At 64.5% G+C, this 57,671-nt stretch carries 46 protein-coding genes and 1 pseudogene (1 of these 47 only partly in view); 35 read left to right on the top strand and 12 right to left on the bottom strand.

The features are described 5' to 3' along the window. Window positions 1-377: 377 nt before the first annotated feature. Window positions 378-857 carry an Lrp/AsnC family transcriptional regulator gene (locus tag A9973_RS27745; protein ID WP_370539546.1) on the bottom strand — a complete coding sequence of 160 codons (480 nt, stop codon included), beginning with the start codon at window positions 855-857 and terminating at the stop codon, window positions 378-380. Between the two features lie 170 nt (window positions 858-1,027). Between A9973_RS27745 and A9973_RS27740 the strand changes: the two genes are divergently transcribed. The 14 genes from A9973_RS27740 to A9973_RS27675 all read left to right on the top strand — a co-directional run bounded on the left by A9973_RS27740 (window position 1,028) and on the right by A9973_RS27675 (window position 19,781). Next, the gene (locus A9973_RS27740) at window positions 1,028-1,822 is read left to right on the top strand and encodes an HpcH/HpaI aldolase/citrate lyase family protein (RefSeq protein ID WP_183016825.1); all 795 of its coding nucleotides are present in this window, start codon (window positions 1,028-1,030) and stop codon (window positions 1,820-1,822) included. A gap of 43 nt (window positions 1,823-1,865) precedes the next feature. Continuing rightward, on the top strand, window positions 1,866-3,047 hold the full coding sequence (locus A9973_RS27735) for a pyridoxal phosphate-dependent aminotransferase (RefSeq protein WP_183016824.1): 1,182 nt from the start codon (window positions 1,866-1,868) through the stop codon (window positions 3,045-3,047). Window positions 3,048-3,059: 12 nt separating this feature from the next. Then, on the top strand, window positions 3,060-4,241 hold the full coding sequence (gene argE, locus A9973_RS27730; RefSeq protein WP_183016823.1) for an acetylornithine deacetylase: 1,182 nt from the start codon (window positions 3,060-3,062) through the stop codon (window positions 4,239-4,241). Between the two features lie 42 nt (window positions 4,242-4,283). Beyond that, window positions 4,284-5,600, top strand: a complete 1,317-nt coding sequence (locus A9973_RS27725; RefSeq protein WP_183016822.1) for an MFS transporter — start codon at window positions 4,284-4,286, stop codon at window positions 5,598-5,600. A gap of 106 nt (window positions 5,601-5,706) precedes the next feature. Continuing rightward, window positions 5,707-6,042, top strand: coding sequence for a hypothetical protein (locus A9973_RS27720; RefSeq protein WP_183016821.1), 336 nt, complete (start codon window positions 5,707-5,709; stop codon window positions 6,040-6,042). Between the two features lie 365 nt (window positions 6,043-6,407). Beyond that, window positions 6,408-7,667, top strand: coding sequence for a nucleotide sugar dehydrogenase (locus tag A9973_RS27715; protein WP_183016820.1), 1,260 nt, complete (start codon window positions 6,408-6,410; stop codon window positions 7,665-7,667). 39 nt (window positions 7,668-7,706) lie between these two features. Beyond that, on the top strand, window positions 7,707-10,187 hold the full coding sequence (locus tag A9973_RS27710) for a hypothetical protein (RefSeq protein WP_183016819.1): 2,481 nt from the start codon (window positions 7,707-7,709) through the stop codon (window positions 10,185-10,187). Next, window positions 10,184-12,235 (top strand): glycosyltransferase, encoded by a 2,052-nt coding sequence (locus A9973_RS27705; RefSeq protein ID WP_183016818.1) that lies wholly within the window; start codon window positions 10,184-10,186, stop codon window positions 12,233-12,235. Before A9973_RS27710 ends, A9973_RS27705 begins: the two co-directional genes overlap by 4 nt. Window positions 12,236-12,277: 42 nt before the next feature. Continuing rightward, complete coding sequence (locus A9973_RS27700; protein ID WP_183016817.1) at window positions 12,278-13,435, top strand: polysaccharide biosynthesis/export family protein; 1,158 nt, start codon at window positions 12,278-12,280, stop codon at window positions 13,433-13,435. Between the two features lie 7 nt (window positions 13,436-13,442). Further along, window positions 13,443-14,783, top strand: a complete 1,341-nt coding sequence (locus tag A9973_RS27695; RefSeq protein ID WP_183016816.1) for an ABC transporter permease — start codon at window positions 13,443-13,445, stop codon at window positions 14,781-14,783. A gap of 9 nt (window positions 14,784-14,792) precedes the next feature. Further along, window positions 14,793-15,509 carry an ATPase gene (locus A9973_RS27690; protein WP_183016815.1) on the top strand — a complete coding sequence of 239 codons (717 nt, stop codon included), beginning with the start codon at window positions 14,793-14,795 and terminating at the stop codon, window positions 15,507-15,509. A 103-nt stretch (window positions 15,510-15,612) separates the two neighbouring features. Next, window positions 15,613-16,662 (top strand): sugar ABC transporter, encoded by a 1,050-nt coding sequence (locus tag A9973_RS27685; RefSeq protein WP_183016953.1) that lies wholly within the window; start codon window positions 15,613-15,615, stop codon window positions 16,660-16,662. Beyond that, window positions 16,655-18,559 carry a tetratricopeptide repeat protein gene (locus tag A9973_RS27680; protein ID WP_183016814.1) on the top strand — a complete coding sequence of 635 codons (1,905 nt, stop codon included), beginning with the start codon at window positions 16,655-16,657 and terminating at the stop codon, window positions 18,557-18,559. Before A9973_RS27685 ends, A9973_RS27680 begins: the two co-directional genes overlap by 8 nt. Window positions 18,560-18,584: 25 nt before the next feature. After that, on the top strand, window positions 18,585-19,781 hold the full coding sequence (locus A9973_RS27675) for a polysaccharide lyase family 1 protein (RefSeq protein WP_255469323.1): 1,197 nt from the start codon (window positions 18,585-18,587) through the stop codon (window positions 19,779-19,781). Window positions 19,782-19,812: 31 nt separating this feature from the next. Here the strand turns inward: A9973_RS27675 and A9973_RS27670 are convergent, their stop codons facing one another. Next, window positions 19,813-20,736: a LysR family transcriptional regulator gene (locus A9973_RS27670; RefSeq protein ID WP_183016812.1), complete on the bottom strand. Its 924-nt coding sequence runs from the start codon at window positions 20,734-20,736 to the stop codon at window positions 19,813-19,815. A gap of 319 nt (window positions 20,737-21,055) precedes the next feature. Here A9973_RS27670 and A9973_RS27665 point away from each other — a divergent pair, with 319 nt between their 5' ends. Genes A9973_RS27665 through A9973_RS27635 form a run of 7 tightly spaced genes read left to right on the top strand, consistent with a single transcriptional unit; the run spans window position 21,056 to window position 28,107 of the window. After that, window positions 21,056-22,120 carry an LLM class flavin-dependent oxidoreductase gene (locus tag A9973_RS27665; RefSeq protein ID WP_183016811.1) on the top strand — a complete coding sequence of 355 codons (1,065 nt, stop codon included), beginning with the start codon at window positions 21,056-21,058 and terminating at the stop codon, window positions 22,118-22,120. Between the two features lie 34 nt (window positions 22,121-22,154). Next, complete coding sequence (locus A9973_RS27660; RefSeq protein ID WP_183016810.1) at window positions 22,155-23,132, top strand: tripartite tricarboxylate transporter substrate binding protein; 978 nt, start codon at window positions 22,155-22,157, stop codon at window positions 23,130-23,132. 45 nt (window positions 23,133-23,177) lie between these two features. Beyond that, window positions 23,178-24,191, top strand: coding sequence for a flavin reductase (locus A9973_RS27655; protein WP_183016809.1), 1,014 nt, complete (start codon window positions 23,178-23,180; stop codon window positions 24,189-24,191). After that, window positions 24,188-24,796, top strand: coding sequence for a glutathione S-transferase (locus A9973_RS27650; protein WP_183016808.1), 609 nt, complete (start codon window positions 24,188-24,190; stop codon window positions 24,794-24,796). The genes A9973_RS27655 and A9973_RS27650 overlap by 4 nt, the downstream gene beginning before the upstream one ends. 41 nt (window positions 24,797-24,837) lie before the next feature. Beyond that, window positions 24,838-26,082 carry a CaiB/BaiF CoA-transferase family protein gene (locus tag A9973_RS27645; RefSeq protein WP_183016952.1) on the top strand — a complete coding sequence of 415 codons (1,245 nt, stop codon included), beginning with the start codon at window positions 24,838-24,840 and terminating at the stop codon, window positions 26,080-26,082. A gap of 56 nt (window positions 26,083-26,138) precedes the next feature. Further along, on the top strand, window positions 26,139-27,593 hold the full coding sequence (locus A9973_RS27640; RefSeq protein WP_220805687.1) for an NAD-dependent succinate-semialdehyde dehydrogenase: 1,455 nt from the start codon (window positions 26,139-26,141) through the stop codon (window positions 27,591-27,593). 37 nt (window positions 27,594-27,630) lie between these two features. Next, on the top strand, window positions 27,631-28,107 hold the full coding sequence (locus A9973_RS27635; protein WP_183016807.1) for a VOC family protein: 477 nt from the start codon (window positions 27,631-27,633) through the stop codon (window positions 28,105-28,107). Here A9973_RS27635 and A9973_RS27630 read toward each other — a convergent pair. Continuing rightward, a complete protein-coding gene (locus A9973_RS27630; protein ID WP_183016806.1) occupies window positions 28,047-28,316 on the bottom strand; it encodes a helix-turn-helix transcriptional regulator in 270 nt (89 codons plus the stop codon). The two genes, A9973_RS27635 and A9973_RS27630, sit on opposite strands and share 61 nt — an antisense overlap. Window positions 28,317-28,644: 328 nt before the next feature. Between A9973_RS27630 and A9973_RS27625 the strand changes: the two genes are divergently transcribed. From A9973_RS27625 to A9973_RS27610, 4 genes are all read left to right on the top strand, one after another. Next, window positions 28,645-29,478 (top strand): GAF domain-containing DNA-binding protein, encoded by an 834-nt coding sequence (locus A9973_RS27625; protein WP_183016805.1) that lies wholly within the window; start codon window positions 28,645-28,647, stop codon window positions 29,476-29,478. A gap of 153 nt (window positions 29,479-29,631) precedes the next feature. Further along, window positions 29,632-30,777, top strand: a complete 1,146-nt coding sequence (ampH, locus tag A9973_RS27620) for a D-alanyl-D-alanine-carboxypeptidase/endopeptidase AmpH (protein ID WP_183016804.1) — start codon at window positions 29,632-29,634, stop codon at window positions 30,775-30,777. 23 nt (window positions 30,778-30,800) lie between these two features. After that, window positions 30,801-31,970: a hypothetical protein gene (locus A9973_RS27615; RefSeq protein WP_255469322.1), complete on the top strand. Its 1,170-nt coding sequence runs from the start codon at window positions 30,801-30,803 to the stop codon at window positions 31,968-31,970. 7 nt (window positions 31,971-31,977) lie between these two features. After that, window positions 31,978-33,555 carry a serine hydrolase gene (locus A9973_RS27610; RefSeq protein WP_183016803.1) on the top strand — a complete coding sequence of 526 codons (1,578 nt, stop codon included), beginning with the start codon at window positions 31,978-31,980 and terminating at the stop codon, window positions 33,553-33,555. A gap of 33 nt (window positions 33,556-33,588) precedes the next feature. Here A9973_RS27610 and A9973_RS27605 read toward each other — a convergent pair whose 3' ends face one another. Next, complete coding sequence (locus A9973_RS27605; RefSeq protein ID WP_183016802.1) at window positions 33,589-39,759, bottom strand: autotransporter outer membrane beta-barrel domain-containing protein; 6,171 nt, start codon at window positions 39,757-39,759, stop codon at window positions 33,589-33,591. 385 nt (window positions 39,760-40,144) lie between these two features. On the opposite strand from A9973_RS27605, the gene A9973_RS27600 reads away from it, so the two are divergent. The 4 genes from A9973_RS27600 to A9973_RS27585 are packed head-to-tail and all read left to right on the top strand — an operon-like array spanning window position 40,145 to window position 45,686. Further along, window positions 40,145-42,250 carry an alkaline phosphatase family protein gene (locus A9973_RS27600; protein ID WP_183016801.1) on the top strand — a complete coding sequence of 702 codons (2,106 nt, stop codon included), beginning with the start codon at window positions 40,145-40,147 and terminating at the stop codon, window positions 42,248-42,250. An 11-nt stretch (window positions 42,251-42,261) separates the two neighbouring features. Beyond that, window positions 42,262-42,537, top strand: coding sequence for a hypothetical protein (locus A9973_RS27595; protein ID WP_255469321.1), 276 nt, complete (start codon window positions 42,262-42,264; stop codon window positions 42,535-42,537). A 43-nt stretch (window positions 42,538-42,580) separates the two neighbouring features. Then, the gene (locus A9973_RS27590) at window positions 42,581-44,731 is read left to right on the top strand and encodes a phosphocholine-specific phospholipase C (RefSeq protein WP_183016800.1); all 2,151 of its coding nucleotides are present in this window, start codon (window positions 42,581-42,583) and stop codon (window positions 44,729-44,731) included. Between the two features lie 58 nt (window positions 44,732-44,789). Continuing rightward, entirely contained in the window at window positions 44,790-45,686 is an 897-nt protein-coding gene (locus A9973_RS27585; protein WP_183016799.1) for a LysR substrate-binding domain-containing protein, read from the top strand. Window positions 45,687-45,698: 12 nt separating this feature from the next. Here A9973_RS27585 and phnX read toward each other — a convergent pair whose 3' ends face one another. The 5 genes from phnX to phnD are packed head-to-tail and all read right to left on the bottom strand — an operon-like array spanning window position 45,699 to window position 50,228. Then, window positions 45,699-46,541, bottom strand: a complete 843-nt coding sequence (gene phnX / locus A9973_RS27580; protein ID WP_183016798.1) for a phosphonoacetaldehyde hydrolase — start codon at window positions 46,539-46,541, stop codon at window positions 45,699-45,701. A gap of 53 nt (window positions 46,542-46,594) precedes the next feature. After that, window positions 46,595-47,686 carry an iron-containing alcohol dehydrogenase PsrA gene (gene psrA / locus A9973_RS27575; protein WP_183016797.1) on the bottom strand — a complete coding sequence of 364 codons (1,092 nt, stop codon included), beginning with the start codon at window positions 47,684-47,686 and terminating at the stop codon, window positions 46,595-46,597. 27 nt (window positions 47,687-47,713) lie between these two features. Further along, entirely contained in the window at window positions 47,714-48,532 is an 819-nt protein-coding gene (phnE, locus tag A9973_RS27570) for a phosphonate ABC transporter, permease protein PhnE (RefSeq protein ID WP_183016796.1), read from the bottom strand. A gap of 2 nt (window positions 48,533-48,534) precedes the next feature. Then, entirely contained in the window at window positions 48,535-49,350 is an 816-nt protein-coding gene (phnC, locus tag A9973_RS27565) for a phosphonate ABC transporter ATP-binding protein (RefSeq protein WP_183016795.1), read from the bottom strand. Further along, a complete protein-coding gene (phnD, locus tag A9973_RS27560; RefSeq protein WP_183016794.1) occupies window positions 49,347-50,228 on the bottom strand; it encodes a phosphonate ABC transporter substrate-binding protein in 882 nt (293 codons plus the stop codon). Before phnD ends, phnC begins: the two co-directional genes overlap by 4 nt. A gap of 109 nt (window positions 50,229-50,337) precedes the next feature. Between phnD and A9973_RS27555 the strand changes: the two genes are divergently transcribed. From A9973_RS27555 to A9973_RS27545, 3 genes are all read left to right on the top strand, one after another. Continuing rightward, window positions 50,338-51,231 (top strand): LysR substrate-binding domain-containing protein, encoded by an 894-nt coding sequence (locus A9973_RS27555; RefSeq protein ID WP_183016793.1) that lies wholly within the window; start codon window positions 50,338-50,340, stop codon window positions 51,229-51,231. Window positions 51,232-51,387: 156 nt separating this feature from the next. Next, a complete protein-coding gene (locus A9973_RS27550) occupies window positions 51,388-53,427 on the top strand; it encodes an alkaline phosphatase (RefSeq protein ID WP_183016792.1) in 2,040 nt (679 codons plus the stop codon). A 55-nt stretch (window positions 53,428-53,482) separates the two neighbouring features. Further along, window positions 53,483-54,259, top strand: coding sequence for a fused MFS/spermidine synthase (locus A9973_RS27545; RefSeq protein WP_183016791.1), 777 nt, complete (start codon window positions 53,483-53,485; stop codon window positions 54,257-54,259). 36 nt (window positions 54,260-54,295) lie between these two features. Here A9973_RS27545 and A9973_RS27540 read toward each other — a convergent pair whose 3' ends face one another. Further along, entirely contained in the window at window positions 54,296-54,532 is a 237-nt protein-coding gene (locus A9973_RS27540; protein WP_183016957.1) for a hypothetical protein, read from the bottom strand. Between the two features lie 175 nt (window positions 54,533-54,707). On the opposite strand from A9973_RS27540, the pseudogene A9973_RS31295 reads away from it, so the two are divergent. Next, a pseudogene (locus tag A9973_RS31295) lies at window positions 54,708-54,842 on the top strand (hypothetical protein); the annotation flags it as partial. 164 nt (window positions 54,843-55,006) lie between these two features. Here the strand turns inward: A9973_RS31295 and A9973_RS30985 are convergent. Together A9973_RS30985 and dkgB are read right to left on the bottom strand one after the other, a co-directional pair. Then, window positions 55,007-55,246: a hypothetical protein gene (locus tag A9973_RS30985; protein ID WP_220805697.1), complete on the bottom strand. Its 240-nt coding sequence runs from the start codon at window positions 55,244-55,246 to the stop codon at window positions 55,007-55,009. A gap of 26 nt (window positions 55,247-55,272) precedes the next feature. Then, window positions 55,273-56,076: a 2,5-didehydrogluconate reductase DkgB gene (gene dkgB / locus A9973_RS27525; RefSeq protein WP_183016790.1), complete on the bottom strand. Its 804-nt coding sequence runs from the start codon at window positions 56,074-56,076 to the stop codon at window positions 55,273-55,275. 124 nt (window positions 56,077-56,200) lie between these two features. On the opposite strand from dkgB, the gene A9973_RS27520 reads away from it, so the two are divergent. Both A9973_RS27520 and A9973_RS27515 read left to right on the top strand, forming a co-directional pair. Continuing rightward, entirely contained in the window at window positions 56,201-57,115 is a 915-nt protein-coding gene (locus A9973_RS27520) for a LysR substrate-binding domain-containing protein (protein WP_183016948.1), read from the top strand. Between the two features lie 85 nt (window positions 57,116-57,200). Next, on the top strand, window positions 57,201-57,671 hold the 5' portion of the coding sequence (locus A9973_RS27515) for a DUF4261 domain-containing protein (RefSeq protein ID WP_183016789.1). The gene runs 423 nt beyond the window's last position; 471 of the gene's 894 nt are visible here — the first part of the coding sequence; its start codon is at window positions 57,201-57,203; its stop codon lies off the right edge, out of view.

Genomic DNA, 57,671 nt, shown 5'->3' with positions numbered 1-57,671 from the left:
CTATTGTTCAATTTTCTTGCGCTGAAGACGCAAAGGCCTGGGGTGCGACCGACTTTGATCCGAGTTTTCTAATCTTGGAAATCTTTCAAAATCAAGGGGTTGCAACGGATGTTTGCGGCCGACTTTATTTCTCTCTTTCATTCTTTGAAAACGAGAAATAAAGTCGGTCGCACCTTGAACGTCGCGCTTCGCCTGTCAACACCGATCTTTTTTTTCTGAAATTGCCAATTTCTAGAAGGCCGCGTTTTTGCGGCCTTCTTCGCCTCGCTCTCACGCGATGGGAGTGGCAGCGCTTTGGCTAAATTTCGGGTGTAAGTGCTCGGTGCAGCGCACACGTCTGGGATCCCCCGCGGCCTACCCGCAACCGCCCGCCCTAGCTATTCCGGCGGCAGCGAAATGGCGTGCGCCGGTCCTTTTACCTCCTTCAGGACAAAGGACGTATAGACTTCCTTGACGCCCGGGAGAGCGCCTAGCACGTAGCGGGCGAGATCGCCAAAAGCATCCAGATCGCGGGCGATCACCGTCAGTTGATGATCGTAGCGGCCGGAGACGCAATGGCAGGAAAGCACTTCGGGAATGTCCCTGACGGCATCCTCAAACGCTTTGACGTGCGCGGCGCCTTTTTTGTCCAATGAAATGGACACGAAAGCGGTCACGTCAAACCCAAGCTTCTTGGCATCCACTTCGGCGCGGTAGCCGCGAATGACACCGTCGTCTTCCAGCCGTTTGACGCGGCGCCAGCAGGGCGACGGCGTCAACGAAACGCGTTCCGCCAATTCCGCGCTGGACAGGCGGCCGTCCACCTGGAGGGCGGCCAAAATCTGCATGTCGATAGGGTCGAAATTCTTGCTTTGCACGATTCTTCCAGTAATGTCGAATTCAAGCCGATTTCATTCTAAATTTTTACATATATCAGCCAAAAAATCGGAAATTTTTTCCATACAGCCCAGGTATCTTTGTGAGGCTGAATCAGAGGCCGTCAGCACCGTGAAGGGCAGGGCCTCCGTCTGATTGTCATGGAGCAGTCTTGGAAATATCGAATCCGATCCGTAGCGCATTGCTGGCTGGCGCGCCCTCAGAGGGATGCTGGTTGACGCTGGGTAGCCCGGCCGTCGCCGAAACCATCGCACACTGTGGCTTCGACTGGCTGGTGGTCGACATGGAGCACGCGCCCAACGACGTGAGCAATCTTGCCGCGCAATTGCAGGCCATCGATGCCGCCCGGGCGCATGGCGCCGCATCCTACGCCGCGGTGCGCGTCACCGCCAACGATCCCGTCCTGGTGAAGCGCGCCATGGATTGTGGTGCGCAGACGATCGTCTTTCCCAATATCGATACCGAGGAAGATGCACGCACGGCCATCGCGTCCATGCATTTCCCGTGCGAGGGCAACGGCGGAACCCGTGGCGTGGCGGGCCTGGTGCGCGCCGGCAGGTACGGACAAGATCCGCATTACATCAAAGCCGCGAATGCGCAGTCGTGTGCCATTCTGCAAATTGAATCGGCAACGGCGGTCCGCAATATCGAGGCGATAGCGGCGGTGCCGGCCGCGGACTGCCTCTTTATCGGCACCGCGGATCTGGCTGCCAGCCTTGGGCATCTGGGCGACATGGCCCATGCGGCCGTCCTGGACGCCGTGGCCACTGTCATTCGGGCCTGCAAGGCCGCCGGAAAGGCGGTCGGCATTTTCTCCAACAATGTCGAAGAGGCTGCTTCATACCGGCGGCAAGGCGTGCAGTTCATTGCCTTGCACTCCGACGTGGCGTGGCTGGCTCGCGGCGCCCGCCAGGCGCTGGCGCAATTTGAAGCGGCTGCCCGGTAGGCAGGCCGCCCACCGCTCCCCGTTCCTCCCATTCGAAACAAGTATGCATTCCAACTCATTCCTTGAAGACGCGGGCCCGACTGCCCGCGCGAGTGTGCGCGCATTGCGGTCTTCGCAGATACGGGAAGTCGCCAATGCGGGCCTCGGGCGCGCCGATGTCCTGCCGTTCTGGTTCGGCGAGCCCGATGAAGAAACGCCGCAAGCCTTTCGCGACGCCGCGATCGCGCACATTGCGTCGGGACAGACGTTCTACGTGCAGACACTGGGCGTGCCGTCATTGCGGGAAAGCCTGGCCTCTTATGTAAGCACGCTGCACAGCCGGCGCGAGGTCGACAACATCGCGGTCACCAGCTCGGGAACGTCGGCGCTCATGACAGCGGTGCAAGCCATCGTAGGCAACGGCGATCATGTGGTCGTGGTGACGCCGCTTTGGCCCAATCTGGTGGAAATGCCCAAAGTGCTGGGCGCAAGCGTCACAACGGTTCCTCTCGAGTTTGCCGCGACGGGTTGGCGCATCGATATGGAGAAGCTGCTGGCCGCCTTGACGCCTGATGTGCGGGCGCTGCTGGTGAACTCGCCGAATAATCCGACAGGCTGGGTCATGTCGGAGGAGGAACAGCGCATCGTTCTCGCGCATTGCCGCAAGCACGGCATCTGGATCATTTCCGACGACGTGTACGAACGCTATTACTACGAGACGCCCGTCGCGCCGACCTTTCTGGATATCGCCGACGAGAATGACCGGGTGATCAGCTGCAATTCCTTTTCAAAGGCTTGGCTGATGACGGGCTGGCGCATAGGTTGGCTGGTGGTGCCGCGCGCGACGCTTCCCGAAATCGGCAAGCTGATCGAGTACAGCAACACGTGCACGCCCGGGTTTGTGCAGAGCGCCGCGACATGCGCGCTGGAGCAAGGTGAGCCGGTCATTGCGCGCACGGTGGCGCGGCTGCGACTGGCCCGCGACCACCTGGCAGCGCGCCTGCGGGAGGTTCCGGGAGTCGAGTTGGCGGGCCCTGCGCCTGGCGCCATGTACACCTTCTTTCGGATCCATGGCGTTGCCGACAGCCTTTCCTTCTGCAAGGCCCTGGTGGCCGGTGGCCGCCTGGGCCTCGCGCCCGGCACGGCGTTCGGGCCGGAAGGCGAAGGATATCTACGCTGGTGCTATGCGAGCGCGCACGATCGCCTGGACGAAGGCGTCGAACGCTTATCCCGATTCCTGGCTTGAGAAGGCTGACCGATGAGTACGCTTGCACACCCCCGCTCCCTGGAATGGATCGAACGGCTGGTCCGGTTTGACACGACCAGCCGGCGCTCGAATCTAGGCCTGATCGAGACAGTACGGGATCATCTGGCGGCAGCCGGACATGCTCCCCGCCTCATTCACAACGCCGACAAGAACAAGGCGAACCTCTTCGTCACGCTGCCGGCGCACGACGGCGGCACGCAGGGCGGTGTCGTGCTGTCCGGCCACACCGATGTGGTCCCCGTCGATGGGCAGGCATGGAGCAGCGATCCTTTCGTTCCCGAAGTGCGCGAAGGGAAGCTGTATGGCCGCGGCACCTGCGACATGAAGGGGTTCATTGGCGTGGCGCTGGCCATGTTGCCGGCGTTCGCCTCGCGACGCCTGCGTGTGCCGCTGCACCTTGCCTTGAGCTATGACGAAGAGGTGGGTTGCCTCGGGGCCGATGCGATGCTGCAGGAATTGGCCCGCTTGGGCGTACAACCGGACAGCTGCGTGGTGGGAGAGCCCACGGAGATGCGCGTCATCTCGGCGCACAAAAGCAGCAATTTGTACCGATGCACCGTGCATGGGCGGGCCGCGCATTCTTCGCTGACACCGCAAGGCGTCAATGCCATCGAATATGCAGCGCGGGCCATCTGCCATATCCGCGACATGGCCGACAGCCATCGCGCGCAGGGCCCGTTCGACCGGGACTTCGAGGTGCCCTACACCACGTCGAACACCGGCGTTATTTCAGGCGGCCTGTCGGTCAACACAATCCCCGATCGCTGCCAGTTCGATTTCGAATTCCGCACTATCCCGGGCGTGCTGGCCCCGGACGTGATTGGCGGCCTGCGTCGCTTCATCACCGGAGAGCTACGCGACCGGATCAAGGCAGAGAACCCGCTGGCCGATATCGAGCTCGAAGTGTTGGCTGAGGTGCCCGGGTTCGATACGGCAGCTCACGCCGAGATCGCGCAGCTGGCGCAGAAATTGACGGGTTCGCGCGGCACGGAAAAGGTGGCTTATTGCACCGAGGCCGGACTGTTCCAGAGGTCGGGAATGACCGCGGTGGTTTGCGGTCCCGGCAATCTGCAGCAGGCGCACCGGGCAGACGAGTATGTAGCACTGTCGCAAGTTCTTCTATGCGAACAGTTCATGGAGAAGCTCGCGGATCATCTGGCGATCGTCGAGTAAAGCGTCTATTGGATAGTCCATATAAAAAAGCAGAGGGAAAAAATGAGTTACTCGAAGGATGCAGTGTGGGATGCTGCAAGCACAGCCCCGGCCAAGGAAGCAGACGTCGACACACGGCGTGCGCAAGCGCGCCGCGCCGTGATCGCGGCGTCGATAGGCAATGCGCTCGAATGGTTCGACATGATCGCCTATGGCACGTTCGCGCTGATCATCGCCAAGCTTTACTTTCCCGCCGCCAGTGAAAGCGCGTCGTTACTGCTTGCGCTTGCCTCGTTCGGCGTGTCATTCCTGATGCGTCCTCTGGGCGCGATCGTGCTGGGTACCTATGCCGACCGCGCGGGCCGCAAGGCGGCGCTGACCATATCGATCTTCCTGATGATGATCGGCACGTTGATCATCGTCTTGGTGCCGACGTACGCCCAGATAGGTATCGCGGCCTCGGTGATCATTCTGATCGCACGCCTCATCCAGGGCTTTTCGGCGGGCGGGGAGTTTGGCAGCGCGACGGCGTTTCTCATCGAGTACGCACCTGACCGGCGCGCCTACTACTCAAGCTGGCAAGTTGCCAGCCAGGGGGCGGCGATCCTGCTTGCCGCATTGTTCGGCGCGGTGCTCAATGCATCGCTGACGCAGGCGCAGCTGGAGAGCTGGGGCTGGCGCGTGCCGTTCATTTTCGGCCTGCTGATCGCGCCGGTGGGCTACTACATCCGCCGCCACATGGATGAAACACCGGAATTCAGCGCCGCCACGGCCTCTGAGTCGCCATTGAGCGACATGTTTGCAGGCCAGAAGATGCGCTTGTTGGTGACAGTGGGCTTTGTCGCCCTGGGTTCGGTGGGCAACTATCTGGCGCTGTACATGCCGACCTATTCGATTCGCCAGCTTGGATTACCTCCCACGATCGGATTTCTGGCGACGCTGGTCACGGGCGTGATCATGACTGTGGGCTCGCCTTTCATCGGATCGCTCGCCGATCGCATCGGGCCCGCACGCATCATGACGGTTGCCGCGATCCTGACGGCCGTGCTTTGCTATCCCTTGTTCTACCTGCTGGTAACCCATCCGACGGTGGTCGTCCTGATGTTCGTCCAGGTCGTGCTGGGCCTGCTCGCAACGTTTTACTTTGCGCCAATGCCGGCACTCATGTCCGCGATCTTCCCGGTGCAGGTCCGCACCACCGGCCTTTCCTTGGGCTACAACATCGCCGTGACGATCTTTGGCGGCTTCGCCCCGTTCATCCTGACCTGGCTGATAGCAACTACCGATTCCAAGTTGTCGCCCAGCTACTATCTGTTCGCGATCGCGATCATGGCAATCGTTTCGTTGACCACCGCGCGCCGGGAGTTCCAACAGCGATAGTCCCTGGTGGCCGCATGATCCAACGCCGGTAACGGGAGTACCCGCCAAAAGTCCGAAGGGCCGCAGTTCAATCTGCGGCCGCCGCACGGGCAGGCGCTTCAAACCGGTGAGCGGCGAACAATATGAGGCCGGCCTGCGCTACCAGGCGCCAGGATCGGACTTCATGCTGTCGGCCGCGGTCTATCAGTCCGGAAAGAGCCGCAATCGCGGCTTTTTTTTGGCGCAAGAGTTGCGGCATGCAGGCGCGATCGCCGTCGGCGGGCATTTCAATGCAGTCATTGGAATAAATCGTACATATGTTGTTGCCGTGAATAGGGTGCCTAACACGGTATCCTTTCTGAATGATGGCGGCTTCCTGGATTTGACTTTGAATTGGTTATATTCCGTGGCGCCATTAATAAATATCCCCTGGGCGGGTATTATCTGTTTTCATTTTCATTAAACAAAAATAAGAAAAACCATTTTTAATATTTATTAACAATCTCGCGGCGAGCTTATGTTGCGGTTTGTGTAATGAATGTAATTATTTGAGGGGATTCCCTAGGTTTATTACGACCTCTCCGACTTATTTCCACAGCAATAAAAATTTTTAGAAAGAAGTTTGCTGTGTAGGCCCTTTACGATTCGTTGGCTCGTCACCCAACACGTATATCTGGGTATCGAGCTGTAATCAATCTTAAGCAATCTGTCGGTCCAACAAGGACAAACGTCGGTCGATTTCATATCGATCACGTGTCGTTGGACGTCGATTTCTAGTGTCTCCGACACGACGAAACAGTGAGGTCCCCCGTGGTAAAGAGAATCGCAGTGTGTGGCCTTGGATATGTCGGCCTGCCCGTAGCCGTCGCATTTTCCAAGCGCTTTGATGTCATCGGCTTTGATGTGGATAAGCGGAGAATCGCACGGCTGAAAGAGGGTGATGACTGGACAGGCGAAATCGAACGCGACGTATTGCTGGCCTCTCCGATGCAATTCACCGATCAGGTGACGGAACTGGAAGGCTGCGACTTCTTCGTCGTCGCGGTGCCGACGCCCGTGGACGAGAAGAACAATCCCGATTTCTCGCTGCTGGTGCGGGCTTGCCGGTCGATCGGCCCCGTGCTGCGCCCGGGCTGCATCGTCGTCTTCGAATCCACCGTGCATCCCGGCGCCACCGAGGAAATCTGCGGCCCCGAGCTGGAAAAGGTGTCGGGCTTGCGTTGCGGCATCGACTTCAAGCTGGGCTACAGCCCCGAGCGGATCAATCCGGGCGACCGCGAGCACCCGCTGGAGAAGATCGTGAAGATCGTGTCCGGCCAGGACGAGGAGTCGCTGGAAATCATCGCCGGCGTGTACGAGAAGATCATCGACGCCGGCGTGCACCGCGCTTCTTGCATCAAAGTGGCCGAGGCGGCCAAGGTGCTTGAGAACACCCAGCGCGACATCAACATCGCGCTGATGAACGAAATGTCGAAGATCTGCGACCTGGTCGGCATCCGCACGTCGGAAGTGCTGGCTGCGGCAGGCACCAAGTGGAACTTCCTGAAGTTCACGCCTGGCCTCGTCGGCGGCCACTGCATCGGCGTCGACCCGTATTACCTGACGTCCAAGGCGCAGGAGCTCGGCTATCACCCCGAGGTCATCCTGTCGGGCCGCCGCATCAATGACGGCATGGCAAACCACGTCGCCTCGCGGATTGTCCAGACCTTGGCTCGCAATGGCCGCCTGAATGCGTCGACCCGTGTCGGCATCCTGGGGATGACGTTCAAAGAGAACGTCCCGGACATCCGAAATTCCAAGGTGGTCGACCTTTACCAGGCCCTGGGCGCCTATGGCATCACGCCGGTCGCGTGCGACCCGATGGCCGACGCGGACCAGATGGAACACGAGTACGGCATCAAGCTCGTCGAGCGCGGCGAATTCCGCGACATGGACGTGCTGATCCTGGCGGTTCCGCATCGCGAAACCATGGAATCCATCTGGGAAGACATGCCCCATCTGGTCAAGAGCGGCGGCATGGTGTGCGACCTGAAGTCCGTGCTTGACAGCAAGCGCCTTGCCTCCGACCTCGTGTACTGGACTCTTTAAGTTCGGTCTCGCTACCCATCACTGCAGGAGAGACCCTGAATGACTGCCTTTACCACTGCTCCGATTGGCACCTGCCGCATCCATACGCCGTTGCGCGATGCCGTGGGACGCTACCCGATCAAACTGCAACTCGGGCGCAACTACGGATTCGTGCACACCAGCGCCGAGGCGTTGCAGCAAGCGCGGTTCATGTTCGGCCAAGCCGAGATTCCCGCCGACGTCCAGCGCTTGATCTTTCGCCCGTCCAACGGCGAACAGGCTCGCCGCGGAACGCACAAGCCGGCCGACCTGTACATGGTCGAACTGTCTTCCCGCAAGTTGCTGACCATCGACGGCTATCCCATCCAGTCCAACTACCTGGTGCGCTACTTCAGCGAATTCTTCGCCGACCGTACCCGCACCCGGATGTTCTGGTCCATGGCCAACGCTGACCGGCTGGCCGAACGGCGCGCCTTGCTGGACCAGGATCCCGTCTTCAAGAGCCTCTCCACGGATGATCGCGGGCTGTTGTCGCGCATCGTGAAGCGCGATCAGACGGACGAAGAGATCGAGGCGGAAATGCGCCAGCTGGTCGACCTGCTCGGCCGCGACAAGGTGGTGTTCGTGACCCACGTCAACGCCTTGACGCCCGACAACGTGCCGATCGAACAGCGCGAACAGCTGATCTCGGCGGTGACCGGCAGCGCGCAGCGCATCGGCGTGCCTTGCTACGACCCGACGCCGCTGATGAACAAGATCGGCCAGGCCGATGCGATGGAAGACGGCGGGCTGGACCTGACGCACTATTCGCCGCTGTTCGCCGAACGCCTGTACGTCGACTGGTTCAAGACCTTCATGCGTCCGCGCATGAGCGCGTCCACGCCGCAAGCCGCCGTGCCCAAGCTCGCGGCCGACGACAGCGTCGAGCGCATTGAAAAGATCTGGGACGCGGGCAACCTGCGCGAGGCATCGCGCCGCGTGCGCGACGTGCTGCGCCGCCATCCCGGGCTGCCTGACCACGTGCTGTTGTTCGCCCGGATTCAAGAAGAGCTGGGTGACTACGAAGGATCGCTGGCGTTGCTGGGCAGCGCCGACGGCGCGCTGGCGACCGGCAGCAAGGCCGAGCAGATCTTGATGCGCAACCAGTTCAAGCTGGGGCGCTTCGATGTGGCCTACTCGCTTGCGGCCGGCCTGCTGGGCGACGAGATCGAGACCCCCGAAATCGTACGGATCGCCGCCGTGTCCGCGGGCCAACTGGGCTACGTGGACGAGGCCCTGGGCAACTGGAAGCAATTGTTCCGCATTTCGTCGCCGGAAGACGCGAGCGCGGTGGAGGCCGCCGATACGGTGCTGTCGCTGCTGCAGACGAGCGGCGACATGGAAGCCGCCATACGCTGGGTCCACGAAGTCCGCGCGGCGATGCCCGCGTATGGCCGTGGCTTCGCGGTGCTGTGGCGCGACCGGCTGCTGGCCGGGGACCGCGCGGGCCTGCGCGCCTTGGCGTCCGAGTCCCCGATGCTGGAGGACGCCGATGCGCTGGAGCTCGTCAAGGAAGCGTCGTGGCGCGGTTGCATCATGGCCGCGGCGGCGTTGGCGGTGTCTTGCCGCCTGGCTGACAGCGGGCAGGAAGATATCCCGGCATGGCTGCATGCGCAGTCGTCGGCATGGGCCGAAGAAGGCAATCGCGCGCTGGAAGAGGGACGCCTGCGTGATGCCGCTGAACGGATCTGCGCGCATCGCCTGCTGAATCCCAACGCGCTGACCGGCGCCCGTGCACAGCGTGCATTCGAGCGCGCCATGCGCCTGGGCGTGCGGGCCGCGCTGCTGGCGGGCAACCATAAGGAAGTGATCGACCTGACGGATATCGCCATCGATACCCAAGTCGATTTCCCCGAGCTGGACGCCATGCGCGGCCGGGCGGCCGACGCGCTGGGCGACAAGCAGACCGCCTTGCGGCATCTGGGACAGGCCGCCGCCAGCGAATCCGCCCCGTTCAGCGCGCAGTTGTTCTTTGCGCGGGCGGCGTTCAATGGCGGCTGGTTCGGTGAAGCCATCGACGCCTACAAGGTGGTCCAGGCCCATCCGTCGGCCGACCAGAGCGCCAAGGACGAAGCCGAGCGCCAGTTGGGCAGGCTTGGGCCCCGCGCCATCCGCGGCGCCCGCGAAATCCTGTCTGCCGGCGATCACCACGGGGCGTGGACCCTGCTGGATCGGGTGGCGCAGTCGTGGCCGGAGATGACCGAGGTCGACCGTGAAAAGCGGCGCATCCTTACCGTCCTGTACGCCGAAGCGCGCGCTCTGGAACCGTCGAGCACGACCGAACGTCTGGCGCTTGGCGAGAAGATTGTGCAGCTCGTGCCCGAAGACCCCATCGGCCTGCGTCTGGCCGCCGTCGGCGCCATGCGGCTGCACCGCTTCGAGCAAGCCTTGCCCTACTGGAGAAAGCTCCAGGAACGTTCCGATAATCCGGCGCAGTTCGACCACTATATCGAGCGCTGCCTGGTGTGGATCGAGAAGATCAACCGGAGAAAGGCGGCATGAATCCACCACTGATCACCGAGCGTGCGGACGCCAAGTCCGATCTTCAATGGGTTCAGGCCCAATTAGAGGAAATCGTCGCGGCTTCAGGGCGGGTTCAAGTCGCGCAGGAAAACCTGGCTCGCGCGAAAGTGCTGGCGCGCGATCACATGGAAGACTCGAAGGTCCGCTTTCTTCTGCTTCGGCTGAAGGAATCGGCGGGCCTGAACGAGGGCATGGCCGAGCAGTGGGCCACGCTGTTGCACGAGTGCCCGGACGACCTTCAGATCGTCCGCTATTGCGCGACGCGCCTGGTGAAGGAACGGCATGTCGAAGAGGCCTTATCCTTGGTCGATCGCCATCTGCCCGCATCGGCGGAGAGTCCGGACCGCTTGTTCGCGCGGGCCAAGCTGCTTAGCGACATCCGTGCGCACGATCAGTCCGACGCATTGTTCCGCCAGCTGATCACGCAATACACGGACCGCAACATGCGCGTCGAATTCGCCAAGCGGCTGCGCAAGCGCGGTCTGCTGGCCGACGCGTTCGAGGCGATCGCGCCTGTCGCAAAACACCTGACGCCGGGCAGCAAGGCGGCGGAACTGGCCGATGGGCTGGCAAGCGACTACGCCTTCTACCAGCGCTTCGAGACCGAGGAAGGGCTGGCCGGCAAGGACATCAGGATCGTGTCGATGAAACACGCGATCCTGCATTTCCGTGACCGGCAAGTTCCCGAGAACTCGCCGGACAAACCCGTATCGGTGGCGCTGGTGACAGGCAGCCTTGGGCCTGGCGGCGCCGAGCGGCAGCTGACTCGGCTTGCGGGCGAACTGACCCGCCTGGCGGAGTTCCCCGAGCAGCGGCCGCCCGATGTGCTCATGAAGACGAAGAAGGTCGAAGTGCTGGTGAAGCAGCACACTGAGCCTCCGGGCTCTACGAAAAAGCAGGATCTGGATTTCTTCCTGCCGGTGCTGGTCAAGGCGCAGATTCCGGTCACGGAAATCAACCGGCTGCCCGCCATCTCCGTGTCCCATCAAGCCTTGCCCGAAGGCAGCCTGAGCCGCTTGCTGGAGCAATTGCCGCCGCCCGTCCACTACGGCGTGACGCGGCTGGCGCCGGTGCTGCGCGCCGATTCGTTCGACGTGGTGAGCCTGTGGCAAGACGGAACGTGCCTGTTCGGCGCGCTGGCGGCGTTGCTTGCCGGCGCCCCGACCATCCACCTTGTGTTCCGCGGGCTGCCGCCGAACATCCGCAAGGACCGCTTCCGCGAAGAGTATCCCGAGCTTTACCAGGCGCTGGCCAAGGTGCCCGGGGTGGTTTTCGTCAGCAATAGCCGCAAGGCCGCCGAGGCCTACTCGGAATGGCTGGGTATCCCGATCATGCGTTTCCACATCCTGTACAACGGCGTGCCGGACCTGGCGACCGACGCCTCGGCCGCCGACCAGGAAAAGTGGAAGGCCTTTCAAGAAAGCACGACCGACGCGACCGAGACGATCGGCGGCGTGTTCCGGCTGGAGCCGGACAAGCGGCCGCAGCTGTGGATCAAGCTTGCCGCGCTGTATCTGAAGGACCGCCCGCAGGCGCGCTTCGTCATCGTGGGCGATGGGCGCATGCGCGAGAACATCGAGGCGCTGGCCGAAGAGCTGTGCGTGACCAACCGGCTGCTGCTTGTCGGGCTGTCCAATCACGTCGGCTATTGGTATTCGCAAATGGACGCCAGCGTGCTGCTGTCCCGCTACGAAGGCCTGCCGAACGTGCTGATCGAAGCGCAGCTTCTGGGGGTACCGGTGATCTCGACCCCCGCCGGCGGCGCGGGGGAATGCTTTGTCGAGAACCAGACCGGCCATTTGCTCACGGATGTCGATCACCCGGATCTGCACGAGGCGTGCGAGAAAGTCGCGTCGATGGTGGACCAGGTGCGCAACAACGAGCAATTGAGGGCGCATAGCCGCAACCGGGCGCAGAAGCTGTTTTCGCTTGACGCGATGCTGACCAAGTTCCTGGCCCTGTGCATGCCCGTGTCTGAAAACGACGAGAGCATGGATCTGCAGCCCATGCGTCTGATGCAAGCCTGATCGGCCGCCTGTCTTTTCAAGCTGCAAAAGCTAAAGGATCTTATGCAAATGAACGTCCCGGCATGGGGCCTGCGCCGCAACGCGGCCCTGGCCTTGATGCTGTTTTCCGCACTTTCACTGACGGGATGCCAACTGCCGCGTTCCGGCCCGATGTTGAGCGAGATGACGGGCGCGCACGACGACAAGGATGTCGTGGTGATGCCCGCGTCGCGCGATCTCGTGCAGGCCAGCAGAGTGCCCGACGTGGCCGATTTCCCTGTGCGCTACCGTGATTTGACGCAAGCGGGGTTCGATAGCCTGGTGCCGGGCGACGGCATCAACGTGAAGGTCTGGGAACGCGGCGGGCTGGGCGTGTTCGCCGCGGACCCGTCCGGCGTGAGCGACTTGGGGAACCAGGAGATCGACCGGTCGGGAAATGTCACCTTCCCCATCCTTGGGAAATTCCGGGCCGAAGGCCTGACGCTGGGCCAGCTGCACGACGCGATCGTCGCGCGGCTGGCCAGGCTGGTCGTGGGCGCCGACGTCAGCGTGACGCGCGCGGCCGATGCGCGTGGCCAGATGGTGACCGTGCAGGGCAACCTGACCAAACCTGGCATGTTCCCGATCACGCAGACGGCCCAGCGCCTGAGCAGCGCGCTGGCGCAGGCCGCGCCCGTGCAGACGAATCCCGAACAGCTCGTCATCAGCCTGCGCCGCGACAACCAGGTGGCGTCAGTGCGGCTGTCGGACATCTACCGCAACCAGAACAACGACATCCTGCTGCGGCCGGGCGATGTCATCACCGCGTATGACTCGCGCGAGTACCTGACCGTGCTGGGCGCGGCGGGGACCCAGGGGCGTGTGGCCATCAGCAAGCGCAACTACAGCGTGCTGGACGCCTTGGCCGATTCCCGGGGCCTTGACGACAAGCTGGCCGACCCGCGTTCCGTGTTCCTGTTCACGCCCGCAAAGGCCGGCGTCCCCGGAAAACCGGACCTGTTGCCCGTCGTCTACCAGTTTGACCTGACCCGTCCGGAACAAGTGGCGCTGGCCCGCGAATTCACGGTGCATGAAGGCCAGGCCATCTATATTTCGGATGCGCCGTTCACCCAGGTGCAGAAGGTCTTGTCGGCCTTCCGCGTCACGATGAGCGCCGGCTTCAGCGCCACGCGGGCTATCGACAGCGATTCGGGCTCCAGTTCTTCCGGCGTATCGCAATAGCGTGTCGATGAGCAACGAGGACCGGATCAAAGGCTGGCGCTCGCGCCGGAAAGACAGTAGCTACGCGGTGGGTGCCGGGGTCTCGGCCTGGAGGCTGGACCCCGCCGCGCTGTTCGAGGAAAAGGCGTCGCCAGCCGTGCTGCTCAAGCCGTTGCTGGCGCGGCTGCAGGGCGAGCCGCACGACTCCGTGGCCGCCCGGCGGGCGGTGTACGAGGCCGTACAGGCGGAGTTGGATGCGGAGATCGCGCGCAGCGCGGTCGACGAGACGCTTGCCGATTTTTCTCGGCGGCGCCTGCGCATCATCGTGCGCCTGCTTGAGCAGGACATCCGCGCGGGCACCGACGTGTTCGCGCCGGGATACATGCCGGCCAAGCTGGTAGCGGAAGACGAGCGCCTGGCGGCGGCGCATGCGCGGCGCGTTGAACGGCGAAAGCAGGACGAGGCGCGCGAGGCGCGCCGCCATGCGTCCCGCAACGATATCGCGCTGGAAGTCGAGCTGTCCCAGGACGAGGCCGGCGACCTCGCGATATTGCGGGATCGCATGCAGGTATTGCATGAAGCGCATCACCCGAATAGCGCCGGCCGTGGCCGGCCGGTCGGTCGCACACTGTTGGCTTTGTTCGTGTATCAGCTGCGCGTGATCCACGGCGAAAGCCGGATCGCCTTGCTGTGGGCGCTGGTCGGCCCCGTGGTGCTGCTGACGCTGATTTCATCGCTGTACATCCTGATGGGCACGCATTACATCCTGGGCATGGATGTGCAGACGTTCTCGCTGTTGGGGGCAACGACATGGATCATGTTCCGGCAGATCATCTTCAGAAGCAGCGCGGCGTACATTTCGGCGCGGGGTTTGCTGAACTTCCAGGGCGTCACGCCGTTGATGTGCGCGCTGGTGCAGGCGCTGATCTACGTGTCGGTGTATCTGGTGGTGTTCGCGGTATTGATCAGCGCCGGCCACGCGTTGGAACTCATCACCTTGCCGGAAAGCTGGGCGGGGTTTGTGCTGTTCGTCGTGCTGATGGGGTGTTGCGGGGCGGCGATGGGCGTGCTGTTCGGCTCGATCGCGACGTTCTGGCATTTCTATCTGAGGCTTGCGCCGGTGATCGAACGTTTCCTCCAGATTTTCTCCAGCGTCTTCTTTGTGTCGGAGCAGTTGCCGGAGCATCTGCGCCCCTGGATCCTCTGGTCGCCGTTCGCGCACGGCATGCAGCTGCTGCGTTCGGCGTACTTCGAGGCCTACGAGTCCCACGACGCGAGCCTGGGATATTTCCTGACGTCGCTGGTGTTCCTGATGGTGGTCGCCCTGGCGGCCGAGCGTCTTGCGCGCCCCAATGTCCAGCCGATGTGAGGGGGAACGATGATTCATCTCAATGGCGTCACTGACGAGCCCTACGCCTTCGGCAGCCGGCAACCGTTGCTGCTCAACGCCGACCTGGATATTCCCGTCGGCCGGTACGCGCTGCTGTCACATTCGCCGGAGCTGCATCGCCAGATCGTCGACGTGCTGTGCAACCTGCGCCCGCCGCGCCAGGGCTTCGTCAAGCACGACGGGGTCGTCTCGTGGGCGATCGGGCGGCAAGGTTTCATCCGCGGCAAGGCCAGCGGCCTGAGCGTCATCGATTTTGTGTGCGAAATGTACGAGATCGACGGGGACGCCACGTACGAACTGGTGGCGGACCTGATCAGCGACCCGAAGGTCCTGGCCAAGCCCATGGAGCATTGGCCACTCTACGCACGGCAGGAGTTCTCGTTCGCACTGGCGCTGGCGCCGGCGTTCGATGTGTACGTGATCGAAGGGGCCATCCCTTTCGAGCCCTGCCGTTTCACCCGCCTGTGGCTGGCTCTGTTCGAAGAGCGGCTGATCGGCCGGACACTCATTTTTTCCAGTTACCGCCAGAATCAGATGGCGGACTACTGTCTAAAAGGCTTGATTTATGAACGAAGCGCTCTCAGCATCGAAGACGACCTCGACCAGTGCATCAGCAGATTCCCCCCGCGACGATCAAGGAGCGAATCCGGCACAGGCGACGACGGCTTCGGCGGCGGCTTCGAGGAAGGGCAGCTCGGCCTCTGAGGGCGGGTCCGAAATCGAACGCCGACGCCGCGAACGGCAATCGTCGCTGCGCGAACGCCGTCGTCACCGGTGGATCAACGCGTTCATCGTCGTCGCGCCCGTCGTGCTGGCGCTGGTCTATGCGCTGGGCATCGCAACGCCCCGCTACGAGGCGGAGTCGCGGTTCTTCGTGCAGTCGGGATCCGGCCAGCAAGGCGGCGGAGGCGGCGCGGCAAGCCTGCTGACCACCGGCAACATGGGCGGCATGCTGGGCGGCTTCGTGGACGGGTGGGCGGTGGCCGACTTCCTCAAATCGCGCGACGCCATGCAACAGCTCGACCGGAAAGTCGGACTGCGCCAATACCTGATCCGCGCCGGCATGGACCCGGTCAGCCACCTTTCCGAGAACTCGAGCGAGGACGACCTTTATCGCGCCTATCAGGCGTCGGTCCAGGTCTCGTTCAACGCGCTGGAGCAGATCGACGTGCTACGCGTGAGCGCGTTCTCGCCGGAAGACGCCGCGACCTTGTCGAAAGCGCTGATCGGCCTGGCGGAGGAATTCGTGAGCTCGATGAACGAAAAGGGCGTGGCCGACAAACTGAAGGTGAGCGAAGAGTCGGTCAGGCTTGCGGAACAGAAGGCGTTTGCCGCGAGAGAGGCGCTGACCGCCTGGCGGACCACGCACGGCAACATCGATCCGACCGCCACGGTGGCGATGCTGCTGAACCTGTCCAGCCAGCTCGAGGGCGAGCTCAACAGCGCGCAGATCAATCTGGACAAGATCCGCGCGCTGGGCAACAAAGACCATTTCATGCTGAAACCCGCTGAATTGCAGGTTTCGGCCTTGCAGAAGCGGATCGCGTCGTTGCGCCGCCGTCTAAGCGGCGAAGGCAACACGGAAGCCAAGCAGCTGAAGTCGTACGAGGCGCTGCGCAACACCCAGGCGTTCGCGGATTCGAACCTGACCTTGGCGCAGCAGACGTACCAGCAGGCGGTGACGGATGCGCTGCGGCTGCAGCGGTACTTGTCCATCATCGCGCAACCGGTGCCGACCGACCGGCCCAGCAGCCCGCGCACGGCGATCCTGCTGCTGCAGGCGCTGGCCCTGGGCTTTGTATTGATGTTCGTCTTCCGCGTGGCGACGGCGTTGTTGAGGGGGTTGCGTCATGGTTGATACGGCTATCGCGAATCGCCAGGCCGGGGCTGAGGCCACCGCCTTGCTGCGCGGCGTCATCAAGGACATCCAGGCCGCCGATGATCCCGCTCGCGACATGGCGGAGCTGGAACCCGCGCTGTCGGGAGTGGCCGACGGCTGGCGGGATGTCCGCCGACTGCTGGTGTCGCCCTTCGTGCGTGAGGGCCGGTTCGCACCCGCTATCGCCGCGCTGGAAGTGCTTGCCGCGGCCTATCCATCGCGCGCCGATGATCGCCGCCTGCTGGCCAGCCTGCTGGGGCGCACCGAGCAATGGGACCGCGCCATCGCCCACGCGGATGCCGCCGCCGGCATCGAACCGGACGACGTGTCGCTGCATGCCGCGCGGATTCAATTGCGCGTGCAGGCCGGACGGGGTGCGGAAGCCGCCGAGGTCGCGCGCGCGACCGTCGGGCTGTCGCAGCGCGAACCGGGCGACGCGTATTCCTGGATGCTGGCCTTCGTGCGCAACGGCGACGTGGCCGAAGCGGCGGGCGTCGCCTCCGCTCTGGATCCCGGTGCGCTGCCGAACGAACGCGTGGCGACGATGGCCGTGCGCGCCTTGCTTGAGGACGGCAGGGTAGAGGCGGCGATCCAGTTCGGGGATGCGGCGCTGAGCGCGGGCCACGATTGCGCCGCGCTGCGCTCGTCGCTGGGGCTGGCGCACCTGCGGCGGGCGTCCGAGGACGACCGCAAGACGCATGCGTTGACCCATTTCGAGGCGGGCCTGAAGGCGTCGCCGGCGGACGTCCGGCTGTTGACGCTCTATGGCGAGACCCTGCTGCGCGCCGGCCGCTACAAAGAGGCGGTGGCGCCGCTTGAGCAGGCCATCAGCCTGGCGCCGGAACTGGAGCAGACGCGGGCCCTGTATGCGCGCGCCCTGCGGTACACGCTGCAATACGGCGAGGCTGCCGACCAGATGATGAAGCTGGTCGGGAAGTCGCCCGACAAGCTGCTCTGGCAGCGCGCGGCCATCGGCGCGCTTTCCCAGGCGGGCCGCAAAGGGGAAGCCGAAGCGCTATACGAGAAATACGTGGCGAATCGCGGCGCGCATTTGCCGGGAACTTTCCAGGAGGCCCTGGCCCAGCTTGACGATCGGCTGCATACCGCCCCGATACCGCAGGCGCGGCTGGATTGGGCCTGGTCGCTGCGCGGCGACGCCAATGCGGACCGGGCAGACTGGGAGCGTCGGGCGCGTTGGGGCCATCTGGTCGACCACCTTCTGTACGACTGGCTTGAATGCCGCGAAGATAGCGCCGAAGAGGCGATGCAGGTGCTTGGCGAACTCGACACTGGCGAGCGCTTCTTCGCACCGCTGTTGGCGGCGGGACGGGGCGTGGTGGTCGCCACCGCGCACGTCGGTCCGATGTATGCCGGGCTGATGGCGCTGGAATTGCTGGGCATCCCGTCGCGTTGGCTCGCGACCGCGCCCAGTGTTGCCCAAAGCAGCTATGCGACGGCCTTGATCTCCACCGCGGACCAGACCGAGGCGCAAGTCGCCAAGGCCTGCATGCGCGCGCTGGGCTCGGGCAATGTGCTGTGCCTGGCCATCGACGGCGCGGCCAACCCTGCCGCCCCGCGGACGACCTTCGAAGGACAGGAAGTGACGTACTCCAGCTTCGCGTCGCACTTGGCGCATCGCCTGGGCGTGCCTTCCGTGTTCTATGCGCCGCGCTGGGAGAACGGCCACGTGGCGTACACGCTGGAGATGCTGCCCGGAGTCGAGCCCGGCGAGAGCGCCGACGCGTATTCGCTGCGTTGGCAAAAGGCTTATTTCGATCGGCTTCGCGAACACGTGGCCGGCCCCCCGGAAAACCTGCGCCTAAGCGGGGGAATCTGGCGCCATGTGCAGGCCGCGGACCGGTCCGCGCAGCCTTAAGGAGCGAACGGCGATGAAATCAGGAATGAATGCGATGCGGTGGCTGCTGGCTGTGGCCCTGTTGCAGGGCGGCGTGGCCGCCGCGAACGAATCGTGCCAAAGCCCGGATGAACACTGCGCGTTCGTCGCGTCGCTGCTTCAACAGCGCGAGGGCTACGGCGCGCGCGCCACGGGCGGTCTGGGCGGAAAGTTCATCGAGGTCACGTCCGACCAGGACGCGGGGCCGGGGACGCTGCGCGCCGCGCTGGCGCAAGCCAAGAAAGGCCCCGCCTGGATCCGCTTCGCGTCCGACATGACCATCGTCCTGCAATCGCAGCTTCGCGTGCCGTCGAACATCACGATCGACGGGCGCGGCAAACGCGTCACCTTGATCGACGACGGGCTGGGCGTGTATGGCAGCCAGAACGTCATCCTGACGCATCTGACGATTGACGGGCGCCTGACCCGCCTGACGCAAGCGGTGAACGTGGCCAATGGCAGCCGCGACGTGTGGGTCGACCATATGGACCTGTCGCGGATGTCCGACCGGCTGCTCAATGTGAAGAACGGGTCGACCGACGTCACGATCTCGTGGACGAAATTCCATAACTCGAACAAGGTGATGCTGCTGAACAACATCACCTCGAAGAACCTGTTCCAGAACTACGAGCGGGATTCGATCGCGCGGGTGACGCTGCACCACAATTACTTCTTCAATACCGTGCAGCGCAATCCCAGAGGGCAATTCGGCACGTTCCACCTGTTCAACAACCTGTTGGAGAACTGGGACTTCTACGGCATGAGTTTCAGCCTGGAAGCCAAGGCGTTCGTCGAAGGGAACATCTTCAGCAACGCCACGCAGCGCAAATGTGTCGAGCCCGAGTTTTCCCCCACGGTGGAAGGCATCAAGGTGAACTACTGCCATTACATCCCCATCGCGTCCAAACGAAGCGCGCTGGAGAACGGCGAATCCGATCGCGGCGCGTACGAGAAGTTGAAGGCGCAGCATGGCTACACGCGGGATTACAAGGCGTTCTTGCGTTTGAAAGACAACCTTTACCTGGGCGACGCGAAGCCGGTGCTGGAAGACTACCGCCCGGATGCCGCGCCGACGCCGCCGTACTGCTACGGTTACGAGAAGGCGACGCCGGAGCTGGCCGAGAAGATCCGCCAGTTCGCGGGGAACACGGCTGGGGATACGCCGTTGCCGGCGTCGCGGACGGGGTCGGGGTGTCAGGGGTGAATGGCTTCAGCGGAGGTGTCGGCGCAAACCGCTACGGCGAAAGCGGCCAATCCTTCACTGTCGCCTTCACCATCTGCAGAAGCCACGCCACGCCCGGATCCGATTGAAATCGGGTGTGCGATGTGGCGATCAACGGCGAAGGCGGGATTTCGATGGGCAGATCGTAAATCTCAAGGCCCAGCAAATCCCCGAACTTGTCCGCCAGCAAATGCGGCAGATGGCAGATGTAGCCGCATTGCGCAGCGACCATGGCCATGACCATGTAGTTCTGGACGACGGCCCCGATCGGTCTTTTCAATCCATTTTCCGCAAGAGCCAGATCGACGATAGAGCCTCGGTGGTCGACAGGATGGATGACTACGTGCGGAATGGAAAGATACTTATCCATCGACATGAGTCGTCCTGGAAGGAGTATTTCCTTCGATAGCATCGCCACCAGCGAAAGCTCGGTCAGTGTTTCATTCTTGATGGATGCGCCATTGATGTCCCGGGTGCTCAGGGCCAGTTGTAAATCCCCTTTTTCAAGCATCGCGCATACCGTTCGCGAGTCGAGCATTGCGCGAAATTTCAAGCTCACGCCGGGCGCTTCTTCCGCTACTTTCTTGACCAGTAATGGGGCCAATGAAAGCTCGACGATTTCGCCTATTGCGATGTCGAATTCCCTTTGAGCCGTGGTCGGGTCGAAGCTGCTTTCCAGAGAAAGCGTGTCTCCGATTTCCTCCAGTGCTTTTCTTATCGGTCCGACCAGACGCTGCGCGAGCGATGTGGGTCGAAGGCCTGCTCTACTTTGCAAGAACAGTTCGTCATCGAGCGCGATGCGCAAGCGCCTGAGAGCGTGGCTAACCGCAGACTGCGTCAGGGAAAGTCGCTCACTCGTTCGAGTGACGCTGCGTGTTTCCCACAACTCAAGAAAAACGGTCAAGAGGTTCAAGTCGAATTTCTTGGTGTTGAACATCGACATTTCGTTTCTAGATTTTTAGGGATGGAATGCGGCGTGGGCCTTCGAGTGGTGGACGTATCTTACGCGTCCGCCAACCGGGAGGGCTAGGCGTGCCAGTACGCCGATGCGCCCGTCCGGCTACGCCTTGGCAAGGCCTGCCGGCCAGGTGCAGGGCTCGAGATCCGGTGCAGCAAAAGCGTATGAACGAGTGTAATGCCAGCAATTAAATAAGATCATTTTTCATTCCTGATGCCCACGGCTAAGCTCGATTCCATCATTCGAAGATCGTCTGATTTTCGATTCGAAGAGAGTTCATCACATACCGGGAAATCAAATGAAGAATGGAACGAAGAAGCTGAAGATGGGTTGGTTCTGCCCCACCAATGGTGACTTGACGGCATTTGGCGATCCTTCCAAGGCGATTCCCCGTACGCCAGACCATTTCCTGAAAGTGGCGGCCAGCGCAGAACAGGCAGGGTTTGAATACATCCTTATTCCAGTTGGCCCTGCGTGCTGGGAAGCGTGGACCTGCGCCTCGTTCATTGCGGCCAACCTGAGAAAGATCAAGCCGCTTGTGGCGATGAAGCCGGGCTTTGTGCATCCGGTTGCTCAGGCAAAGATGATTGCCACATTCTGCGAATTCACGGGCGACCGCTTGTACATGAACCTGATCGCCGGGCTTAGCGAAAGCGAGGCTCAGGCGGAAGGGCAGCTGACTTCGAAGGAAGCGCGATATCGAAAGATGGACGAAGAGGTGACGCTTCTGAAAAAGTTGCTGACCGAGAAGAACGTCCGCTTCGAAGGCGAGTTCTACCATGTCAATGAGCCAGTCATCATCCCGGAAATGCCCAACGGCCATCCTGACTTCTTTCTTGGCGGCGGTTCCGAGCAAGCCAGTGAGATTTCGGCGAAGCACTCTTCAGTCCATCTGTTCTGGGGTGATTACCCCTCGGTCATCGCGGAGAACATCAAAGGGATCAAGGAAGTCGCGGCCAAGTATGGCCGAGAAAATGAGCTTGAGTACGCCATGCGTTTGCAGGTGATTTGCCGTGAGAGCGAGCAGGAGGCTTGGGATTTCGCGCATCAATTGGTTGAGGGCGCAGAGGATCGAAAGGCCATGAAACAACAACGGGATACGCACATCAATTCTGTGGCCAACAGTCGCCAAAAAGCGCTAGCGAACTCAGAAGGCGGGAAATTGACCCCCCATTTGTGGACAGGGATCAACGATGTCCGCTCCGGTGCAGGTGTTGCCGTGGTGGGAAACCCCAAGCAGGTTGCCGACCAACTCTATGAGTTCGTGGATGCCGGTTGCAGTGGATTTTGCCTTTCGGGTTATCCCCACGACAAAGAGGCGGAGCTATTCGGAAAGCTCGTCATGCCCCGCCTCATGAATTGAGCCGACGGACTGATAAAAAATAGTGGAGACGCATATGTCCTTTCGATCAATGGCGCCCGCATGCTACTTGCTGTCCTTCCTGGGGTTTTTCGCGCTCAACAACGCGATGGCTGAAGGCTATCCGGATCATCCGATAAAGATAATCCTTCCCTACCCGGCCGGTGGCGGAACCGATGTCGCGACAAGGCTGGTAACCCAGGAGATGGGAAAGATCCTGGGGCAGAGCATCATTGTCATGAATCGTCCGGGATCAGGAGGAAAAATCGGCGTTGCGCTCGCGAAGCGAGAGAAACCGGATGGCTATACCTTGGTGCTTAGCAGCACATCGACCATGGCGGTCTACCCTGCGATAGACCCGAAACTTTCTTATGACCCCGTCAATGATTTCACCCATGTCGGGTTGATCGCCACGACACCTGGCGTCCTGTTGGCGAATCTTGAGCTGCCCGCTGACAACATCAAGGATCTTGGCAAACTCTTCAATAGTGACCCGTCCAAGTACATCATCGGTTCGGGCACGCCGACCGCCTTTCTGGCCGCCGAGATGTACAAGAAGGCGATCAATGCCGATGTTCAGACGATCAACTACAACGGGAGTCCCCCTCTGCTGGTGGACCTGATTCCGGGGCGGATTCACGCGACGTTCATGATTGCCGGCGCTGCCATACCTGACATAAAAAGTGGCCGGGTCAAGGCCATCGCCGTGACCGGAGACAAACGCATGCCTCAACTGCCGGGCATCGCCACCCTGAAAGAGGCAGGCATGGGGCAGGTGGATGCGTCGACGTGGATCGGCCTTGCATTCCCCAAGGGTGTGCCGGCATCCGATGTGAAGGTCATCAGCGATGCGATGAACCAGGCATTGGCAAAGCCTCAGATCGCGGAGCAGTTGGCCGGACTTGGGTTCCTCATCGAGGGTGGCTCTCCCGAGAGGCATGCCAAGACGGTGGAGTCGGAGCTTGCATTCTGGTCAAAAGCGTACAAAGACGCCGGTTCACCGGCGATGCAATAGAGATCGGAAACCACATTCATGGACTGTCTTGGACAGTAAAAAAAAATGGCCAATATTTCATACGTGGATGGCAAGCAATTCCGTAAAGCCTTGGGCGCGTTTGCCACTGGAGTCACGGTAGTGACCGGCAGAGGCAGTGATGGCAAGGACGTCGGACTTACTGCCAACAGTTTCAACTCTGTTTCGCTGGACCCGCCCATGGTGCTTTGGAGTTTGGGTAAAAGCTCCTCGAATCTGGAAGCTTTCATGCACACCGATCATTTCGCGGTGCATATCCTGTCTTTGGATCAGGAGCACGTCTCCAACCAATTCGCGAAGAAGGACATTGATCGATTTGAGGGCATGGCAGTGGAGCGCAGTGTCGAGAACATTCCGCTCCTTGGCGGATGTTCAGCGCGCTTCGAGTGCCGCACCGCCTACCGCTACGAAGGGGGGGACCACGTCATTTTCGTAGGCGAAGTTCGATCTTTTGAAAGCTTCGACCGCCCGCCGCTTCTCTTTCACAGCGGGAAATACGGTGTGCTGCTAAAAAAATCCAACGCCGAACTGAAGGATCCCAGCTCGAATTTTGGCGACGATTTTCTGGGCTTTCTTCTACGCCGCGCCTATTTTCAGCTGTTGGCGCCGTTGCGAGCCGATATCCAACGTCGCGGCCTGCACGAAATCCATCGCAGCATTCTCTCAATTCTCAGCATGGGCGAGGGTCGCAGCGTGGCCGAGCTTGGCCGTTTGCTGGAACTGACCGGTCATCGAGCCGAAGACAATCACTTCCAGGAGCTGGTCGCGCAAGGATTGGTCGAGCTCGGGGAAGACGATGGTAGTCCCAAGGTGCATTTCACCTTGGCCGGCCGCCAGTCCGCGATCGAGCACATGGCGGTAGGCAAGGCCGCGGAGGAGGACGCCATGCAAGGACTTGATCCGCAGGAGGTCCGATTGCTGAAGGCGTTGCTTAACCGGGTGATCCAAAACACGCGCGCGAGTCTGCCCGATTCGCTTAGCAAGGAAAAGTTCTGGCTCGAGAACAACATATGGGGCGCCCGAGGGACGCTGCGACAATGAAGATCTACTTCTCTCCCGTTTCACCTTACGTTCGAAAATGTCTGGTCGTCGCTCACGAGCTCGATCTGAGCGACCGCATTGCATTGCTGCCCGCAAGCGTTCACCCGGTGGAGCGGAATCAGGAAGTCTTTGCGAAGAATCCGTTAGGAAAACTTCCAACTTTGATTACCGACGATGGGCAGGTGCTCTACGACAGCCGGGTAATTTGCGAGTACTTGAACCATTTGGCAGGCGGAAGCCTGTTCCCGCCGCCAGGCCCCCTGCGCTGGACCGCACTTGCGCTGCAGTCGCTTGGCGACGGCATGCTCGACGCGGCGGTGCTGGCACGTTACGAGGATGCCGCGCGGCCAGCGCCGTTGCGTTGGGACGCGTGGCGCGCCGGTCAGCTCGACAAGGTCGAGACATCTCTCAAGGCACTGGACGATCTTCCTGAAAGGCTGGCTGGTGTGGAGATCGAGATCGGAAAGCTCGCCATTGCGTGTGCGCTTTGGTATCTCGACTTGCGATTTTCCGACCTGGGCTGGCGCGATCGTTATCCGGCGGTCGCTCGCTGGTACGCCGACGTTTCCTTGCGGCCCTCGCTGCAGATGAAAGTGCCATTGTGAGCGTCAGCCCTTCTAACCACCATCCGGATGGCTCCGTTGAAATGGGCATTCCAACGCAAGAAGGCGCGCTTGCGGGCCTGAAGGTGCTTGACCTGACGCGGGTACTCGCGGGGCCCTGGTGCACACAGATTCTCGCCGATTTGGGTGCTGACGTGATCAAGGTCGAACGTCCCGGCGTAGGCGACGACACGCGAGCTTGGGGGCCCCCTTTTCTCAAGGACTCCAACGGCGACGCAACGGACCAAGCCACCTACTTCGTCGCCTGTAATCGCAATAAGCGCTCGGTCACTCTCGACATGGCGACGGCTGAGGGTCAGGACCTGATCAAGCTGATGGCGGCGACAAGCGACGTCATCGTGGAGAATTTCAAGACGGGAGGGCTCAAGCAATACGGGCTTGACCATGAGGCCCTTCGCGCCGCGAATCCGCGGTTGATCTATTGCAGCGTGACCGGGTTCGGCCAGGACGGCCCATACGCGGCCCGCGCTGGCTACGACTTGCTGATCCAGGCGAGCAGCGGGATGATGAGCATTACAGGACGTCCTGACGATGCGCTGGGCGGTGGCCCGTTGCGCGTCGGCGTGGCGCTGACCGACTTGTTTACGGGCGTCTACGCGAGCACAGCGATTCTTGCGGCGCTTGAGGTCCGGCATCGCACGGGAGCAGGTCAGCACATTGACATGGCGCTGTTGGACGTCGGCATGGCTATTTTGGCCAATCAGGCCAGCGCCTTCCTGAACACTGGCGTTGCGCCACAACGCCAGGGCAATAGCAACCCGAGTCTTGCGCCATATCAGGATTTTCGGACCGAGGACGGCTCGATGATGCTGGCGATCGGGAACAGCGGACAGTTCACACGCTTTTGCGAGGTGGCGGGCCATCCGGAATTGGCGGTTGATGAACGTTTCCTGACGAATACGCTGCGTGTGCTGAATCGCTCCGAGCTCATCGAGAGGATTGAAGCGATTACGCAAACGCGCACGACCGGCGAATGGGTCGAACTGCTTGAGAGCAAAGCAGTTCCTTGTGGCCCCATCAATGACATCGCCCAAGCCTTCGAAGACGCGCAGGTCAAGGCTCGCGGTCTCGTAGTCTCTCTGCCGCGGCATGCCGGAGACGGCGTCGAGAAAATCGTCGGGGTTGCATGCCCATTGCGGCTGTCTACCACCCCTCCGGTCCTTCGCCATGCGCCTCCAGCACTCGGGCAGCACACCGACGAGGTGCTCGCCGAACTTGGTATTCCGAAAGCTCGAGTCCAGGCATTGCGCGACGCTCAGGTGATCTAGCGTTCGGCGGTGATGCCGAACGCCCTCCTCTATTTTTTGAAAATTGAGTGGCTTCTATGACTTCCGTGACTTCCAATCGCTATACCGACACCCGCCTCTTGATCGCCAATGATTGGCTTGACGCAGCAAGCGGCAGGACAATCAACGTGACCAACCCGGCGACCGGAAAGACCATCGGTGCGGTGGCGCACGCAGGCGTAGCTGATCTGGACCGTGCGCTGGCGGCCGCCCAACGGGGGTTCGAGGCTTGGCGCAGGATTCCCGCGAACGAGCGCGCACTGATCATGCGGCACGCGGCGGGCCTGCTACGCGAGCGGGCCGTCGAGATCGCGCAGTTGATGACTCAGGAACAGGGCAAGCCCCTCGTCGAGGCCCGCAGTGAGGTGCTGGCAGGCGCGGACATCATCGACTGGTTCGCCGACGAAGGACGCCGGGCATATGGACGCATCGTGCCTTCACGCAACCCGTCGGCGCAACAGTTGGTGATCAAGGAACCGGTGGGCCCGGTAGCCGCATTCACGCCCTGGAATTTTCCCGTCAACCAAATTGTCCGCAAGCTCGGCGCCGCGCTGGCGAGCGGCTGCTCGTTTCTCTTGAAGGCCCCTGAAGAAACGCCTGCGTCACCCGCCGCGCTATTGCAGACCTTCGTCGATGCCGGGGTGCCTGCTGGCACCGTTGGCTTGGTCTTCGGCGATCCGGCCGAGATTTCCTCGTATCTGATTCCGCATCCCATCATCCGCAAGGTGACGTTTACGGGATCCACACCGGTCGGCAAGCAGCTGGCCGCGCTGGCTGGGGCGCACATGAAGCGCGCGACCATGGAACTGGGGGGGCATGCGCCGGTCATTGTGGCAGAGGATGCCGACGTGGAACTCGCCGTGAAGGCGTCAGGCGCGGCCAAGTTCCGAAATGCCGGGCAGATCTGCATCGCGCCTACCCGTTTTCTGGTTCACAACAGTTTGAAGGATGCGTTCGCGAAGCGAATGGTGAAGCATGCGGAAGACCTTCAACTGGGCGATGGACTGGCCGCAGGCACTACGCTTGGGCCTCTGGCGAACATGCGCCGGGTCGCTGCGATGGAAAATCTGGTCGACAATGCGCAGCGCACGGGCGCCAGGGTGGTGACGGGCGGCACCCGCATGGGCGCTGACGGGTGCTTCTTTGCGCCGACCGTTCTCGAGGATGTCCCCGTCGATGCCGACGTTTTCAATATTGAGCCCTTTGGTCCGATCGTCGCAATCCGAGGATTCGACACGTTGCCGGAGGCCGTCGCCGAGGCTAATCGCTTACCCTACGGCTTGGCGGGCTATGGCTTCACCGGATCCATCAGGACTGTGCATATGCTGACTCAGCAGATGGAAGTCGGAATGCTCTGGATCAACCAGCCCGCCGTCACCTCGCCCGAGATGCCATTCGGGGGCATTAAGGACTCGGGCTACGGTTCCGAAGGGGGGCCTGAAGCCATGGAGGCCTATTTGGCCACCAAATGCGTGTCGGTACAGGCTGTGTGAGAGGGTTCAAACATGCGAAAGTGACAGGACACGAAGAATGAATCAACAAGAACGCAACGCCGCTTCCTCCGACGGGCGCACGCCCACAGGGGGGTTCGCGGCGATGGTCCCGGAACTGGACGTCACCAGCCTGCAAGCCAGCCTGGATTTCTGGTGCCGGCTGCTCGGCTTTGACATCGCCTATGCGCGAAGAGAGGCGGGCTTCGCCTATCTTGAGCGCGGGCCGCTTCAGATCATGCTGTGCGAAATCAATAATGAATGGGACACGGCCCCGCTTGAACGGCCGTTTGGCCGCGGCATCAATTTCCAGATGCAGGTCGACCGTGTGGAACCGATCGTGCAAGCGTTGGAGAATGCCCAGTGGCCGCTGTTTCGCCCCATCGAGGAAAAGCGCTATCGGGTCGGCGCGGGCTGGTCGTCCTGCAAGGAATTCCTGGTGCAGGATCCCGACGGTTATCTGTTGCGGTTTGCGGCGGACGGGGCGTCTGAATCGGTCGACGCATCCTCCGCCTGACGCAATACCAGTCCAACGTTCAAGATGCTCAGCAGCCGCAGCAGGCGCTCGATGCCCACTTTCTCGGCATTTCGCTCCAATGCGGAAAGGGTTTGCTGGGTCACGCCCAAGCGCGACGCGACGTCGGCCTGGGTCAGGCCGGCCTGCTTGCGCAAGTTTCGCAGCATCGCCGGCAATGCCTGAGCCGTGCAAACGGTAACGTCGGCCATACAGCCTCCAAGCGGTATTCACGGTTTACAAACGATAGTTTGTATTTTGGGGCTATTCAACTTCTGGAAGGCCCTGAAATACAAATCGTGGTTTGTGAATGTGGCGAATTCCCCTCAATTCGCATCAATCGCTCACATTCGAGAGTTCTTGTCATTCCCCGTTACCGGGGCGAAAATTCCTGCTTGGCGCGCGGCGCAGTCTGCGCAAGGACGATGCTCGATCCGGCCGCCGGGGGAATCGCAAGTGAAGGATGCTGGTCAGTACAAGACGCACAACGCAACCGTACTTGAGCCCAGTCCGTCATCGGACTGGGTGTACCACTGCGCGATGAGCCTGCTGAAATGCCCGGCCGACGACGCGATTTCGGAGTTGTTGGCGTTCATGGGCGAGACCTCGGACGTGGACCGGTCGTGGATGATCGAATACCGCCCCGATATGCTGCGCCTGCGCAATACCCACGAGTGGTGCCGGGGCCAAACGCAGCCGTTCGTGGCCGAGCTTCAGGATGTACCCACCACGCTGATTGCCTGGCTGCACCGGTTCATGGTGAAAGGCCAGGCCGTGGCCATCCATGACGTGAACGATCTGCCGCGGACCGCGCGGGCCATCCAGGCCGAATTCGTGCGCCAGGGAAACAAGAGCGTGCTGAGCGTGCCGGTGTTCCATGACAAGAAGCTCTACGGGATCATCGGCTTCGATACCACCGCCCGGCACAGGACCTGGTCTGCCGATGAGGTTCATGCCTTGTTCCAATGCGCCAATCTGATCGGCCACGCCAAGTACGCGAACAACCGCGACGCCGGCCGGGCAGCGAGATACGACAGTTCGACGGCCGTGATCTATCTGAGCATGCGCGGCGTGGTCCGGGGCGTGCAGCCCGAGACGATCGTCGGCGTGCGCTCGGCGGGCAACTACAGCGAGATCTGGCTTGAGGACGGATCGATGGTGCTGGATTCGCGTGCGCTGGGCATGTGGTCGACGCTGCTGCCGGAGAAAACGTTCTTCCGGGTGCATCGGACCGCCATTGCAAATGCGTTGCACGTCATGGATGTCGATCGCCGAAGCGTCGACAAGTGGCTGGTCAGAATGCGGGCAGTGGATAACACGTGGCCCGTGTCGCGCTCGTACCGGAAATTGCTGCGCGAACGCATGGGGATCTGAGTTCCGCGAATCGGCCGGCGCGTGCCAGGCCTATGCAGTTCGTCATGCTGGACTGTTGTTTCGTCCTGACAGATGAGGACGTCCGTCAAGTTTTTGGGATCATCTCGCATGCGGTGGAATCCCCGTTCCCCGGGCTACCTTGTGAGAATCGGCATGTTGGCATCCCGCGCTTTTTTCCGTGTGACTTCGTTGGCGATATCGGCCGCGTGCGTGCTGGGCGCCGCCCCGGCCCGCGCCGCCGATCTGGCCCTGCACGACGCCGTGTCCATGGCGGGCATGCAACTCTATTTGAACTCGGGCGCGCCCGCCGTGATCATCGCGGTGGTGCGCGGCGATGACGTGGTCATCCAGGGGTATGGCGAGACGGCGCCGGGCAACGGCGTCGAGCCGGATGCGAATTCGGTATTCAGAATCGCGTCAGTGTCCAAGGTGTTCGCCGCCGACGTGCTGGCGTCGCTGGCCGCCAAGGGCCAGCTGAAGCTGACCGACCCGCTGGCGAAGTACGCGCCCGGCAATGCGCGCGTTGAGACGAATGGACGGCCCATCACGCTGCTGGACCTGGCCACGCATTCGGCCGGCCTGCCGCGCGAGTTGCCCGATCCGAACGCCAAGCCGTCAGACAACCCCTTTGCCGCCTTCGATCGCGCCTATTACTGGAAATGGATGGGCAGCAACAAGCCGGCCTACGTGCCCGGCACCACCACGCTGTACTCGAACCTGGGCTTCGGTTTGCTGGGCGACGCGCTGGCCAAGGCGGGCGGCGCGGACTACTCGACGGTGCTGGCCAACGAAGTCACCAAACCGGCGGGCCTCGTGGATACCACCAATGTGCTGAACGACGCGCAGAAGAAGCGTCTGATGACAGGGCTGGATCCGTTCGGCAAGCTGGACCCGAACGCCACGGTGCCTGACGTGATGTACGCAAGCGCGGGGATTTATTCCACCGGGGCGGACATGGCGCGCTGGATGCGCTGGCATCTGGACGGCGCCAAGCAGGGCAAGGAGGCCTTTGCGCTGGACCATGTGATGTGGCTGCCGTATGACGGGCTGAAGTCGGTCGTGGGAACCGAGGTGACCGACGCCGATGGCATGGGGTTGGGCTGGGTGGTGACGCTGCCGCGCAACGGTTCGCCCTTGCTGCTGGGAAAAAGCGGCGGCCTGGGCGGCTTCATGAGCTATGCCGTGCTGTCGCCCAACCGCGGGCTGGGCGTGTTCGTGGTGGCCAGCCGCGTGAACTTCGGCATGTTCGCCAATATCCATTCCCAGGTGCGCGAACTGGCGGCTGAGCTGGCGCGGTGATCGGGCCGGGCCTCTGCACGGCAATGGGCAAGCGCTTCGGGCCAGCGTTCGGCGCGGCGGCGGTCATGGCGGCCGCGCTCGTGCCGGGCGCATCCGCCCAAGAGGCCAGAGACATCTTCAAGACGGAGATATTCCTGACGCCCTTTAGCGAATTGGGCGACGGCGAAGACACGTATCCGCGCTTGAACGGCCGCTTTCTGCTGATGACGGGATACACGGGCTACTTCGGCATCAAGGACGACAACGGGCAGATCCCGCGTTCGCACTGGACCAGCGTGCAGCCCACGGCCGAGGCCGCGCTGGTCTTGCAGCTGACGCGGGAATTCTCGATCCGCACGAAGGCGACGTTCAACTCGTCGACCAACGAAACGAAGGACAACGCCTTCTCGGACCTGGGCGCGGACCTGGACAACCTGTTTGCCGCCTACACCGGCGACCGCTACGCCCTGTATGGCGGCAAGATGGATCTGGGCTTCGGCGACGCCTGGCACGTCATCGACGGCCTGTACACCGGCTTCAACGAGAACTCCGAATTTCGCGGGTCGATCGGGTTGGGCGGACGCTACACCTTCGCGCCCGCGGGCTTCGGCACGCATTCCGTGGCCGCCGTGCTGTTCAAGCGCGACGACACCGGGCTGAACCACCGGCTGAGCCTGGACCAGGGCTTCATCCGGCCGGACCAGCCGCCGCCGTTCAGCGACCAAATGAAGTCGTTCATCCTGTCATACGATTTCCGCGATCTGCCGGGGCTGGAGCGCTGGTCGGGCGGGGTGGACGCCGGCCGGCTGCATGTCGATCCGGGTCAAGGCGAAAGCGCCAACACGGTGTCCGCGCGGCTTCGCTACGACGCGCCGTTGGGCAACGCGTGGAATGTCGGCTGGTTCAACGAGGCCACCTTTTCCAGCGCCTTCCGGGGCGTGCCGGTATCGAACGGCAATGCCGTGACGTCGGTGTCGCTGTCCCGCGAACGTTGGCAGCTGACCGCGACGGCCGCGCTGCGCAAGCTGTCGGGCAGCGAACAGAAACTGGCGCAGTTCGGCCTGAAAGACGACACGGATTGGGCGATTTCCGCCGCCGTCACCTACGTGACGCCGATCGGGTTCATCGTGCAGGCGGGGCTGACACATCAGCAAGACCAGGCCACCCGCATCAACCAGGGTGTATTTCGCATCGCTTATCAAGCGGGATTCTGAGGACATCATGACTAGCAAAACATCACTCATTGCCGGCGCATGCGTGCTGGCGCTTGGCGGGTCCATGGCGGCGTGGGCGCAACCCGTCGCCATAGACAGCGCGCCGAACCCGCCGGCCGACGTCGTCGCGATCCCGGCGGCAAGCAAGACACGCGCGGTCGAAGCCCTGCCGGGCATCGTCGAAGACATCATGCGGCGAAGCCAGGTGCCGGGCATGGCGGTTGCCGTGGTCATCGACGGCAAGACGGTGCTGGCCAGCGGTTTCGGCACGCGCGAAGTGGGCAAAAAAGCGCCCGTTTCCGCGCAGACCGTGTTCCAGATCGCATCGATCTCCAAGTCGTTGTCGGCGACGGTGGCGGCGCTTGAAATGTCGAAGGGCGCGGTGTCCTGGGACGACCCGGTCGCGCGGTATCTGCCGGACGCGAGGCTGAGCGACGCCTATGTGTCGGCGCACGCCACGATCGGGGATTTCTTCGCGCACCGCTCCGGGCTGCCGGGCACGGCCGGCGACGACCTCGAAGAGCTGGGATTCAAGCGAAGCGACGTCATCGCCCGGCTGCGTCTGTTGCCGCTGGACGCCTTCCGAACGTCCTATCACTACGCGAATTTCAGCACTACGATTGGCGCCGAGGCGGTGGCGCGCGCCGCCGGCCGCCCCTGGGAGGCGCTGGCCGACGACTTGCTGTTCAAGCCGTTGGGGATGAAGGCGACGAGCTACCGGTTCAGCGATTTCATGGCGCACGACAATCGCGCCGTGCTGCACGGCTACCAGAAAGGCGCATTCGTGCCGTTGGGGCAGCGCAACGCGGATCAGCAGGCGCCGGCGGGCGGCGCGTCGTCGACGGTCGTCGATATGGCGGAGTGGCTGAAGCTGCTGCTTGCCGACGGGCAGTATCAAGGCAAGCGGCTGATCGACGCCGGCGCGCTGTTGCCCGCGCTGACGCCTCAGGCATTCAGCGCGCGGGCGCATGACCTGGATTCGCGCTCCGGCTTCTATGGCTATGGCTTCAACGTCAATACCGAATTGGGCGGGCGGCCGTCCATGGGGCATTCGGGCGCGTTCCTGATGGGCACCGGCACGACGTTCAAGATCGTGCCGTCGGCGGGCATCGGCATCGTGGTGCTGACGAATGGCGCGCCGGTGGGCGCCGCCGAATCCGTGGCGGCCACGTTCATCGACACGGCGTTGTACGGCAAGCCGACGCGCGACTGGTTCGCGGCCTATCACGGCGCGATGAAAGCCTTTTTTGCGCCGCAGGCGGATCTTTCCGGACAAGCCAAGCCCGCGAAGCCGGCGCCGGCCAAAGCGCTGTCGGCCTACACGGGCCGATTCGACAACGCGTACTACGGCGCCGCCGACATCGTGGAGGCCAACGGCGGCCTGGTGCTGGTGCTGGGTCCCGACGGCATGCGCTTCCCGGTCACGCACTGGGACGGCGACACCTTCGCGTTCGCGCCTGTCGGGGAAGCCGATCTGGTCGATTCGGTGGGGTCCGTCGTCTTCAAGACGGAACAGGGCAAGGCCAGCGGCTTCGACATCAAGTTCTATGACGACAACGGCCTGGGGCACTGGGCGCGGAAGTAGCCGGACCCCCGCGCCAAGCCGCCTGCCGCCCGGTCAAAAGCGGTAGGCGGCGCGCAGCGTCAGCGACTGGTCGCGGTATTGCCCGTTGCCGCGCAGCGCGTATTCGGTCTTCAGCTCCATGCCCTTGGGCGTGACATATTCCAGGCCGGCCGACACGTTGCCGTAGGTCTTCGGCATGCCGGATTTCAACGAGAACGGCGTGGTGTCGAAGCCGCTTAGCTGCATGGTCGTCACGACGTCGCCACCGCCCAGGAAGCTCATCCCCGCCGCGGCATACGACCGCAAGGTCGAACCGTTGTCCAGGTCCGTGCGCCCGCCGATTTCGATCATGGGCGAGACCATGACCGACGTCGTGTCGTTGCCGCGCACCTTCAGGTTGAACACGCTGGGGCCTTGTTCGCGATAGGCGTCCTGGCGGACGTGGTTCACGTCGATATCCACATACGGCCGCAGGTACCAGGACGGCTGGCTGAATTCATAAGCCGTGCGCAACCGGGCGGCCAGGAACGACGACTCGGGCTTGCTTTTGGCTACGCCATCCAGCGTGCCGCGCGACATCCTGCTTTTCTCGAAGCCGCCATGCACGGCGACGGCGATCTGCCAGGGCGCATCGTTGTACTTCAAGGCCAGCCCGCCCGCGAAGGTATCGCTGTTGCCGGACAGGTCGGGGGACGACGTGGTCTTGCCGTAGGCATAGCTCAGCGATCCGCCCAGGAACCAGTTGTTGGCGACTTCGCGCTGCGCGCCGAGGGTAAGCGCCGTCTGGCGGATGCGGTAGCCCTGGTCGTTCGACGTGCCGTCGCGCGTCGTCCAGTTGGTGTCCAGACGCGACCATACGCAATCGCCCTCGCGCAGGATCGTGCTTTCGCCGACAAACCCCGGGCAGCTCATCATGCGGTTCATCGACGCGTAGGACGCGTGCATCTGATTCGACGCGCGCGCGAACTGCCCATCGTGGGCGACGCGGTTCAGCGCATCGCGGTATTGCTGCGCCGTCTGCACGCCGGTGAATTTGTCGAACAGCGAGGCGCTGCTGCTGTTGCCCTGGTTCCATAGCCCTTGCAGCGAACGGGCGATGCTTGCACGGTCCGCGCTAAGCGGCAGCGCCGCAGGCGTGAAGTCGGCATCGACGGATATCAGCGGATCGCGAAAGCCGGCGCCGCCGTTGTTTTTCATGGCGTACTGGAACAGGGGGCTATCGCTGGCCAAGGCGGGGACGCTGGTCTGCGCCGCATCGAAATGGCCGATGCCCAGCCAGACGTTCTTCACGGGGTTGCGCAGTACCGGATTGACGGTGCCGGCGAACGTGGACGCACCCGACACGGAAATGAAATCGCTGTTGTGGCCGCCGAAATCCAGATCCGGCCGGTAGATGCCCGTGTTGTTCAGCGCGCCGTTGATGCGTGTCGTCATGAACGTGCCTGGGCCGCCCGGGTTCAGCGTGCCCGCGTTGTTCAAGTCGCCCTGGAACCGGGCGCCGCTGTACAGGTTGGCGCCGGCATGGTTGTTGAAAGTGCTGCCGCCGCCCATCACGACATCGCCCGCCACGGTGCCGTTGTTGCCGACGACCGTCAGGCCGGACGTATCGATCGCGGTCTTGGCCTGGATGGTGCCGGCATTGGTGATGGTGGTCGTGGCCAGCGGCGCGATGGCAAGGATGGCGGTGCCGGATGCGCGGTTCGCGCTGAGCAGCGCGTTCGGGCCCACGTTGACGGTGATGGCCCGGCCGCCGCCGTTGGCGCCGTTGCTGACGGCCACGAGGGCGGGCGAACCGGCGCCGGTGGCGACCACGTGCGCGGTCTGGCCGATATCGATGGCTACGGGGCCGCCGTATGCCAGGGCGGTGTTCGGGGTGCTGTACTGGTACAGCGTGCCGTCCTTGAAGACGCCGCCGCCGCCCACGCTCATCGCCAGGATCGCGGGCGCGTTCGCGCCGGTGGTCTGGACGGTTCCGCCCGTGCCGATGGCCACGTTGACCGCGCCGCCGTTGCCGGTGCCGCCGACAAGTCCGGCGCTTTGGATGAGCCCCGTCGTGTACTGCGCCGCGGAGGCGTCGCCCGTCAGGCCGCCGCCGCCGCCCACGCTCTGCGCCAGGATGCCGGCGGCGCCGTTGCCGCTGGTGGCGACCGTGCCTGAGAGGGTCAGGTTGACCGCGCCGCCGTCACCCTGTTCAGCGGGGGACCCGACCGCTTTCAAGGTCGTCAGCCCGGGCCGGGTCGACAAGCCGGCGATGCCGCCGCCGCCGCCGACGCTTTGCGCGACGATGCCGTGCGAATTGGTGCCGGACGTGGATATGCTGCCGCCCACGTCCTGCGTCACGGTGACGGTGCCGCCGACGCCGCTCATCGGGAAGTTGGAACCGAAAGTGATGTTCGCGGCATTCGCTGCAGGCTGGGCGCCATCGTCAATGGTGACCAGACCGCCGCCGCCGCCAATGCTCTGCGCCAGCACCCCGAACGACAGCGCGCCGGAGGTGGCGATGCCGCCGCCCGTGTTGGCGACGGTGACGTTGCCGCCGTTGCCGGCGGCTGCGTTGGCGGAAGGGCCGATCGTGTCGGTGGTGATGGTGCCCAACTGGATATTGACGCTGCCGAGCGCCGCGGTGGACGACACCGCGGCGAACCCGCCGCCGCCGCCCACGCTTTGCGCCAGGATCGCGGGCGAGAACGCGCCTCGCGTCACGATGCGTCCGGTGTTGTTGGTGACGTTCGCGGCGCCGCCCGACACCAGGGAGAAATCGGGTCCGCCGAAACTGCTCGCCGGGAAGGCGCCGCCCAGCGTGATCGCCAACGAGGCGGTTTGCGAGATGGCGGCCAAGCTGGCATTGCGCAGGGATAGCGTGCTGACGCCGCCGCCGCCGCCCACGCTTTGCGCGATGATCCCGGCGGACCCTGCCGCTTGGGTTTCAAGCATGCCGCCGTGGATGGCGTTGGCGGTGCCGCCCCTGCTCAGCTTCGCGCCTTGGCCTTGAGCGGTCGTCACACCCAGCGCGATCGTCGAGGTCGTCCCGCTCCACAGGAACAGGGGCTGGTCGACGACCGATATGCCGCCACCCCCGCCCACGCTTTGGGCAAGAATGCCGGGCGCCGCACGGCCTTGCGTGACGATTTGGCTGGTCGAGGCGCCGGCATCCACCGTGACCAGGCCGCCCTCGCCATTGGCGCCGTCCACGCCGCCATTGCGCACATTGATCAGCGACCCCAGCACGGACCCGCCCTTGGTGCCCAGCAGGTTGATGATGCGGGTAATCTTGTCGATGATCGCGGGGCCGGCATCACCGGCCGCGGCGGAAACCACGGCCTGCAGGTCCTGTCCGCTGGCCGTGCTTCGGCCGCCGCCGCCGCCGACGCTCTGCGCCACGATGCCGGCCGAACCGTCTCCCCGCGTGACGATCGACCCCGTATTCACGACCAGGGCGGGATCGGATGCCGAGCCGCCACCCGAGCCCGCCGCGCCGCCGCTGCCGCCGGTCTGATGGGTGATGCTGGTCTGCGGCAAGGCGACGGTGAACACGTTCTGCACGCCCGATTCGGCGGCTTTGATCAACGCATCGATGCTGGAGAGCAGCGTGGAGGCCCCTGCCGAATCGATCATGCCGGCATTGCCGCCACCGCCGCCGATGCTCTGCGCCACGATGCCCGGCGCGTGGTCGCCCTGGGTCGTGATGGCGCCGTCGTTGCGCACATTGAAGGAGCTTGCCGAACCGCCGCCGCCGCCATTGCCGCCCGTGGTGACGCCGACAGACAGGCTGACGGCTTTGCTGATCACCATTTGCGGGCCGTTTTCAAGCCAGGTGGCCGCCTTGTCCAGCAGGCCGGCAAGGTTGGCGGGCGAACCCAGGATGTCGTTGAAGGAATTGGCGTCGTGTGCCTGGACGATGCCGCCGTTGCCGCCGCCGCCGCCGAGGCTCTGCGCGACGATGCCCGCCGAGCCCGTGCCCCGGGTCGCGATGATGCCCGAGACGGCGTTGGTGATCTGCACCCGGCCGCCGTTGCCGCCATCGCCGCCTTGCGCACCGTGCCGGATGGTCAATTGCAGGTCGATCAGGGAATTGCCGACGGTGGGCGCTTTGACCGGGGCCAGGACGCCGCCGCCATTGCCGCCGCCGCCGCCCACGCTTTGCGCGACCACGCCATGGCTTTGCGCGGCGGCGGTGCTGATGGAGCCGTTGTTCGTGAAGAGGGTGATGCCCCCGTCGCCAGCCCCTTGCCCCGCGCCGCCATTCGATATCGCAAGCGTGATCGTGCCGCTGGGATTGTCGCCCAAGGGCGGCGCGATTGTGATGGCGCGGGAGTTCGCCAACCCCCCATTGCCGCCGCCGCCGCCAATGCTCTGCGCCAGCACGCCTTGGCTTTGCGCGCCCAGCGTCGTGATGCTTCCTTGGCTGGCCTGCGTGAACGACACGGTGCCGGCGGACCCGCCGCTGCCGCCCTTGCCGCCGGTCGCCACCGTCACGTTCAGCCCAACGCCCACACCGACCGCGTTCGCCGATCCGCCGCTGCCGCCGCCGCCGCCGATGCTTTGCAGGACGACGCCGGTGGCATTGCCGGCGCGGGTCAGGATCTTGCCCTGCGACGAAAACTGGACCACGCCGCCGTTGCCGGCCGCGCCGCCGCTGCCGCCGATAGCGATGGCCGCGATGACGCCGGTCGCGTTGGCGTCGCCGCCGATGCCGCCGCCGCCGCCAATGCTCTGAAGTATCACGGCGGCGCTGTTGTCGCCCGAGGTGTCGATGCCTCCGGTGTTCGTCATCGCCACGCCGCCGCCTGCGCCGCCTGTGCCGCCATGGCCGCCGCCCACGCCGATGATCCCGTTGCTGGATCCCGCGATGCCGCCGCCGCCGCCCGCGCTGTTGGCGAAGACGGCGGTGGCGTCGTTGCCGAAGGTGCTGATGGTTCCCCCGTTGGCGATGGAGATCGCCTGGCCCGCGACGGCACCCGCGCCGCCATCGCCGCCGTGTCCGAAGGCGCCGCCGGTGCCGGCGCGCCCGCCCTCGCCGCCCAGCACGCTGGCGACGATGCCTTTCGCGCCGACGGTGCCCGCCAAGCCTGCCGAGATCGTTCCGGTATTGGTGATGGCGATGGCGCCGGGGGAGCCGCCGGCGGCGCCGTTGTGTCCGTCTGCCCAGGAGCCGTCGCCGCCGTTGCCGCCATTGCCGCCTTGCGTCAGCGCGTAGACGCCGATCCCGCGGTTGCCGGTCGTGGTGATCAAGCCGCCGTTGGTGATCGTGACCTGGCCTGCATTGCCGCCCGCAGCGGCCCTCGTATTGGTGGCGTTCGCGGTCGACGCATCGCCTCCGATGGAGCGAGCGATCACGCCATACACGCCATCGCCGTGACCCGTGACCGATGCGCCCGCGGACGAAACGAACGTGACGGCTGATGCGTCCCCGCCTCGTCCGGCATCGACATGCCCGCCGAAGTCCCCGCTGCGCGCGCCCGCGCCGCCACTGCCGCCAGACGAGATCAGGCCCACGCCGGCGCTGACGGCGTCCGGTCCGGGGCCGCGTGCGGTGATCGACGTGGAGCCCTGCAAGGTCACGATGGCCTCGCCGGCGCTGCCCCCGTGGCCGGCGTTGTCCGCGCCGCCGAACCCGCCCACGATCCCGCTGTCCGCCCCCGCGCCGCCCCACGATTGAACGGCGACGCCGAAGCCCGTGCCCGTGACGGTGGCGTTATTCAGCGTGACGCCGGCCCGGTGCCCGTCGCCGCCGATGCCATAGCCGCCGTTCGGCCCGCCGGCGTTGCCCCACAGGCCGCCGGCGCCGCCCGCCGAGTACAGGTCGATGCCGCGGCCGGTGGCGGTGACCGAACTGGTCGCCAGGGTGTAGTCGATGATCCGCCCGCCGCCGCCGTTGCCGCCCCAGTGGTTCCGGTCCGAATCCCGGCCGTCGCTGCCGCGTCCGCCGCTGACATCGATGAGGATGCCGGTCTGGCGGGGGGCGGTCGCGTTGATGTGCTGATTGCTGTCCTGGTGGACGAAGTCCGACGGGGCCCATTGGCCGTCGTGGCCGTTGTCCGGGTACTCGCCGCTTGAGCAGCAAGTGCCGTCCGCGCCCCGGTTGACATACGACAGCGGTTCCGTCTGCGCATAGGCCGGCCGGCCGAACACGTACAGCGTCGAGATGCCGGCCTGCAGCAGGATGGCAAGCCAGGGTGATCGCAGGCGGCTGCGGCCCGGGTGCGGGAAATCGTGCTTGGACATGGATGGCGGCGCGTCGACGAGGGATAGCGGCAGAGTAGGAACGCCGCGGCCCGGCGGACAAGGCCAAGATGACGAATCAACCATGGCGCCTGACGAGTGGCTATCGGCTGCGCGCGAGGAAGGCGCTTTCGAGGCCGGCAAGCCGGTGGCGCCCCGTGGCCGATCTGACGAAAAAATAGGCAGTAAAGACGATCCCATCCTAGGAAATCGTCGCGACCACGTAACTGCGGCAGGCTCAAATCCGATCATTCCTTCCTCAACGAAAGGCAGTCGAGACATGAGAGTCGAGCATTTGGCCACGCCGGTTTTGGCCCCTCAGCCCGCGGGCGCATCCGGGTTTCCTTCCGCCAAGGCGGCACGCGGCGATCGCCGCAGGACAGTGTGGATGCGTGCCGCCGCCATCGCGGCCTTGTCGGCGGCGTTGACCGCTTGCGGTGGCGACGACGGCGCGGATGATGGCGCGCCTCAACCGGAAACGCCTGGGGAGCCGGCAGCACCCGCCAGCCGCCACGCGCTGGTCATCGACCTGGACAGCGCCACGTACGGCGCCGTGCAAAACGGCATTGCAGCAGGATCGTTGCCGAACCTTGCCAAGCTCCAGCCGCAGCTCGCCTATAGCGGCGGCGCGGCGGGCACGCCAAGCCAGCAGCCCACGCTGGACATGCCGGGCTGGGCGACGCTGCTGACGGGAAGCTGGGCCAACCGGCATGGCGTGATCTCCAACGCGCCGGTGCAGGTGCTGCGCGGCGCCACGATGTTCCAGCAGGGCAAGGCCCGGGTGGCCGGCCTGAATGGCGCTGCGGTAGCATCGGCCGGCCTGGCGCAATTGCTGGTCGCCGATCACGACGCCGGATACCTGGACACGCTGGCCGACTGTTCGGCCAATGCGGCCACGCTGGATTGCGTGTCCGGCGAGGCGCTGAAAATGATTGGTGGCGGCTACCGCACCGTGGTCGCGCAATTCCGTTCGGCCAAGGACGCCGCCCTGGACTACGGCGTGGGCTCGTCGAACTACGCGGGCACGCTGGCCAAGCTGGATACGGCCGTGGGCGCGATGCTTGACGAAGCCGCGAAGCGCAAGGACAGCCAGTGGCTGGTCGTCGTGACCGGCAACCACGGGCTCAGCGGCAACAGCCAGGAAGACGGCTTGCCGCTGGTTCCCCAGTCGGCCACGTTTCTTGGCCTGAATCAACCCGCCAACAACGGTACGCAAGGCATCGGCGCCGCGGTGCCCGCCACATTGTCCGAGCTGTACGGCTACGCCAGCATCGCGGATGTGGCCCCCACGGTACTGGGGTACCTGGGCGCGCTGCCCGAGGCGGAGCAATACGCGCTGGACGGCGCCGGCCTGCTGGGGCCGCAAGCGGTGTCCCGCCTGACCGCGCAGGTCGCCGACAACAATTCGGCGTCGGTGAACGTCGTGCTGGAATGGGCGACGCCGCCTGAAGGCCCCGTCGACGTCCTGCGCGATGGCCGCGTCATCGCCTCGCTGCCGGCCGGCGCGACCACCTACACCGACAACCAGTTGACGGCTGACCTGAATGCGAAAGGCACGTATCAGTTCGCCTATGCCGTGCGGGTGGGCGCCGGCAGCGCCGCCGCCATCCGCGGCATCATCAGCCCGCCGGTCACGTATGTGCCGCCGATGCCGCTGGCTGCGACGCTCCTGAATGGCCTGGTGTCGTACTACCCCTTCAGCGCCACGCTGCCGCCGGTGGATGCGCGGGCGCACAGCGCGATGGGTCCCGCGTCGGCCTCGCTGCCCGCATCGGCGGGCCTGGTCGTGCCGGGCCCGTTCCCGGGCACCAACGGCCTGCTGGTGGATACGAACTTCGTGACGACGGACGGCCTGGAAGGCTATCGGCTGACGCCCGCCGACGGCTTCGACATCTCCCAGGGGACCGCGCCGCAATTCACCATCGGCTTCTGGTTCAAGATCCCCGAATGCATCGCGCGCAGCAACGTCACCGTCCTGGCGAACAAGAATTACGTCAGCGGCGGCAATCCCGGCGTGGCGATCGGCCTGTTCTCAAGCTCGGGCAACCAGTGCGGCATCGCTTTCAACATCGGCTCGGGCGGCGCCCGTGCGGATGGCCCCACCAGCCCCTATACGCAGATCACCGCGAACCGCTGGGTCTATATCGCGTTCTCGGTCGACGGCGCGGCGCAGGCGATGAACATGTACGTGTTCGACTCCGTCACCGGCGTCACGAACCGCGTGGCGGCGGGCAAGTCGACCGGCTCGGTGGACCTGTCCAAGCTTTCGCCCTACCCGCAATGGGGCGTCGGCGACGACGGCACCGGCGCGTATCTGATGAACAAGTGCGGGAGCGCCGTGACGCCGCCCTACACCGCCGGGAAATGCGCGACCGCGCCGACGTACCAGCAGATGTTCGGCGACCTGGCGATGTGGAACCGCGTGCTGACCGACGCCGAAATGCAGTCGATATTCCTGTCGAACAAGCCCCTGTCGACGCTGTCCGCCAACTGAAGGAACGCGCGATGACTACTTTTCTCTCCATGGCGCAACGGCTGTGCGCGGTGCGCCTGCCGGCATTGACGAAGGTGCTGGCCACGGCGATGGCGTCGGCGCTGATCGCGGGATGCGGCGGCGACGAAGGGCCCGACACCGACGCGGAAGCGGCGGCGCAAGGCGACGGTTCGGCGGCGGGGCAGGTCCCCATCGTTGCTCCGCCGGCCTCCGGGTCTTGCGGAGACACCGGTTTGCCGGCGACGCAGCTCCCGGCCTTGAACTCGAAGCTCGACTGCGCGCCGTAAGCGCGACGTCCCCTTCCATCGACGATTACAGGCACCGACCACCATGACCCGAATGAACCGCCGCAACTTCCTGCGGGCCGCCGCGGCCACCGCCGCCCTGGGCCCGTTCCCCCCGGCGATCCAGCGCGCGTTGGCCATCCCCGCCAACAACACGACCGGCACGATCAACGACGTCGAGCACGTCATCATCCTGATGCAGGAGAACCGGTCTTTCGACCATTACTACGGCACCATGCCCGGCGTCCGCGGGTTCAGCGACCGGTTCACCATCCCCATGGCGTCGGGGCAGCCGGTGTGGATACAGCAGGGCGCCGCGGGAACCGTCCAGCCCTACTACCTGGATGCGACCAAAGGCAACGCGCTGCGCGTCGGCGGCGCGCACGATTGGGGCGACCAGCAGGCCGCCTGGGACGGCGGCCGGATGGCGGCCTGGCCCCGGGCCAAGAACACCAAGGTCGCCATGGGTCATCTGCAGCAGAACGATCTGTCGTTCCACTGGTCTCTGGCGAACGCCTTCACGGTCTGTGACGCCTATCACACGTCGATCAACACCGGCACCTTCACCAACCGGATGTTCCTGTGGAGCGGCAGCAACGGCGCCAACGTGCGCGGCCATGCGTGCGTGACCAATGCCAATTGGGGCGGCCTGGGGCCGTCGCAGGACGGCCTGGACTGGACCACCTATCCCGAGCGCCTGCAGGCCGCCGGCGTGCGGTGGAAGGTCTACAACACGCCAGGCAACAACAGCAACAACAATCAGCTGGTGGCCTTCGCCGCGTATCGCGCCGTCAACGAGAACCTGGCCGCGCAGGGGTCGCCCTCCGCGCCCTACACGCCCGCCATGGAGGCCCTGTCGCCGCTGTACAAGGGCTTCGGAAATACGATGCCCGATGGCGGATACCTGCAGGCGGTCGCTGATGACATCGCGGCCGGGACGCTGCCGCAAGTCAGCTGGATCGTGGCGCCGGGCCCCTACAGCGAACATCCCAGCATGTCGGTGCCGGCGCAGGGCGCCTGGTATGTGCAGACGCTGCTGGATATGCTGACCGCCAATCCCGATATCTGGAGCAAGACGGTCTTGATCGTGAACTACGACGAGAACGATTGCTTCTTCGATCACATGCCCCCGCCCGCGCCGCCCTGGCGATCGGAAGACGGGAGCCTGGAGGGCAAGTCGACCGTCGACGTGTCGAACGAGTACTACACCATGCCCGCCCCGCCGGGAGACACGCGCAAGGTCACGCCGGACGGCCGCTCGTTCGGCGCCGGCCCCCGGCTGCCGACGCTGGTGATTTCGCCATGGAGCGTTGGGGGCTGGGTCAATTCGCAGCAGTTCGACCATACGTCCGTCCTGCGTTTCCTGGGGCAGCGCTTCGGCGTGGCCGAGCCGAACATCAGCCCCTGGCGCCGCGCGGTGTTCGGCGACATGATGTCGTGCTTCAATTTCAAGGATCCCAACACCGCGAAGCCCCTGCTGATCCCGGCGCCGACCCGGGCCGAAGCCGACGCCACGCTGGCGCAGCAGGTCGGGTCGGGCAGCGTGCCGGTGCCTGATGTCGGCACGGTGCCTTTGCCGACGCAGAAACGGTTGCTGCGCCCGTCCCGCGCGCTGCCGTATCAGCTGCATACCAGCGCCAACGTCGACGCGGGCAATGGCCAGGTCTGGCTGACGTTCAGCAACACCGGAACCCAAGGCACGGTGTTCCATGTGTATGACGAGCTGAACCTTTCCCGCTACCCGCGGCGCTATACGGTCGAAGGCGGCAAGATGATCTCGGACGCGTGGCAGGCCGCCGCGGACAATGCGGGCCGGTACAGCCTGTGGGTGCTGGGCCCCAACGGCTACCACCGGCGTTTCAAGGGCGACATCAACGCGTTGCGCGGCGGGCCGAACCCCGAAGTGCGCGTGTGCTACGACTATGGCGGCAACGCGGTGTCCTTGACCATCATGAACATGGGCGACGCCCCGGCCACGGTCACCGTGAAAGCCAACGCCTACCGCACGGACGGCCCCTGGACCTACACGGTGGACCCGGGGATGCAGATCGACACGCGCTGGTCGCTGGAATCGTCGGAGCGCTGGTACGACTTCACGCTGACGCTGGGCGCGGACTTCGAACGCCGCTTCGCCGGACGCATGGAAACCGGCAAGGACGGCGTCAGCGATCCGGCGATGGGGGTCGCGCCAGCGTAATGTTGATCCGGCATGATGGGGGCCTTCCGCATAACGCCTCGGCCAGCAGGAGGCCCCCTTGACGCTCAATCAGATCCGCGCCTTCATCATGGTCGCCCAGCATGGCGGTTTCACTGCCGCCGCCCGCGCCCTGGGCATGAGCCACACGACGCTCAATTCGCAGATCCAGATGATCGAGCGGGAATCCGGCGCCGAATTGTTCCATCGCCGCGGCCGGCGTGTGGAGCTTTCGGCGCTGGGCGTGGAAATGCTGCCGCTGGCGCGGCGCATGGTGTCGCTGGAGGCCGACATGCGCCTGATGCTGGACGATAGCGGCAAGCTGCGCCGTGGCGCGTTGAAGGTCGGCGCCGTGGGCCCCTATCACGTCACGGAAATGATCGAGGCCTATCACGCCGTCCATCCCCGGATCGACTTGTCGGTCAGGCTGGGAAACTCCGAAGTGGTGCTGGACGACCTGGACAAGTACGTCTGCGATGTGGGCGTGGTGGCCAGCCGCTATCCGGAAGACCGCTACTACATGCAGCCATACGCCCGGTATCCGGTCATCGCCTTCGTGCGCGTCGACCACCCTTTCGCCAGGCGGGAATCCATCGCATTGAACGAACTGTCAACGCAGCCTTTGCTGATGCGCGAGCCGGGTTCCACGACGCGCAAAGCGCTGGAAGATGCGCTGCTGCTGCATGATGTGACGGTTCAGGTCGCCATGGAGATCGGCAGCCGGGAGGCGCTGCGGGAGGCGGTCGTGCGGGGCCTGGGCGTGGGCACGGTGTCCGAATCCGAGTACGTGCCCGATCCGCGCTTGCGTCCGGTGCGCATCGAAGGCGATGTCGTGTCGACGCACATTCATGTTTGCTGCCTGCGGGAGCGCCGCGAAAGCAGGCTGATATCGTCGTTCTTCGACGCGATCGCAGCCTGCCATGCGAATGGATCGGGCGGCGGATCGGGCAGCGCCTGACCCGCAAGGAAATCAGGGCGTTTCGCCCCGGGCCAGGCGCGCCCCGATCGCGGCGACAATGGCGGGCAGGTCCGCCACGGACTCGATGACGTAGTGCGCGCCGGCCTGCGTCAGCTTTTCCGTTGCGCGCGCCACGCGCGCGGCGACGTCGGCCGGGTCGGCGGATGCCAGCTCCGACTGCGAATAGCCGACCTCGTTGCCGGACAAGGTCAGTCCCACGCACCACATGCCCGCGTTGCGCCCTTCCTCGATGCCGGGCACGGTGTCGTCGACCTTGATGCAGCGGCGCACGTCGCTGGCGCCCAGGGCAAGCACGTTGGCCAATGCCATGTAGGGGCCAGGCCTGCCGCCGGCGGGCAGTTCGTCGCCCGCGATCACGCAGTCGGGCGCGATCCCGTCGACGGCGGCGTCGGGCAGCAGCACGTCAAGCACCTGGCGGGGATATCCGGAGCACGAACCGATTTTGATGCCCTGGCTGCGCAATGCGCGCAGGGTCTCCACCGCGCCGGGGATTGGGCGGGAATACTCGGCGACCTTCGCGATCTGCATCGGCATGAACCGGTGATAGACGGCATCGATATCCAAGTCGTTGGACGGGCGGCCGAACCGTTCCACCCACTGCGCCTGGATGCCGACGTCGGCGAGCAGCGTGCGGATATGGTCGCGCTTGGACAGGCCCATCGGGCCACGCGCCTGTTCCAGCGTGATGCGCAGGCCGAACACGGCGAACGCCTCGACGAAGATCTGCGTGGGCGCCAGCGAACCGAAGTCCACCAGCGTGCCGGCCCAATCGAAAATGACCGCGTCGACGGTGCCGGGGAATTTCCCGCTCTGGGCAGGTGTGGATGGAGTCATGTCTTGGAGCCTGTTCATGATTGATTGCCGGTTACGGCCGAAAGCGGCGGCGCTTATCGCGCGCCGATGAAGTTGCGTCCGCGCGGGCCCTGCATGGCGGCCGCCACGAGGGCCTCCCATTGGTCCGCAGCCACGCCATAGCTTGCTGGGTCGGTGCTGACCTCCAGGCCTTCCAGGAAGGCCGTCAGCGCCGCCACGGCCTGCCCGGCGTCCTGCGCGTCGAACACGGACAGCAATAGCGCGTCCAGGTCCGCGTCGATGCCCAGCGCCATCCGCATGACGCGGGGCAGGCTGAACGAGCATGCGATGCCGTGCGCCACGCCGTGCTCCAGCGTCAACCCGTAAGACAGCGAGTGCGCCAGCGCCGTCTTGGTGTTCGAGAACGCCATGCCGGCCAGGACGGCGGCCACGGCCACTCTGGAACGCAGGTCCTGGCGGTCCAGGTTCTGCATCAGCGGCGGCAGTGCGGCCAGGATCTCGCGCGCGGCCGACACCGCCAGACTCGCGGACACCGGGTTGCGGTTGATGTTCCAAAGGGATTCCAGGGCATGCGACAAGGCATCCAGGCCGCTGGCCAGTGTCGCGCCCCGGGGCAGGCTGACCATCAGCGCGGGGTCGATCAGGGCGGCCTCCGGCCAGGTCCAGGGCAAATGCAGCGAATACTTGCGGTGCCCGGCTTGATCCCAGATCGTGGCCCACGGCGTGACTTCGCTGCCGGTGCCGGCGGTGGTGGGCAACGCGATCAGGCGGCGCTCGCGGCCACTCGGGCGGGCCATGGCGGTGTCGCCGGACAGGCAAGCCAACAACTCGTCGAACGTGCCCGACGGCGTGCCGGTCAGCATGGCCTTGGCACAATCGATGACGCTGCCGCCGCCCAGCGCGATGACGCATTCCACGTCGGGATGGTCGCGCCAGAGCCGCTCGTACATGGGCGCCAGCCACGACACGTCGGGGTTGGGGTGCACCTCCGTTTCGATGGCGGCAAGCCGGTCGCCCAGCATGGCCTGGATCCGGCCGCACAGGCCCAGCGCGCGCGCTTCAGGAAACGCGATCAGAATGGCGCGCCGGTTTCCCAGCCGTTCGGGCAGGCGGGCCAGTACGCCCTCGCCCGCATCGATCACGACGGGGTTATGAAAATTCCACATGGCAGTCTCTAGTGAATGAAGATCGGGTCAGCCGCGTCCGTTGTCGCGGATGGCGGCACGCAGCCGGTTGGAAACCAGGTCGGCGGCGATCACCATGAACGTGATCACGACAATGCACGTCGCGGTCTCCTGGTACTTGAACAGCTTCAGGCTGCTGACGAGTTCGAAGCCCAGGCCGCCGGCGCCGACCATGCCCAGCACGGTGGCCGATCGCAGGTTGACTTCGAAGCGGTACAGGATGACGGCGATCCAGGCGGTGATGACCTGCGGCAACACGCCGAACACGATCACCTGCAGCGGCCGGGCGCCAGTAGCCCGCAGGGCTTCCAGCGGGCCTTCGTCGATTTCTTCGATGCTCTCGGCGAAGAATTTGCCCAGCATGCCGACCCCGTGCACGGCCAGCGCCAGCACGCCGGGGAACGGGCCCAGGCCCACCGCGGCGACGAACACCAGCGCCAGGATCAGTTCATTGATGCTGCGGACCACGTTCAGGACCTGGCGCGTGGCGCCATACAGCCAGCGGTTCACGTTCAGATTGCGCGCGGCCAGGAAAGACACCGGCACCGCGCCCAGCACGCCCAGCAAGGTGCCCCAGACCGCGATCTGCACGGTTTCGATGGCGGGCGCCGTCAACGATTGCAGGATGCTCCAGTCGGGGGGGAAGGTGCGGCTGAGGAAGTCGGCGATCTGCGGCACGCCCGCGGCAAGTTCCGATGCGCTCAGCTGCGCGCCTTGGGCGCTCCATTGCAGCGCGGCCAGGGTCGCGGCCACCATGATGGCCACCAAGGCCCAGCCTTTGACGCTTGACGGCAGGGGTGCCGTCCACAAGTATTTGTTGTCTTCCATCGTCATGCTCCTCGCGCCGCCGATTGATACGGGCCGGCCCGGAAATCCATTCCGCCTTCGCCGTCGATGTCGCTGCCCGCCTCCGGCTGTTCGCCGCCGGGATAGATGCGCGCCAGATCGGACTCCCGCAAAGCACCGGGCAATCCGTCGTACACCACGCGGCCGTGGGCCAGGCCGACAATGCGGTCCGCGAACTCCCGCGCGTAGTCGACCTGATGCAGGTTGCAGACGACCGTAATGCCCAGTTCGCGCGTGGCGCTGTGCAGATAGCGCATGACCAGCCTTGCCGTCTTGGGATCCAGGCTGGCCACCGGTTCGTCGGCCAGGATGACCCTGGGCCGTTGCGCCAGGGCGCGCGCGATGCCCACGCGCTGGCGCTGGCCGCCCGACAAGGAATCGGTCCGGGCCTGCGCCTTGTGGGACAGGTCGACGCGGGTCAGGCACTCATGCGCCAGCGCCACATCCGAACGGCTGAAGAGCTGCAGCACCGATGTCAGGACCGGCGCGGCGCCGAGCCGGCCGGTCAGGACGTTGCGCAGCACCGACAGGCGCGGCACCACGTCGTGGTGCTGGAAGATCATCGCCACCTGGCGCCGTAACGTCCGGGTGTCGCGGTCCGCCATCGCGTCGATGCCGGCCACGGTCATCTCGCCCGCATCGGCGCAGGCCAGGCGGTTCATACAGCGCAGCAGCGTGGATTTGCCGGCGCCGGACTGGCCGAGGATCACCAGGAATTCGCCGGCGCCCGCATCCAGGTCCACGCCGCGCAGCACGTCATTGGCGCCGTAGCGCTTGGTCAGGCCGCGCAGCCGGATCATTTCATGCTCCGCAGGTCCAGCTTCAGCACCTTGGCCGTGTCGCGCACGACGTTGTACGCGGCATCCGTCGTGGGCTGGAAGCCGTTGAGCATGCCCTGGTCGCCCCACGGCACGTCTTTGATATTCGCCAGCGCACGGGCGACCTTGTCCTTGACGGCGGGGTCCAGGTCCTTGCGCCAGACCATCGGCGATTCCGGAATGTCGCTGGACGTCCACACGACGCTCAGATCGTCCTGGCCCAGTTGGCCTTTGGCGATGGCGCTGGCGTAGATGCGGTCGGCGACGGCCGCGGCGTCCACCTTCTTATTGGCCACGGCCAGCAGGCTGGCGTCGTGGGATCCCGAGAAGACCACGCGCGAGAACAGGCGGGCGGGGTCGTAGCCGGCCTGCTCCAGGCCCGCCTTGGGAAACAGGTGGCCCGATGCCGAGCTGGGGTCGACGAATGCGAAGGTATGGCCTTTCAACTGTTCGACGTTCTGGATGCCGCTGTCCTTGCGGACCACGATCAGGCTCTTGTAGGCGCTTTTGCCCGACTTCTTGGTGACGGCGACCGAGAACGCCTCGACGTCCGCGACCGATGCCGCCAGCACGTAGGAGAAGGGGCCCAGGTACGCCACGTCCAGCTTCTTCGCGCGCAAGGCTTCGATGATGCCGTTGTAGTCCGTCGCCACGAACGGCTTCACTTTCATGCCGGTCTGCTGCTGCAGCTGCTCGATCACCTGTTTGCTGGATTCGATCATCGCCTGCGAATCCTCGGCCGGGATCAGGCCGATGGTGAGGGTGTCCGATGCCGCCTGGGCGGCGGAGCCGAACAGGGTGAGCGCGGCGGCAACAGCAATCAGGGAGCGGCGCGTGGCGAAACGTACGGGGAAGTTCATGGCAGGCATCCATTTCAGGGGGGAATGCCAGGAAGCTTAGGGATGTCACATGTCCTTCATATTATCGATTTAGCATCAATTTCATCAGTCATCCATAGATAAGAGCTATATGTCGATCGCCCGTCTTCGCGCATTCCTGGCCGTTGCGCGCCATGGCAGTTTCAGTGCCGGCGCGCGGGCGCTTGGCTTGGCGCAGCCGACCGTCACGACGCAGATCCAGGCACTGGAGAAGCAGCACGACGTCGAACTGTTCCACCGCCGCGGGCGCGGCGCGCAGTTGACGCAGGTCGGGCTGGCGCTATTGCCGGTGGCGCAGCAGCTGGGCGCGCTGGAACTGGATGCCTTCAATCTGCTGCACGACGCCGGCAAGCTGAATTCGGGGAAATTGCGCATCGGCGCCGTGGGTCCGTTCCACGTCATTGAAATGGTGGACGCCTACCACCGGTTGTATCCGGGCGTGGACCTGTCCATCCGTGTCGGGAACTCGGCCGAGGTCTTGGCGGATCTGGAGAACTACGTCACCGACATCGCCGTGCTCGCGGGCGGGCGCGACGAACCCGGCCTTAGCGCCGAGCACTATGCCAGCCATGCCGTCATCCTGTTCGCGCCGGTGTCGCACCCTTTGGCGCGATTCGACAGCGTGCCGCTGACGGCGTTGCAGGATGCGCCGCTGCTGCTGCGCGAAGCCGGGTCGACCACGCGTGCCGCGCTGGAAGCGGTGCTGGAACAGGCCGGGGTCAAGCCGCGGCCGGTCATGGAGGTCGGTAGCCGTGAAGCCCTGCGCGAGGCGGTGGCGCGCGGCCTGGGGCTGGGCACGGTGTCGGAAGCGGAGTTCATCCCTGACCAGCGCTTTCGCCCGATCCGCATCCAAGGCGATCCCGTGCGTACCGAAACCTATCTCTACTGCCTGGCCGAGCGGCGCCAGAGCCGCTTGCTGTCATCGTTTTTCGAGGAAGCGCTGGTCGTGCGGAATGCGTCGCGCGAGGCCGGCCGCGGGGGGTGAACGCCACCGCCCACGGCGGCCTGTCACGCCCATGCAACGCCCCGGTGCGCTAATACCGGCGCCGAGGGCACGCGGCGGCCTGGGCGCCGCCGTCTGCCCGTCCCTTTCCACGCGGTGCCGCGCGCCGGTGCCGCCTTACCGTGGGCATTCCTCGACATGGACCGCAGAAAATTCCTCAAGTGGGGCAGCTTCCTGACCGTCTCGGCGGCAACCGCCAGCCTGGCCGGCTGCAACAGCAGCGACGACGATGGCGATGACAGCAGCGGCGGGAACCCGGGGGGAGACCCCGGCGGCACGCCCGCCCGCTTCCAGTTCCCGCAGGGCGTCGCGTCCGGCGATCCGAAGCCCGACAGCATCATCCTGTGGACCCGCGTGGTCGGGGTCGATGGCGCCGCGGTTCCGGCCCGGGTGCAACTGGCCCGCGACGACGCGTTCACGCAATTGCTGGTGGACACGTCGGTCAGCGCCGAGCCCGATTGGGACCACACGGTGCGCCACAAGGTCACGGGCCTGGATGCCGCCAGCAATTACTACTACCGCTTCGTGGCCGGCGCCAGCACAAGCCCCGTGGGCCGCACGCGCACCGCGCCCGCCGAGAACGCCGCCGTCGCGCAGCTGAAGTTCGCCTTCATCTCCTGTCAGGACTGGAGCGTGAATCACTGGGTCGGCTTCGACGAACTGGCTGCGCAAGACCTGGATTTCGTGGTGCACCTGGGCGACTACGTGTACGAGACCGTCCGCGCGGGCTTCCAGACGGGCGGCGTGGAAAGCGCGCACGCGCCGCTGTCGCTGCCCGATGGCACCGCGCGCGCCGACGGGGCGGTCTACGCCACCACGCTTGCCGACTACCGCAGCCTGTACCGCAGCTACCGCTCGGATCCGCGCCTGCAAGCCTTGCACGCGCGCTTTCCGATCATCGCCATCTGGGACGACCACGAATTCTCGGACGATTGCTGGCAGGACCGCCAGACCTACGACACGGCCGACGACGGAACGCCCCGGACCTCGCGTCGGCGCGGCGCCAGCCAGGCCTGGTTCGAGTTCATGCCGGCCGACGTGTCGCTGGACCTGGCCAACCCGTCGTTCCAGAACATCCAGATATACCGCGCGTTCCGCTTCGGCAGCCTGGCCACGTTGTTGATGACGGACGAACGCCTCTACCGCGCCGACCACGTCATCCCCGAGCAGCAGGTGGGCAGTGAAATCGGCAGCCGCTACTTCGTGCCAAAGCGCCTGCTCTCGCAAGTCGAGGCGCAGAAGATGACGAACGCGGGCGGCCAATTGACGCCCGTCTCCATCCTGGGCAATACCCAGCGCGATTGGTGGAAGGCGCAGTTGGGCGCAAGCACCACGGCATGGAACCTGTGGGGCAATGAGGTCTCGCTGCTGCGCATGCAGTTCAACGGCACGCAAGCCGTGTCCGGCCTGCTGGCCCAGGGCCTGGCCGCGGCGCAGCCCGGCCTGCAGCCGCTCGTCCCCTTCATGACGGTGGCGCTGGCGCAGGACCTGACGGGCGCCGACCACAGCAGCGGCAAGCCCGTTACCGCCTATCCCGCCTTGTCCGCGTTGCTGGACGCGCAGGCGGCCATTCCCGCGCCCGTGTTCGCGGCGCAGATCAAGCCGTTGCTGGACGCGCAATTGCCGCCGTCGCTGCTGCTGGACGAGTATCTGCTGAACGCGGACCAGTGGGACGGGTACAACGCCGAGCGCAAGGACTTGATGGCCTTCGTGCGCGACGCGGGCGTGCGCAACCTGGTGGCGTTGACCGGCGATATCCACGCCTTCTTCGCCGGCCCGGTGATGGACGACTACGACGCCGCGACGCCCAAGCCCGTGATGGTGGATCTGGTGACCGCCGGCATCTCCAGCAATTCGTTCTTCAGCTACTTCAAGAGCGTCGTGGATACGGATCCCACCTTCGCGCCGGCCAAGCCGCTGATCTACACCGAGGCCGCGGGCGTGGTGAAGAACACGTTCAACGACACCTTGCGGCAGTTCAACGCGAACTGGCTGCGCCATATCGATACCGACGCGCAGGGCTTCGCGGTGGTGACGCTGACGCCGACGGAGCTGCGCTGCGTCTTCAACAAGCTCAAGCCTTTGGACGGCACGAAGGCGCCGGCGATGCCGGCGGTGGCGTCGCAAACGGTGCTGACGGTGGCAGCGGGTACGCCGGCGGTGACCGTGGCCACCTGACCTCCCTGGGCGACGGGTGGTATCTTGTGCCTGTTTTCTCTACCCGCCCTGCCCAATGTCCGATACTTCACCCCCCGCCGATTCGCCGCAACCCGACGAGCCGGCGGCCATCCACCGGCCTTTCGTCCAGAACAACGGAACCCGCCGCACGCTGCATTTCACGCAGAAGGAAATCCAGAGCAGCATGTCCGTGCTCAATCCCGATGCGCTGGAGCTGGAGTACACGCGGATGATGATGGGCTTCGTGCTGTTCAACCCCGAGCCCGCGCGCATCCTGATGGTGGGCCTGGGCGGCGGTTCCCTGCCGAAATTCTGCTATCGCCACCTGCCCCGGACGGCGATCGAAGTGGTCGAGATCGACCCGGCGGTCATCGCGTTGCGCGACGCCTTCATGGTGCCGCAGGACGATGCGCGCTTCGCGGTGGTCCAGGCCGATGCGGCCGCGCATCTGCGCGGCTTGTCGGATCATGCCGACGTGATCTTCCTGGACGGCTTCGGCGTGGGAGGCATTCCCGATGCGCTCTGTTCCGAGGCGTTCTACGCCGATTGCCACCGCGCGCTGCGCGATGACGGCATCCTGGTCATCAATTTCCACGTCAACCATCCCCTGCATCACGACTACCTGGCCCGCGTGCGCGCCGCCTTCGGGCCGGCGATGTTCGAGGTGGTGGACGACGACATGACCAACAGCATCGTCTTCGCCTGCAAGGGCGACCTGCTGAACGACCCGGCCGCAGCCGAGCTGACGCGCCCCGCCTCCATCGCCAAGGACGCGTGGCGCCAACTGATGCCGACGCTGCGCGTGATCGGGGCGACGCTGGAGCTCAGGTAGGCCGTGCGCCCCGCTGGCGCTATGCTACCTTCCGGATCACCACCGGGATCGACGTGTCGCTGGGGGCAACGGCAGGCGGAAACCGTCTGGTTTCAAGATGCGCTCGTTGTATCCCCGGAAATCCGGGTAGACCTTTTCGATCAGGTCGCGGATCCGTCCGTAGTCCTCGACCAGGAAATGTCGGGGGACGCGCGTGTCCGGCAGCGTGGCGGCGGCCATGCCCGCGCCCGCGTCGTCTTGGCGGGCATGCGGACGGCGGGTCCTGCACCGCATGCAGCAGCATGCCGCCCAGGCCGGCCACGACGCCGATAAGCAGCCTGGCGCGCAATCGCGGCGGATCGTCCGCCAAACCCTCATTCATGTCTGAATCACTCCTGTCGGGCCCGCGCTGGCAGAGGCTGGCAGCGCTTTATAGCAGGCAGTGTGTGCAGGGGATTGTCAATGAAGCGTGAACGGCTTTGGCGGTACCGCGGGATACGACTCCACGCTGAATGGCAAGGTGCTGGACCTGGCGATCCGGGAAGCGGTGGACCGTCTGGTTGATGGCATCGAGCAAGGCGCCTGGCAGCCTAACGCCAACTAAGGGGAATTCGACATGATGAATGCTCAGGCGATGCGTCGCCGGAACACCGTTGCGCGCGCCGGACGCGGGTTGGCGATTGCGGCGCTGGCCGGTTTGCTGAACGCCTGCGTGCAGCAGCACAAGCCCATGTACAGCTGGCAATCGTACCAACCGTCCGTCTACGCCTACCTCAAGGACGATGGCGCGGACAGCACGCTGCAAATCCAGGCGTTGGAAAAGAACATCGAAACCGCGCGCGGCACCAACCCGTTGCCGTAGATCAGGCCATGGCGCAGCGCGTTGTCCGCCACCAGGCTGGATCCGCTGGTGTGGATAACGCGCTTGCCGCTGCCGCGCAATGCGGCAAGCACCGCGGCGACCGCGCCGCCGATGAAGCCGCTGGCGCCCGTGATGAAGATCTTCATGACGGGTGCTCCTTCCTGTTAGGCGTTTAGTCCCAGGCAGCCGCCAGGCCTTCCGGGCTGACTTCGCGGCCGTTGCGTTCCAATGCGGCGATCGCGGCCATGTCGTCCGCCGTCAACCGCAGGTCGCGGGCAAGCAGGTTGCTGGCCAGGTTCTCGCGCTGGGTCGACGACGGGATGACGGCATAGCCCAGCTGCAATGCCCAGGCCAGTGCGACTTGCGCCGGCGTGGCGTCATGGCGGCCGGCGATCAGGCCGATCACGGGGTCTTTCAGCACTTTGCCGTAGGCCAGCGTCATGTACGACGTGACGGGGATGCCCTGCTCTTTCAGGAACGCGGTCAGCGCAGCGTTCTGCAGGTAGGGGCTGAGCTCGATCTGGTTGGTGGCGATCGCGTCCCGGCCGACGGCGGCGATGGCCGCGCGCGTTTCGGCGATGGGGAAGTTCGAAATGCCGATCTGGCGGGTCAGGCCTTGCGCCTTGGCCTCGGCCAGCGCAGTCATGAATTCTGCAACGGTCACGCCGTTGCCCGGCGCCGGCCAGTGGATCAGGGTCAGGTCCACGTAGTCGGTGCGCAGCTTGGCCAGGCTGTCTTTCAGGCTGGGCACGAGCTTGTCCTGGGCGTAGTTGGGCACCCAGATCTTGGTGGTGACGAACAGGTCTTCGCGCGCCACGCCCGATTCGGCGATGGCCTGGCCGACTTCGGCTTCGTTCTCGTAGATCTGCGCGGTGTCGATGGCGCGGTAGCCGACGTCCAGCGCGTTGCGCACCGAATCGATGACGACCTGGCCTTGCAGGCGGAACGTGCCGACACCAAATGCGGGAATGCTCATGTAAAACTCCATGTTGTAGGTTCAGAGTCCAGGCGGTGCCGCCCGGGAATGCAGCTAGTTTGCCCCGGCGATATTTGCGGAAAAAGCCCCGTATCGGCGAAAGACTTTTGATATAACGTCAATGATGAAAACCACACTCGACGAAATGCAGGTCTTTATCGCCGTGGTCGACAGCGGGTCGATCACCGCCGCGGCCGAGGTGCTGGGACAGACCATTTCCGCCACCAGCCGCACGATGAGCCGGCTGGAAGAGAAGCTGCAGACGACGCTGATGCGCCGGACGACGCGCCGGCTGGAGCTGACCGAAGAGGGCAAGACCTACCTGGAGCGGGTGCGGCGGATCGTGGCGTCGGTGGAAGAAACCGAGGACCTGATGAACGTGCGCCGCAACCAGCCCGCCGGGCTGCTGCGGGTGGATGCGGCGTCGCCCTTCATGCTGCATGTGATCGCGCCGCTGGTGCCCGGCTACCGCAAGCGCTATCCGCAGGTAGAGCTGGAACTCAACAGCAACGAGGGCAACATCGACCTGCTGGAGCGCCGCACGGATCTCGCCATCCGCATCGGGCGGCTGAAGGATTCGTCGCTGCACGCGGTGCCGCTGGGCGCAAGCCGCGTGCGGGTGCTGGCCAGCCCTGGCTACCTGGCCGCGAATGGCACGCCCAAACGCGTGGCGGACCTGGCCTCGCACACGCTGCTGGGCTTTTCCCAGCTGGAATCGTTGAACGAATGGCCCTTGCTGGACGGCGACGGCCAGCCGTTGCACGTCAAGCCGGGCGTGCGCGCCTTCAGCGGCGAAACCCTGCGGCAGTTGGCGTTGAACGACGGCGGCGTCGTCTGCCTGTCGGACTTCATGACGCGCGGCGACCGCGCCGCAGGCGCGTTGCAGCAGTTGCTGGTCAAGCAGACGCAGGACGTCAGGCAGCCGATCAACGCGGTGTACTACCGCAACACCGCGATCTCGTCGCGCATCAAATCCTTCATCGACTACGTGGTGGAGGTGATTGGCAAGGACGGCTTCCTGGAGCCCGCCGCACGGTGAGAGATGTGTCCATTGGCGACAGCGGCTGCGGAGGCCGGCGGGGCAAACGTATACTGCCCCCGTTTATTTTCCAGGTCCCCGAATCATGAGCATCTTCTCCCGTTTCTTTGGCCGCAAGGAAGAATCCGCCGACGCCCGCGCGTTGTCCGCCAACCCCTCCATCGAGAATCCGCTTAGCCTGCAGGTGCTCTTCGACGCGCCGCTGGCGATCGCGGAAGACACGCTGACGGCGGCGCTGCGCGCCTATCATCCGTCCATGGGCCAGGCGCGCACCGAGATCGCGCCGGACATGCCGGAATTCCTGGGCCTGGCCGGCTGGGACAAGCACGTTGTGCGGATGGTGGGCTTCAATGCGCCCTATCCCAAGGATGCGCTGGAAGCCTGCGTGGCGCCGGCGCACTACCCGGCCACGGTAAAGGACGAGATCCGCGCCCACGCCAGCCACATCATCCTGTACTACGCGGGCTTCGAAGAAGACCCGCTGGAGCAGTACGTGGCGCTGGCCGCCGTGGCGGGCGCGCTGTCGGGCTTCGGGGCGATGGCCGTGTTGAACGAA

This window comes from Achromobacter sp. UMC46 (genome assembly GCF_014170335.1).
Lineage (GTDB): Bacteria > Pseudomonadota > Gammaproteobacteria > Burkholderiales > Burkholderiaceae_B > Achromobacter.
The sequence above is the reverse complement of the archived record's forward strand: the minus strand, read 5'-3'. Positions and strand labels throughout refer to the sequence as shown.

Excerpts from the sequence above, each read along its gene's own strand:
- A9973_RS27705 (WP_183016818.1), top strand. The coding sequence starts at position 10,184 with ATGAATCCACCACTGATCACCGAGCGTGCGGACGCCAAGTCCGATCTT.
- A9973_RS27680 (WP_183016814.1), top strand. The coding sequence starts at position 16,655 with ATGGTTGATACGGCTATCGCGAATCGCCAGGCCGGGGCTGAGGCCACC.
- A9973_RS27600 (WP_183016801.1), top strand. The coding sequence starts at position 40,145 with ATGCGTGCCGCCGCCATCGCGGCCTTGTCGGCGGCGTTGACCGCTTGC.
- A9973_RS27590 (WP_183016800.1), top strand. The coding sequence starts at position 42,581 with ATGACCCGAATGAACCGCCGCAACTTCCTGCGGGCCGCCGCGGCCACC.
- dkgB (WP_183016790.1), bottom strand. The coding sequence starts at position 56,076 with ATGAGCATTCCCGCATTTGGTGTCGGCACGTTCCGCCTGCAAGGCCAG.
- A9973_RS27650 (WP_183016808.1), top strand. The coding sequence starts at position 24,188 with ATGAAGATCTACTTCTCTCCCGTTTCACCTTACGTTCGAAAATGTCTG.
- A9973_RS27675 (WP_255469323.1), top strand. The coding sequence starts at position 18,585 with ATGAATGCGATGCGGTGGCTGCTGGCTGTGGCCCTGTTGCAGGGCGGC.
- A9973_RS27710 (WP_183016819.1), top strand. The coding sequence starts at position 7,707 with ATGACTGCCTTTACCACTGCTCCGATTGGCACCTGCCGCATCCATACG.
- A9973_RS27690 (WP_183016815.1), top strand. The coding sequence starts at position 14,793 with ATGATTCATCTCAATGGCGTCACTGACGAGCCCTACGCCTTCGGCAGC.
- A9973_RS27665 (WP_183016811.1), top strand. The coding sequence starts at position 21,056 with ATGAAGAATGGAACGAAGAAGCTGAAGATGGGTTGGTTCTGCCCCACC.
- phnD (WP_183016794.1), bottom strand. The coding sequence starts at position 50,228 with ATGAACTTCCCCGTACGTTTCGCCACGCGCCGCTCCCTGATTGCTGTT.
- A9973_RS27520 (WP_183016948.1), top strand. The coding sequence starts at position 56,201 with ATGAAAACCACACTCGACGAAATGCAGGTCTTTATCGCCGTGGTCGAC.
- A9973_RS27725 (WP_183016822.1), top strand. The coding sequence starts at position 4,284 with ATGAGTTACTCGAAGGATGCAGTGTGGGATGCTGCAAGCACAGCCCCG.
- A9973_RS27610 (WP_183016803.1), top strand. The coding sequence starts at position 31,978 with ATGACTAGCAAAACATCACTCATTGCCGGCGCATGCGTGCTGGCGCTT.
- ampH (WP_183016804.1), top strand. The coding sequence starts at position 29,632 with ATGTTGGCATCCCGCGCTTTTTTCCGTGTGACTTCGTTGGCGATATCG.
- A9973_RS27615 (WP_255469322.1), top strand. The coding sequence starts at position 30,801 with ATGGGCAAGCGCTTCGGGCCAGCGTTCGGCGCGGCGGCGGTCATGGCG.
- A9973_RS27550 (WP_183016792.1), top strand. The coding sequence starts at position 51,388 with ATGGACCGCAGAAAATTCCTCAAGTGGGGCAGCTTCCTGACCGTCTCG.
- A9973_RS27605 (WP_183016802.1), bottom strand. The coding sequence starts at position 39,759 with ATGTCCAAGCACGATTTCCCGCACCCGGGCCGCAGCCGCCTGCGATCA.
- A9973_RS27735 (WP_183016824.1), top strand. The coding sequence starts at position 1,866 with ATGCATTCCAACTCATTCCTTGAAGACGCGGGCCCGACTGCCCGCGCG.
- A9973_RS27630 (WP_183016806.1), bottom strand. The coding sequence starts at position 28,316 with ATGGCCGACGTTACCGTTTGCACGGCTCAGGCATTGCCGGCGATGCTG.
- A9973_RS27595 (WP_255469321.1), top strand. The coding sequence starts at position 42,262 with ATGACTACTTTTCTCTCCATGGCGCAACGGCTGTGCGCGGTGCGCCTG.
- A9973_RS27695 (WP_183016816.1), top strand. The coding sequence starts at position 13,443 with ATGAGCAACGAGGACCGGATCAAAGGCTGGCGCTCGCGCCGGAAAGAC.
- psrA (WP_183016797.1), bottom strand. The coding sequence starts at position 47,686 with ATGTGGAATTTTCATAACCCCGTCGTGATCGATGCGGGCGAGGGCGTA.
- A9973_RS27635 (WP_183016807.1), top strand. The coding sequence starts at position 27,631 with ATGAATCAACAAGAACGCAACGCCGCTTCCTCCGACGGGCGCACGCCC.
- A9973_RS30985 (WP_220805697.1), bottom strand. The coding sequence starts at position 55,246 with ATGAAGATCTTCATCACGGGCGCCAGCGGCTTCATCGGCGGCGCGGTC.
- A9973_RS27655 (WP_183016809.1), top strand. The coding sequence starts at position 23,178 with ATGGCCAATATTTCATACGTGGATGGCAAGCAATTCCGTAAAGCCTTG.
- phnE (WP_183016796.1), bottom strand. The coding sequence starts at position 48,532 with ATGGAAGACAACAAATACTTGTGGACGGCACCCCTGCCGTCAAGCGTC.
- A9973_RS27660 (WP_183016810.1), top strand. The coding sequence starts at position 22,155 with ATGTCCTTTCGATCAATGGCGCCCGCATGCTACTTGCTGTCCTTCCTG.
- A9973_RS27645 (WP_183016952.1), top strand. The coding sequence starts at position 24,838 with ATGGGCATTCCAACGCAAGAAGGCGCGCTTGCGGGCCTGAAGGTGCTT.
- A9973_RS27640 (WP_220805687.1), top strand. The coding sequence starts at position 26,139 with ATGACTTCCGTGACTTCCAATCGCTATACCGACACCCGCCTCTTGATC.
- A9973_RS27625 (WP_183016805.1), top strand. The coding sequence starts at position 28,645 with ATGAGCCTGCTGAAATGCCCGGCCGACGACGCGATTTCGGAGTTGTTG.
- A9973_RS27545 (WP_183016791.1), top strand. The coding sequence starts at position 53,483 with ATGTCCGATACTTCACCCCCCGCCGATTCGCCGCAACCCGACGAGCCG.
- argE (WP_183016823.1), top strand. The coding sequence starts at position 3,060 with ATGAGTACGCTTGCACACCCCCGCTCCCTGGAATGGATCGAACGGCTG.
- A9973_RS27700 (WP_183016817.1), top strand. The coding sequence starts at position 12,278 with ATGCAAATGAACGTCCCGGCATGGGGCCTGCGCCGCAACGCGGCCCTG.
- A9973_RS27670 (WP_183016812.1), bottom strand. The coding sequence starts at position 20,736 with ATGTTCAACACCAAGAAATTCGACTTGAACCTCTTGACCGTTTTTCTT.
- phnX (WP_183016798.1), bottom strand. The coding sequence starts at position 46,541 with ATGACTCCATCCACACCTGCCCAGAGCGGGAAATTCCCCGGCACCGTC.
- phnC (WP_183016795.1), bottom strand. The coding sequence starts at position 49,350 with ATGATCCGGCTGCGCGGCCTGACCAAGCGCTACGGCGCCAATGACGTG.
- A9973_RS27555 (WP_183016793.1), top strand. The coding sequence starts at position 50,338 with ATGTCGATCGCCCGTCTTCGCGCATTCCTGGCCGTTGCGCGCCATGGC.
- A9973_RS27540 (WP_183016957.1), bottom strand. The coding sequence starts at position 54,532 with ATGCGGTGCAGGACCCGCCGTCCGCATGCCCGCCAAGACGACGCGGGC.